The 57671-nt window shown below is 63.5% G+C and carries 40 protein-coding genes (2 of these 40 cut by a window edge); 24 read left to right on the top strand and 16 right to left on the bottom strand.

Annotation, left to right across the window (positions count from 1 at the left end; all coding sequences use genetic code 11):
* The 8 genes from HPY64_02760 to HPY64_02725 all read left to right on the top strand — a co-directional run.
* On the top strand, nt 1-560 hold the 3' portion of the coding sequence (locus HPY64_02760) for a sugar ABC transporter permease (protein ID NPV66051.1). Its footprint begins 418 nt before the window's first position; only the last 560 of its 978 coding nucleotides appear in the window; the start codon falls outside the window, past its left edge; it ends in the stop codon at nt 558-560.
* A gap of 12 nt (nt 561-572) precedes the next feature.
* Nucleotides 573-1403 (top strand): carbohydrate ABC transporter permease, encoded by an 831-nt coding sequence (locus tag HPY64_02755; GenBank protein ID NPV66050.1) that lies wholly within the window; start codon nt 573-575, stop codon nt 1401-1403.
* A gap of 16 nt (nt 1404-1419) precedes the next feature.
* Nucleotides 1420-2607, top strand: coding sequence for a hypothetical protein (locus HPY64_02750; GenBank protein ID NPV66049.1), 1188 nt, complete (start codon nt 1420-1422; stop codon nt 2605-2607).
* A gap of 145 nt (nt 2608-2752) precedes the next feature.
* On the top strand, nt 2753-4744 hold the full coding sequence (locus HPY64_02745) for a DUF4445 domain-containing protein (protein NPV66048.1): 1992 nt from the start codon (nt 2753-2755) through the stop codon (nt 4742-4744).
* A gap of 29 nt (nt 4745-4773) precedes the next feature.
* Nucleotides 4774-5664, top strand: coding sequence for a betaine--homocysteine S-methyltransferase (gene bmt / locus HPY64_02740; GenBank protein NPV66047.1), 891 nt, complete (start codon nt 4774-4776; stop codon nt 5662-5664).
* A 38-nt stretch (nt 5665-5702) separates the two neighbouring features.
* Entirely contained in the window at nt 5703-7139 is a 1437-nt protein-coding gene (gene pyk / locus HPY64_02735; protein ID NPV66046.1) for a pyruvate kinase, read from the top strand.
* 138 nt (nt 7140-7277) lie between these two features.
* Nucleotides 7278-8564 carry an erythromycin esterase family protein gene (locus tag HPY64_02730; protein ID NPV66045.1) on the top strand — a complete coding sequence of 429 codons (1287 nt, stop codon included), beginning with the start codon at nt 7278-7280 and terminating at the stop codon, nt 8562-8564.
* An 84-nt stretch (nt 8565-8648) separates the two neighbouring features.
* Nucleotides 8649-8975, top strand: a complete 327-nt coding sequence (locus HPY64_02725) for a DUF1475 family protein (protein NPV66044.1) — start codon at nt 8649-8651, stop codon at nt 8973-8975.
* Here the strand turns inward: HPY64_02725 and dusB are convergent, their stop codons facing one another.
* Nucleotides 8976-10022, bottom strand: a complete 1047-nt coding sequence (gene dusB, locus HPY64_02720) for a tRNA dihydrouridine synthase DusB (protein ID NPV66043.1) — start codon at nt 10020-10022, stop codon at nt 8976-8978.
* Between the two features lie 317 nt (nt 10023-10339).
* Here dusB and uvrB point away from each other — a divergent pair, with 317 nt between their 5' ends.
* Nucleotides 10340-12364: an excinuclease ABC subunit UvrB gene (gene uvrB / locus HPY64_02715; GenBank protein ID NPV66042.1), complete on the top strand. Its 2025-nt coding sequence runs from the start codon at nt 10340-10342 to the stop codon at nt 12362-12364.
* A gap of 306 nt (nt 12365-12670) precedes the next feature.
* On the top strand, nt 12671-12910 hold the full coding sequence (locus HPY64_02710; protein ID NPV66041.1) for a hypothetical protein: 240 nt from the start codon (nt 12671-12673) through the stop codon (nt 12908-12910).
* A gap of 254 nt (nt 12911-13164) precedes the next feature.
* On the opposite strand, the gene HPY64_02705 is transcribed toward HPY64_02710, so the two are convergent.
* Nucleotides 13165-14895: a hypothetical protein gene (locus HPY64_02705; GenBank protein NPV66040.1), complete on the bottom strand. Its 1731-nt coding sequence runs from the start codon at nt 14893-14895 to the stop codon at nt 13165-13167.
* A gap of 131 nt (nt 14896-15026) precedes the next feature.
* Between HPY64_02705 and HPY64_02700 the strand changes: the two genes are divergently transcribed.
* Both HPY64_02700 and HPY64_02695 read left to right on the top strand, forming a co-directional pair.
* Nucleotides 15027-19823, top strand: coding sequence for a protein kinase (locus HPY64_02700; protein NPV66039.1), 4797 nt, complete (start codon nt 15027-15029; stop codon nt 19821-19823).
* Between the two features lie 1414 nt (nt 19824-21237).
* Nucleotides 21238-21978, top strand: coding sequence for a DUF1638 domain-containing protein (locus HPY64_02695; GenBank protein NPV66038.1), 741 nt, complete (start codon nt 21238-21240; stop codon nt 21976-21978).
* Nucleotides 21979-22042: 64 nt separating this feature from the next.
* On the opposite strand, the gene HPY64_02690 is transcribed toward HPY64_02695, so the two are convergent.
* A complete protein-coding gene (locus tag HPY64_02690; protein ID NPV66037.1) occupies nt 22043-24610 on the bottom strand; it encodes a hypothetical protein in 2568 nt (855 codons plus the stop codon).
* A gap of 140 nt (nt 24611-24750) precedes the next feature.
* On the bottom strand, nt 24751-25287 hold the full coding sequence (msrA, locus tag HPY64_02685) for a peptide-methionine (S)-S-oxide reductase MsrA (protein ID NPV66036.1): 537 nt from the start codon (nt 25285-25287) through the stop codon (nt 24751-24753).
* 233 nt (nt 25288-25520) lie between these two features.
* On the opposite strand from msrA, the gene HPY64_02680 reads away from it, so the two are divergent.
* The 10 genes from HPY64_02680 to HPY64_02635 all read left to right on the top strand — a co-directional run bounded on the left by HPY64_02680 (nt 25521) and on the right by HPY64_02635 (nt 35692).
* Nucleotides 25521-26543: a LacI family DNA-binding transcriptional regulator gene (locus HPY64_02680; GenBank protein NPV66035.1), complete on the top strand. Its 1023-nt coding sequence runs from the start codon at nt 25521-25523 to the stop codon at nt 26541-26543.
* Complete coding sequence (locus HPY64_02675) at nt 26540-27709, top strand: DUF1343 domain-containing protein (protein ID NPV66034.1); 1170 nt, start codon at nt 26540-26542, stop codon at nt 27707-27709. Before HPY64_02680 ends, HPY64_02675 begins: the two co-directional genes overlap by 4 nt.
* Before the next feature lie 67 nt (nt 27710-27776).
* Nucleotides 27777-29078 carry an ABC transporter substrate-binding protein gene (locus HPY64_02670; GenBank protein ID NPV66033.1) on the top strand — a complete coding sequence of 434 codons (1302 nt, stop codon included), beginning with the start codon at nt 27777-27779 and terminating at the stop codon, nt 29076-29078.
* A gap of 171 nt (nt 29079-29249) precedes the next feature.
* Entirely contained in the window at nt 29250-30125 is an 876-nt protein-coding gene (locus HPY64_02665) for a sugar ABC transporter permease (GenBank protein NPV66032.1), read from the top strand.
* 13 nt (nt 30126-30138) lie between these two features.
* The gene (locus tag HPY64_02660; GenBank protein NPV66031.1) at nt 30139-30984 is read left to right on the top strand and encodes a carbohydrate ABC transporter permease; all 846 of its coding nucleotides are present in this window, start codon (nt 30139-30141) and stop codon (nt 30982-30984) included.
* 4 nt (nt 30985-30988) lie between these two features.
* A complete protein-coding gene (locus HPY64_02655) occupies nt 30989-31930 on the top strand; it encodes a GNAT family N-acetyltransferase (protein ID NPV66030.1) in 942 nt (313 codons plus the stop codon).
* Nucleotides 31931-31955: 25 nt separating this feature from the next.
* Complete coding sequence (locus HPY64_02650) at nt 31956-32666, top strand: PIG-L family deacetylase (GenBank protein NPV66029.1); 711 nt, start codon at nt 31956-31958, stop codon at nt 32664-32666.
* Nucleotide 32667: 1 nt separating this feature from the next.
* Entirely contained in the window at nt 32668-33588 is a 921-nt protein-coding gene (locus HPY64_02645; protein ID NPV66028.1) for an ROK family protein, read from the top strand.
* Nucleotides 33589-33591: 3 nt separating this feature from the next.
* Complete coding sequence (locus HPY64_02640; GenBank protein NPV66027.1) at nt 33592-34347, top strand: sugar isomerase domain-containing protein; 756 nt, start codon at nt 33592-33594, stop codon at nt 34345-34347.
* 49 nt (nt 34348-34396) lie between these two features.
* Nucleotides 34397-35692, top strand: a complete 1296-nt coding sequence (locus HPY64_02635) for a hypothetical protein (GenBank protein NPV66026.1) — start codon at nt 34397-34399, stop codon at nt 35690-35692.
* 79 nt (nt 35693-35771) lie between these two features.
* Here the strand turns inward: HPY64_02635 and HPY64_02630 are convergent, their stop codons facing one another.
* From HPY64_02630 to HPY64_02605, 6 genes are all read right to left on the bottom strand, one after another.
* On the bottom strand, nt 35772-37673 hold the full coding sequence (locus HPY64_02630; protein ID NPV66025.1) for a glycoside hydrolase family 125 protein: 1902 nt from the start codon (nt 37671-37673) through the stop codon (nt 35772-35774).
* Nucleotides 37670-38764 carry an ABC transporter ATP-binding protein gene (locus HPY64_02625; GenBank protein ID NPV66024.1) on the bottom strand — a complete coding sequence of 365 codons (1095 nt, stop codon included), beginning with the start codon at nt 38762-38764 and terminating at the stop codon, nt 37670-37672. The genes HPY64_02630 and HPY64_02625 overlap by 4 nt, the downstream gene beginning before the upstream one ends.
* A 9-nt stretch (nt 38765-38773) precedes the next feature.
* Nucleotides 38774-39610: a carbohydrate ABC transporter permease gene (locus HPY64_02620; GenBank protein NPV66023.1), complete on the bottom strand. Its 837-nt coding sequence runs from the start codon at nt 39608-39610 to the stop codon at nt 38774-38776.
* Between the two features lie 28 nt (nt 39611-39638).
* Nucleotides 39639-41042 (bottom strand): ABC transporter permease subunit, encoded by a 1404-nt coding sequence (locus HPY64_02615; protein ID NPV66022.1) that lies wholly within the window; start codon nt 41040-41042, stop codon nt 39639-39641.
* Nucleotides 41043-41138: 96 nt separating this feature from the next.
* Entirely contained in the window at nt 41139-42422 is a 1284-nt protein-coding gene (locus tag HPY64_02610; protein ID NPV66021.1) for an extracellular solute-binding protein, read from the bottom strand.
* Between the two features lie 115 nt (nt 42423-42537).
* Nucleotides 42538-43560: a LacI family DNA-binding transcriptional regulator gene (locus tag HPY64_02605; GenBank protein ID NPV66020.1), complete on the bottom strand. Its 1023-nt coding sequence runs from the start codon at nt 43558-43560 to the stop codon at nt 42538-42540.
* Nucleotides 43561-43947: 387 nt separating this feature from the next.
* Here HPY64_02605 and HPY64_02600 point away from each other — a divergent pair, with 387 nt between their 5' ends.
* On the top strand, nt 43948-46323 hold the full coding sequence (locus HPY64_02600; protein ID NPV66019.1) for a tetratricopeptide repeat protein: 2376 nt from the start codon (nt 43948-43950) through the stop codon (nt 46321-46323).
* A gap of 30 nt (nt 46324-46353) precedes the next feature.
* Nucleotides 46354-47463: a S8 family serine peptidase gene (locus HPY64_02595; protein NPV66018.1), complete on the top strand. Its 1110-nt coding sequence runs from the start codon at nt 46354-46356 to the stop codon at nt 47461-47463.
* 73 nt (nt 47464-47536) lie between these two features.
* Here the strand turns inward: HPY64_02595 and HPY64_02590 are convergent, their stop codons facing one another.
* The 6 genes from HPY64_02590 to HPY64_02565 form a co-directional block, all read right to left on the bottom strand.
* Nucleotides 47537-48604, bottom strand: coding sequence for a DUF4432 family protein (locus tag HPY64_02590; GenBank protein ID NPV66017.1), 1068 nt, complete (start codon nt 48602-48604; stop codon nt 47537-47539).
* Nucleotides 48605-48745: 141 nt separating this feature from the next.
* The gene (locus HPY64_02585) at nt 48746-50155 is read right to left on the bottom strand and encodes a hypothetical protein (GenBank protein NPV66016.1); all 1410 of its coding nucleotides are present in this window, start codon (nt 50153-50155) and stop codon (nt 48746-48748) included.
* Entirely contained in the window at nt 50152-52335 is a 2184-nt protein-coding gene (locus HPY64_02580; GenBank protein NPV66015.1) for a protein kinase, read from the bottom strand. The genes HPY64_02585 and HPY64_02580 overlap by 4 nt, the downstream gene beginning before the upstream one ends.
* Nucleotides 52336-52418: 83 nt before the next feature.
* Nucleotides 52419-55523: an FHA domain-containing protein gene (locus HPY64_02575; protein NPV66014.1), complete on the bottom strand. Its 3105-nt coding sequence runs from the start codon at nt 55521-55523 to the stop codon at nt 52419-52421.
* A 330-nt stretch (nt 55524-55853) separates the two neighbouring features.
* A complete protein-coding gene (locus HPY64_02570) occupies nt 55854-56393 on the bottom strand; it encodes an FHA domain-containing protein (protein ID NPV66013.1) in 540 nt (179 codons plus the stop codon).
* Nucleotides 56394-56718: 325 nt separating this feature from the next.
* Nucleotides 56719-57671: the 3' portion of a molybdopterin-dependent oxidoreductase gene (locus HPY64_02565; protein NPV66012.1), read on the bottom strand. The gene runs 652 nt beyond the window's last position; only the last 953 of its 1605 coding nucleotides appear in the window; the start codon falls outside the window, past its right edge — the gene reads right to left on this strand; its stop codon occupies nt 56719-56721.

The following is a 57671-nucleotide window of genomic DNA, read 5'->3' as shown; positions in this document are numbered from 1 at the left end:
CCGGCTTCCTGTGGACGCTGATCCTCAACCCGCGCTGGGGGATGCTCAACCAGGTGCTGGAATGGGTCGGGCTGGGAGCGCTGGCCCGCCCCTGGCTGGGCGATGCTAACCTGGCTCTGCCGGTGATCTCGCTGGTCTCGTCCTGGCAGTGGGTGGGCCTGCCCACCATGATGTTCCTGGCCGGGCTGCTGACCATCTCCGACGAGCTGAGTGAGGCGGCGCGCGTCGACGGCGCGAGCGCCTGGCAGATTTTCTGGCGGATCAAGCTGCCGCTGCTCCGTCCGACCATCGGTATTGTCTCTGTGCTAACCTTCATCGGCAACTTCAATGCCTTCGACGTGATCTTCGCCATGGCCGGGGCGCGCGGCGAGCCGGCTTACGCCACCGACCTGCTGGCGACTTTCTTTTACCGCACGGCCATCGCCGGAGAACACCCGGTGGCCCAGCCGAATATGGGCCTTGGCGCGGCGGTAGCGACCTGCACCTTCCTGATCCTGCTGACCGGCGTGAGCCTGTGGTTACGCTTTGGCCGCGGCGGGGAAGAAACCCTGGCGGGCTAGGAGGTACGCACGATGACCCGACGCTTTTCCCCCGGCATGATCGTCACCCATCTGGTCCTGCTCGCCTGGTCGCTGGTCGTGCTGATCCCGGTCTGGACGATGCTGATCAACTCGATCAAGCCCAAGCGGGAGATCTTCCGCAACCCGTTTGGCCTGCCCTCAGAGATCACCCTGGACGGCTACAGCAACGCCTGGACAGCCGGACGCTTTGACCTGTACTTCCGCAACAGCATCATCGTCAGCGTGGCCTCCCTGCTGCTGATCCTGCTATTTGGCTCGCTGGCGGCGTACGCCCTGGCCAACTGGCGTTCGCGCCTGTCCAGCATCCTGTACATCTACTTCATTGCTGGCTTGATGATCCCGATCCGCCTGGGCACGATCAACCTGTTCCAGATCATCCAGAGCCTGGGGCTGACCGATAACCTGCTGGGGTTGATCCCGATTTACGTGGCGATGGGGATGCCGATCGCGACGTTTGTACTGACCAGCTTCATCCGTTCGGTGCCCGCCGAACTGAGCGACGCGGCGCGCATCGACGGAGCCAGCGAGTGGCGGGTGTATCTCTCCGTGATTCTGCCGCTGATCCGCCCGGCCCTGGCGACAGTGACCATCTTCAACCTGTTGCCGATCTGGAATGATCTGTGGTTCCCGCTGATCTTCATCCGTAATCAAGAGGCGCGGACGGTCACGCTGGGCGTGTCGCTGCTCTTTGGCCAGTACCAGACGGACTGGACACGGGCGCTGGCGGCGCTATCGATGGCCGCCGTGCCGGTGCTGGTGGCTTACCTGCTGATGTCCAGCCAGTTCATCAAAGGGCTAACGGCTGGCGCGATCAAGGGCTGATCCACAAGGAGCGAACATGAACGGCAAAGAACGCATCGCGCGGGCCATGCGCTTCCAGTTGCCGGATCGCGTCCCGGTGATGTGCCAGCTGGCGCTGGGCCACTACTTCCTCAACCTGCGCGACCGGCTCAAACCGCACGAAATCTGGTTCACCAGCGAGGGCTTTGCCGAGGCGCTGTTGACCCTGCGCGAACGCTACCGCTTCGACGGCATCCTGATCAACATCCCCGGACGTGACCCCGACTGGCGGCGCGAGGTGCGCTCCATTGAGGAGACCGAACGCGGCGAGATTGTCACCTGGAAGGACGGCCTGCGTGTCCTCTTGCCCTGGGATGATAACGCCCTGCTGGAGCCGGATGACCCGACCAAAGCGCCGTACCCGGACTTCATGACCTTCGACCCCGACCGTGACCTGGAGCGGGTTGACGATTTCCCGCGCTACACCTGGGGCGTCTACCACACCCCGCACCTGCCCGGTAAGGCGCCCGGTCTGCTCCGCCAGCCGCCGGACTACTTCAGCCGTACGATCCGGCTGGTGCGGGCGGCAGTCGGGGAGACGATCTCCATTCACGGCGAGACGTTCTCCCCCTTCACCCACCTGATGGAACTGTTCGGCTACCAGAACGCGCTGATGTTGCTGGTGATGGATGCCGGACGGGCGTCAGCCATCCTGGACCGGCTGGCGGAAGCCAGCATCGCCTGGGGGGTGGCTCAGGCCGCCGAGGGCGTGGACGCCGTGCTGATCTCGTCGGCCTTCGCTGGCGGTGGCTTTATTTCCCCGGAGATGTACCGCCAGTTCGTTGTGCCTGCTGAGCGCAAGGTGGTGGATGGCATCCATGCCAGGTATCCCGACCTGCCCGTTTATACCCACACCTGTGGCAAACTGAACGACCGCCTGGAATTGATGCTGGAGACGCATACCCAGGGCGTGGACACGCTCGATCCGCCACCACTGGGCAACACCACCCTGGCCGACGCCAAGCGGCGCATCGGTGACCGGCTCTTCATCAAGGGCAACATGAACGCCGTGGAAATCCTGACGGACGACCGGGAGCAGATGTTCCAGCGGGCGCGGGAAGCGGTGGAGATCGGCAAGCCGGGCGGCGGTTACATCCTGAGCACGGCCTGCTCGGTTGCGCCGCATGTCGAGCCCTGGAAGCTGGAAATGTTGGTTGATATCGCTGAGGAATATGGCCAGTACTGACAGAGAGCCTTTGCCCCGGATCGGCACACGTGACAACAGTCGCCCCGACCGGCGAAAGATATGCATGGCAGCGGGACGCAGGTGTGCTACGATAGGGCCTTTGGGCTTCCGGAGCCGCATGCAGACCCGGCGAGACACGTAGCGCATGACCGACAACGCATATTCCACTCCATCCGAGACTCACCGTCTGATCCTGCTACCCTCCGGGCGGCGCGGAGAGGTGCCGCATGGCACAACCGTGCTGGCGGCGGCAGCGATGCTCGGCGTCGAGATCGAATCGATCTGTGGCGGGCGGCAGACCTGCGGCAAGTGCCTGGTCGCCCTGGAGCGCGGGACCTTCCCCCGCCACGGGATCACTTCTGCCGATGAACACCTTTCCCCGCCGGATGAGGCCGAGATCGCCTACGCCCGCAAGCATGGCATCAACCTGCGCGAACGGCGTATGGCCTGTGCGGCGCGTATCCTGGGCGATGTGCTGATCACCGTCCCGGAGGAAAGCCAGGCCCGCAAGCAGGTCATCCGCAAGGCTGCCGGCAATCTGACCATCGAGGTCGCGCCTGCTGTGCGCCTGGTTTACGTGGAAGTCGAACCGGCCACGCTGGGCGGCCCGGCGGACTGGCAGCGCGTACAGATCGCCCTGGCCGACCAGTGGGGCCTGCACGATCTGACGATCGACCCGGTCATCTTGCGCCGCCTGCAGGCCGCCCTGCGCGAAGGCGACTGGAAGGCCACCCTCACCGTCTGGCAGGGGCGGGAGGTGATCCGCGTCGCCCCAGGCTACGATGAGCGGTTATACGGCCTGGCCGTCGACATCGGCACGACCACCGTCGCCGCTTACCTGTGCGATTTGCGCACAGGCGCGGTGCTGGCGACCGAGGCCATGATGAACCCGCAGGTGCGTTACGGCGAAGACCTGATGAGCCGTATCTCCTACGGCATGGCCGAGCCGGGAGGTGTGGCCCGGATGCACCGGGCGATCATCAAAGCGCTGAACGATCTGGCGGCGCAGGCCGCCACTACCGCCGGGATCACGCCTGACGCCATCACCGACGCTGTACTGGTGGGCAATACTGTGATGCATCACCTGCTGCTGGGCATCGACCCGACTTACCTGGGTGCAATGCCCTTTGCGCTGGCCACCCATGACGCGGTAGACGTCAAAGCCCGCGATCTGGGTCTGACCGCCCTGCACCCCGGCGCGATGGTGCATGTCCTGCCCTGCATTGCCGGGTACGTTGGCGCGGATAACGTCGGCGTCCTGCTGGCCGAACAGCCCACCCTGGACGATGGCATCAGCCTGATTGTGGATATCGGCACCAACGCCGAAATCCTGCTTGGCAACCGCGAGCGCCTTCTCTCCGCCTCCAGCCCGACCGGCCCTGCCTTTGAAGGCGCACACATCAAGCACGGGCAACGTGCTGCGCCGGGGGCCATCGAACGGGTGCGGATCGACCCGGCGACCGGGGCCGTGCGCTATCGCGTGATCGGCGATGAGCGCTGGAGCGATATGCTGGACGAGGGCGAATCGCTGCGTCCTACCGGCATCTGTGGCTCTGGTATCATCGAAGTTGTGGCCGAGCTTTTCCTGGCCGGGCTGATCGATCGCACCGGGCGCTTCGTCCCTGATGCACCAGCGCGTTGCCCCGCGGTGCGCTGGCAGGGCAACCTGGGCGAACTGGTGCTGGCCGGCGCGGAGGAAAGCGCCACCGGCCAGCCGATCGTCGTCACCCAGAAGGACATCCGCGCCATCCAGCTGGCCAAAGGTGCGCTCTACGCCGGGACGCGGATGCTGATGGATCGGCTGGGCGTCGACCATGTTGATCGCATCCGGCTGGCCGGGGCATTCGGCACTTACATCGATCCGTACCACGCTATGGTGATCGGGATGCTGCCTGACTGCGACCTGGAACGTGTCGTCGCGGTGGGTAATGCCGCCGGGGATGGGGCGCGGCTGGCCCTGCTCAATGTCGAGCAGCGGGCGCTGGCCCGCCGGGCTGCCCGGCAGGTCGAATATGTGGAGACGGGCGGCACACCCATCTTCCAGGAACGCTTCGTGGAGGCGATGACACTCCCCCACGCCCATGACCCGTTCCCGCGGCTGGCCGCCATCCTGCCGCCGGGCGCTGCCAATCGTTGATCAAGGATCGTCAGCACGGAGAGAACACCATGAAAACCACCCTGCAGGACCTCCTGGCCGCCGGAAAGTCCATCATCGCCGACGGCGCAATGGGGACTATGCTCTTCAGCCTGGGGCTGGAACAGGGCCGCGCCCCGGAACTGTGGAATGTCGAGCAGCCGGATAAGGTGCGCAGCGTCTACCGGGGTTATATTGAAGCCGGGGCGCAGATCATCCTGACCAACAGTTTTGGCGGTTCGCGCTTCCGGCTGGGCCTGCACGGTCTGGGCGACCGCGCCGCCGAGTTGTGCCGCGCCGCCGCTGCACTGGCCCGCCTGGAAGCCGACGCTGCCCCCCATCCGGTGGTCGTCGCCGGTTCGATCGGCCCGACCGGGCACATGCTGGAACCGTTTGGCCTGTTGAGCGTAGCCGAAGCGACCGCCGCCTTTGCGGAACAGGCCCGCGCCCTGGTGGAGGGCGGCGCGGATGTCCTGTGGATCGAGACGATGTCCGACCTTAACGAGGTGCGGGCTGCCGTGGAGGGTTGCCGACAGGCCGCGCCGGGCGTCCCCTATGTCACCACGATGACCTTTGACACCAACGGCCGCACGATGATGGGCGTCACGCCGGAACAGGCCATCGCCGAACTGGGGGCGCTGGGGCCGCTGGCGCTGGGCGGCAACTGCGGCAAAGGTCCCGATGAACTGGAGGCCGTCATCAACCGGATGCGGGCCGTGAACCCGGATGTTGTGCTGGTAGCCAAGGCTAACGCCGGTCTGCCGCGCCTGGAAGGCGGCGCGGCGGTCTACGACGCCACGCCGGAGGTGATGGCCGATTTCGCCGTCCGCCTGCAGGCCGCCGGGGCGACGATCATCGGCGCCTGCTGCGGCAGCACCCCGGCCCACATCCGCGCTATCGCCGAACGCTTGCAGATCGGTTGACCCGGCTGACTTCCAGCGAAAGCGAGGATACCCATTCGATGCGCGCCACCAAGATTGTCGCTACCCTCGGCCCGGCGGTCGATTCCTATGAGTCGATCGTCCGGCTGATCCAGGCCGGGATGAACGTCGCCCGCCTTAACTTTTCGCATGGCGATCATGCGGAACACGCCCGGCGTATTGAGCTGGTACGGCGGGCCGCCGCTGAACTGGGCCAGCCTGTCGCCATCCTGCAGGACCTGGCTGGCCCCAAGATGCGTACCGGCGAGCACCTCCACGATGAGCCGCTGGTTTTGAAGGCAGGCCAGCAATTCACCCTGACTACCGACGACGTGCTTGGTACATCCGAACGGGTCAGCACCACCTACAAAGCCCTGCCGCAGGATGTCCATCCTGCTGATCGCATCCTGCTCTCTGACGGGCGGATCGCTCTGGAAGTGCTGGAAAAAACGGCCACGGAGGTGATCTGCCGGGTCTGCAACGGCGGCGTGTTGCGCCCCAAGCAGGGCATCAACCTGCCCGGCGTCAACATCAGCGCCCCCAGCGTCACCCGCAAGGACATCGCCGATCTGGAGTTCGGCCTGGCCCATGACGTGGACTACGTGGCAATTTCGTTTGTGCGCCGCGCCGGGGACGTGGAACAGGTCAAGAAGCTGATCGCCGGGGCCGGGCGCAACGTGCCCGTCATCGCCAAGATCGAGCGACCAGAGGCGCTGGCCGTGCTCAATGACATCCTGGACGTCGCCGATGGCGTGATGGTCGCCCGCGGCGATCTGGGCGTCGAAATCCCGCTGGAGCAGGTTCCGCTGATTCAGAAGCACATCATCGCCGCCGCCAACCGCCGCGCCGTGCCGGTCATCACCGCCACCCAGATGCTCGAATCGATGATCAACGATCCTTCACCTACCCGCGCCGAGGTCAGTGATATCGCCAATGCCATCCTGGATGGCAGCGACGCCGTGATGCTCAGCGGCGAAACGTCAATCGGCCAGTATCCGGTCGAGGCCGTACAGACGATGGCCGCCATCGCCGCCGCTGTCGAAACCAGCGGTACGCTACCCCCGCATTCCCATACCGATTCTACCGACTGGGTACTGCACGAGGTGCAGACGATCCCGCAGGCCATCGGCACAGCGGTCAGCGCGATCACCAAGGCGCTGGCGGTGAACGCCATCTGGGTCTTCACCCAGTCCGGGCGGACAGCGCGGCAGGTTTCCCATTACCGGCCGGCAGTGCCGATCATTGCCCTGACGCCCTATGATCATATTTATCGCCGCCTGGCGCTGCTGTGGGGCGTGCAGCCGCTCAAATCGGACTACTACGAGGATGATCTTGAGTTCTGGCAGCAGATTATCCCGACGGTCATCCAGAGCGGGTATGCCAGACCCGGCGATACCGTAGTCATCACCGGCGGGCATCCGTTTAACCAGCACGGCCCGACCAATTTCCTCAAGATCATGCAGATCGGGCAGGAGTAGCGGCGCTGGCGGAACGGCGCAGCTCCAGAAGGCGACCAGGCGAGGGGGGCTTCCCGCGCCTGGTTTTCTTTGGGCGTTTCCCGGTGGTACGATCCGGTGCAGGTCTGAGCAGCCTCCCTGGTACAGGAGTGTTGGTCGATGAGCTATCGCACGCTCGATGACTGGATCCGGCAGGAAGCGATTCCGTTCGACCTCGATTCGCCAGCCACCCTCACCGCCGCTGTTGACGGCATCCTCACCTCCCTGGATGATTCAGTAGTCTTGCTCGGGCTTGGCGAGGCGCTCCACGGTGGCGAGGAGATTCTTGCTTTCCGCAACCGGCTCTTCCAACGGCTGGTGGTCGCCCATGGTTTCAGCGCCATTGCCATCGAGAGCAGCTTCCCCATGGGACGGATCGCCAATGACTACGTGGTCGGTCGCGGCCCGGATTCGTATGAGGCCGTGCGGGATGCCGGTATCAGCCATGGCTTCGGCCAGCTTGAAGCCAACCGCGAACTGATCGAGTGGATGCGGGCCTATAACGCCGATCCGGCCCACCGGGTCGAACTTCACTTTTACGGCTTCGATATGCCGGTTGCCACAGGCAGCATGGCCAGCCCGCGGCAGGTGCTGTACGCTGTCCTCGATTACCTGGCAGCCCTGGAGGTCGCCGGTAGCGAGGAGTACCGCCAGCGGATCGAGCCGCTGCTTGGCGCGGATTCCGACTGGGAAAATCCAGCGGCGAATATTGACCCGACTCAGGCGGTGGGACTCTCGCCCGCCGCGACCGCTCTGCGCATCACCACAGAAGACCTGCTGACCGAGTTGCGGGTGCGCTGCCCGGAACTGGTCGCCAGAGGCGGCCAGGATCGCTATCTGGAGGCCGCCCACTACGTGGCTATAGCCCGGCATCTGCTGAACTACCATGCCGCGACGGCAGCCGGTGCGGACTTTGGCTTCCGGCTTGGCATCCGCGACGCCCTGATGGCCGACAACCTGGCCTATATTGTGTGCCGCGAGGAGGGGCGGGGGCGTGTCCTGGCTTTTGCCCACACCAGCCACCTGCAGCGCGGGCAGGCCGTCTGGCCGTGGTATACCTTCTGGCCAGCGGGATCGCAACTCAATACGATGTTCGGCCCGCGTTACGCCGTCATCGGCACAGCGGTAGGAACCTCCGAAGCGAACGGCATCGGCCAGCCCGAACCCGGTTCCCTGGAGGCGCGGCTGACAGCCCTGCCGGGCACGGCGCTGGCCATCCCGACTCACCGGGGCGCCGGGCTGCCTGATGCGGAACTCGCCGCGTTGCCGACGCGCTCCGGCAGTGCCAGGAATCCAAGCTATAGCCCGTTAACCGCCCGGAGTTTCACTGACTTCGACTGGCTGGTCGTCCTGGATTCCGTCACTTACACCCGTGGCGGGCCACCGCTGGAGGGTAGCGGGGCATAGGCGGGAGGCGCGGGTGATCGGTGGCGATCGGGTGGCGATTCGCGTCGGGTGTGCGCCGTTTTTATGTTGAAGGGAGAAGCCCCTATGACCGTGGCGAAAATTTTGGCGGCTATCGGTTTTGTGATCATGGCCGTCGCCATCATCTATGGCCTGGCCAGCGCCAGCTTTGGCACAGAAGGTGCGGTGATCGTGGCCCTGACCTGGGGCCGTATCACGCTGATCGATATCTACATCAGCTTCCTGCTGATCTGGGGCTGGATGCTCTACCGCGAAGCGTCATGGCCGCGGGCGTTGATCCTGCTGGTGCTGATGATCGTGCTGGGCAGCCTGACCGCTACCGGCTACACGCTTTACGCGCTGGCGACCAGCGGCGGCGACTGGCGGCGCTTCTGGCTGGGCCGGCGGGTCTGATCAAACAGGCGCGGCGAGGGCGGGCAAAGTCGCCAGCCACGGTGACGCCGGGTCGGCTTCTGCCGCCAGGGGTAACAGCAGCGTCTCGATTCCGGCCAGCGATTCGCAGCGCAGCAGGCCGCGCCGCAGCTCGGCAGCGCCGGGTGCGTCCAGCCGGTAGCGGGAGAAGTGCTTGCGCAGTTCCAGGACGGTGACGGCCTCGCTGTGCCGGGCGAAGGCCATCGCCAGCCGGGCGTGATGCAGGGCGATGGCGGCTCGTTCCGCCGGGGTTGGCCCCGGCAGCGGTTCCCCGGTGTGTAGTTCGTGGGCGATCTGGCGGAAGATCCAGGGGTTACCCCGCGCCGCGCGCCCGATCATCACCCCGTCGCAGCCGGTGTGGGCGAACATGCGGGCTGCGTCGGCGGCACTGGCTACGTCGCCATTGCCGATCACGGGGATGCGCACAATCTCCTTAACCCGGCGGATGATGTCCCAGTCGGCCCGTCCGCTGAAGCCCTGCCGGGCATAACGGGCGTGTACAGCGATCAGCTTCGCACCGGCATCCTCGGCGGCGCGGGCAAATTCGAGCGCCGTCGGGCGCTCCTCGTCCCAGCCGCTGCGGACCTTGACCGTCACCGGCACATCCACCGCCCTGACCACTGCTTCCACCACACGGGCCGCCAGGCGCACGTCGCGCAACAGGGCTGCTCCCGCGCCCTTCTGGGCCAGTTTGGGCACCCAGCAGCCCATGTTGATGTCCACAATCTCCGCCCCACGGGCGACCACTTGTTGCGCCGCGGCGGCGATGACTGCCGGATCGCTGCCGTAGAGCTGGACGGCGATCGGACGCTCGTCCCGCTCCCAGGCAGCAATATCCAGGGTGCGGCGGTTGCGGCGGGTGATACCATCGCTGCTGATCAGTTCGGTATAGACCAGGCCACAGCCACCCAGAGCGCGGATCAGCACCCGGAAGGGATAGTCGGTGTATCCGGCCATCGGAGCCAGGATCAGCGGGGGATCGATGGTGATGCCGCCGAGCGTCAGCGGCTGGAGCGTGGATACGGTCATGGGCCTCCGGCAAGGGTACAGCAGGGCAAAACAGCGGCAAGTATAGCGTCAAAGCCGGTGTGTGAAAAAAAGAAGGGTGGGGGGGCAGAACCTGTCAGTCATGCTGGCGGCCCCCTGCTGCCGGTGGTGGATCGCCAGTTGCCTTTACCTTGGCCTCCAAAATAGCTGGCGAAGCTGGCCGCCCTGCGCTATAATGACAACTCTGGTTCGCACAATTGTTCGCTTCTGAGTTGTCCGTTCCCCGTGACCGGGCAACATCGCGTTACCCCGTTCCGGTTACCAGCCACGCTAAGATTATAGTGCTGAGGGCCTCCCCCATGCCTGACTTCCAGCTTGTCTCAGAGTTCAAGCCCACCGGTGACCAGCCCACTGCTATTGCCGGGCTGGTGGACGGCCTGCGGCGCGGCCTGAAGCATCAGACGCTGCTCGGCGCGACCGGTACCGGCAAGACCTACACCATCGCCCAGGTGGTAGAGAAGGTCAACCGTCCGACGCTGGTCATGTGCCACAACAAGACCCTGGCCGCGCAGCTTTACAGCGAGTTCAAAGAGTTTTTCCCGCACAACGCCGTCGAGTATTTCGTCAGCTACTACGATTACTACCAGCCGGAAGCTTACGTCCCGCAGAAAGACCTCTATGTCGAGAAGGAAACCGACATCAATGAGGACATCGACCGCCTGCGGCTCTCGACCACCACCTCGGTCATGAGCCGCCGCGATGTGCTGGTCGTAGCCTCCGTGTCGTGCATCTACGGACTGGGCAGCCCGGAAGCCTATGGTAAGGTGGTGCTCAATTTACGCGTCGGCCAGATGATCCGCCGCGACGTGATCCTGCGCCACCTGGTGCACATTCACTACAAACGCAATGAATTTGAGCTAAAAGGAGGGTCCTTCCGCGCCAAAGGCGATACGCTGGAGGTCATGCCGCCCTATGATGACTTCGCTTACCGGATCGCCCTGTGGGGCGACCAGGTGGAGCGGCTGCAGATCGTCAACCCGCTGACCGGCGAGATTCTGCAGGACCTCGACCAGATCGACATCTACCCCGCCAAGCACTTCATCACCGAGGAGGATAAACTCCAGGCGGCCATCCGCGACATTGAGCACGAACTGGAACAGCGCCTGGCGGAACTCACCAAGGAAAACCGTCTGCTGGAAGCCCAACGCCTGGAGCAGCGGGTGCGCTACGACCTGGAAATGCTGCGCGAGCTGGGCTATTGCTCCGGAATTGAGAACTATTCCCGCCACATGGATCAGCGCCCGCCGGGCAGCCCGCCCTGGACGCTGTTGGACTACATGCCGGCCGACTTTCTGCTGGTCATCGACGAAAGCCATATGACCATCCCCCAGATTCGCGGCATGTACGGCGGCGACCGCTCCCGCAAGCAGACACTGGTGGACTATGGCTTCCGCCTGCCCAGCGCCCTGGACAACCGCCCGCTCAACTTCGAGGAGTTCGAAGCCCGCATCAACCAGGTGATCTACACCAGCGCTACGCCCGGCCCTTATGAGGCCGAGCACAGCCAGCAGGTCGTCCAGCAGATCATCCGCCCGACCGGCATCCTTGACCCGGCAATTGAGGTCCGCCCGGTGCGCGGCCAGGTCGATGACCTGCTTGGCGAGATTCAGGCCCGCGTCAACCGCGGCCAGCGCACCCTGGTCACCACCCTGACCAAGCGCATGGCCGAAGACCTGGCTGATTACCTCAACGAGATGGGCATCAAGGTGCACTACCTGCACTCTGAGATCGAGACGCTGGAACGGGTGGACATCCTGCGTGACCTGCGTATGGGCGTCTATGATGTGGTGGTCGGGATCAACCTGCTGCGCGAGGGTCTGGACCTGCCGGAGGTCTCGCTGGTGGCCATCCTGGACGCCGACAAAGAAGGTTTCCTGCGTTCTGAATCGGCCCTGATTCAGACGATTGGCCGCGCCGCGCGCCATGTGGAAGGCCGCGTGATCATGTACGCCGATCACATGACCGAGGCCATGCGCAACGCGATCGGCGAGACCAACCGCCGCCGGGCTGTCCAGGAAGCCTACAACCGTGAACACGGCATCGTCCCGCAGCAGATCGTCAAGGAAATCCGCGACCTGACCCAGGCCGTCCGTCAGAGCGCCGCCCCGGAGAAAGCCGAGCGCCCGGTCGAATCGCTGGCCGAACTCTCCGTGCTGGAGATGGAGCGCGCGATCAAGGACCTGGAGCGCCAGATGAAGGAAGCCGCCAAGCAGCTGGAATTCGAGAAGGCGGCCATGTTGCGCGACCAGGTACTGGAACTGAAGGGCATCCTGGCCCTGCGCCGGGCGGAAGGGACGGAACTACCGCTGTTCTTCGGCGATTGAGCGAAGAAGCAGCAAGGGGGTGGGGGTTGCGGGTGCATTCCAAATTTGGGGCAGGATCAAGCCGCCACAGCCCAGAGGTCACCGAAGTCGTGGCTCAAGACTGCAGAACGCAGGACAAGCATCCGCTCAACACGGGGGGATCAGGGCATTCTCAGACCAGCCGGGCGAGTATTGTTTCCAATTACCCACCCATCCTCAGTGTTCCGCCAGCTTCTCGCTTTTTTGCCCCCAATCTGGAATGCACCCCGAATCACGGGGTGCTTGACACCCCCGCAGTCGCGTGTGCTGTGATGCGCCTGGAAGGTGATGGAGCCGCAAGAGAGCGAAAGCCTTTTCCGGTTTCTGCCCGTTGTGTGCATCACGCCCGCACACCTGAAGCACACAAATCTGACCGAAGAGGAAATCGCCCAGCTGGATGATGAGGACTTGATGTTCATCAGCCACGCGATCGTGCGCCACTACACCAACGATGTGTTCTGGGAGGAGCTGGAGTTCCTGGCTCACCTGACGCTTGACGTGAAGCGTGGGGCTTCCCTCCTGAGTTGACATGGGCGCATCAGGCGGCGGATACCGCATGCTGAAGGCTTTCATGACGCATTTTGTCACTCTGGCCACGACTGCGGAGGGAGGAAAATTGACCTCGTTCCCGTATTCCCCTATGGGGCATTGGACACAGTTTGTACTCAATCAGCAGAATAGAGCATGATACAGCGGACCCACTGGGCCCGCTGCGTTTGTCTTGCCTGTTTATCGTCGTTCAGAATAGCGTCAGATTTTCCCCAGCCTGCTGCCTCACGCGATCAGTCGACCTGGTTGAAGAGCTGCGGGCGGGGGGAAGAAGGTGCGCGCATATAGCAGGCCTCTTCGCGCACCACGAGCGCCAGTTGATCCTCACCTTCCGCCCGATAAACGGTATACACCCCCACCTCGCCAGGGCGGCAGAAGCGGGTTGTCTCCCCGCTGGTCAGCGTCAGCACGCCGTTCTGCACCTGATAGGTCCCCAGATCCTCAACGGTATCCGCGTCCAGCCCTTCGTAGGACTGGTTGGCCCGGAACGTGCCATCAGCCCTGAACTGGAAGTGGAACATGCCCAACTGCCAGCGCCAGGTCCCCAGGATTTCCTCCGCACTGAGCACCGGCGTGCCGTCCCGTGCTACGGTCGCGGCGACCGTGGTATCCAGCATGGGGAATCCCTGCGCGCTGTAGGTGATTCCAGGGAAGACCGCCGCCTCCGGCGCGAGCGCCGCGGCGGCCTCCGTGTCACCGGTCAATGTTGCCAGCAAAAATGCCGTTGCGAAATGGTTGACCAGGTCATTGGCGCGCAGTTTGTCCCAGATCGCATCGGCGCATTGGAACCCCAGGCCGATGTCCACCAGCCAGGGCGAGGACGCGCAGCTGTTGGCGACAATACCGTGCTCGGCGCCGTCGAGGAGCACCAGGGCTTTGTGGGTGCTGGAGGCGTGATCAAACGCCGGGCGAATGCCCCAGTCCACCGGGGTGCCGGTATCTGCGGAGCCGCCCAGCGCCAGCAGGGGAATACTGATCGCGGCCAGCCCGTCCGGCCCGAACAGGTAGGAGTCGCCTGCCATGGTGATGATCGCGTCCACGCGTGGGTCTCCCCAGGAAGGCCACAGGCCTTCCGGTTGCGCGTCAAGCCCGGCCAGTGCAGCCATTTCCGCCTCAAACGGCTCAAACGGATCGCACAGCCAGGCAGAGGGATCGCCTGCAGCACGGGCGGCGGCACAGCGCGCATTAAAGGCGGGCAGGTCGATGCGCGCGCCGCCGGCGGCGAGTGCCGTCTGACCGCCGCTCGAGTGACCGGCTACCGCCACGCGTTTCAGGTCCAGCAGTCCCGCGAATGTGCCACCGTCAGCCGTCAGGCTTGCGGCATAGTCAAGGACCCGGGTGATGTCCCGCGGGTTCTCGATCGCGCTGATAGGCACCTCGCTGAAGGGGTTCTCCTGCATAAAATACACATGATCCGGATGATCGGGGGCCAGCACGACAAACCCGTAGGAGGCGGTGTGTTCGAGCAGGTTGGCATACGATGCGGGATTCGTTCCCCAGCCAGGTGAGAATACCAGCAGTGGATAGGGGGCGCCGACCATGTCCGGCGCGGCATCCTGCAGGGCGTGTCCGGCGACGGTCGGGGTGAAGTCTGGCCCAGGAATCCATTTGGCCTGGTAGGTATAGGTGACGGCTTCCGCTGCGCCGTCAGGATTCAGCGCAGGGTACCAGACCGTCAGTGGAAGGGGACGCTCGGCTTCCGGCTCGATCACCAACTGGCGCGTGCCCACCCAGTACGGGCCGTGTAGCGCGTAACCTTCCGCGAAGGGGTGCAGACCGATCCGGGGCGGCTCCTCCTGAGCCACTGCTGACGGTACGGCCATCAGCATGGGCATCACCAGGCAAGCGATCAGCGTAACGACGACAACTGTTCTGGCTCGAACGGTGAACATGGTGTAACCCTCCTCAACATCCTGGCCGTGCATCTGCGTGGTGATGATGGCGGCTATGACGGCTGATTTCATCGTATGCCGACCCTTGCCTGCGCGGGAGATGGGAAAAGGTTGGGTATTCCGGTGTGAATAGGTATGGAATCGCGTCCTGTGGCCGAAATTCCCCATACAATGAAAACAGTGTAAGTAAGTGGGAGGCGGCCATGAACGACCTGACAGGCACCGTGCTCAAAGGCTACAAAGTGCAGGAGCTGATCGGAGCAGGCGGCTTTGGCGCGGTCTACCGGGCCTGCCAGGTGACGGTCGGGCGGGAAGTCGTCATCAAGGCGATCCTGCCGCAGTTGGCTAACAACCCGGAGTTCATCCGGCGTTTTGAGATCGAAGCGCAGACGATCGCGCGGCTGGAGCACATGCATATCGCGCCGCTGTACGATTATTGGCGCGACCCGGAAGGCGCTTACCTGGTCATGCGTTACTTCCGGGGCGGCAGCCTGGCGGATGCGCTGCACGATGGCCCCTATGCGCTTGCCGCCACGGCGCTGCTGCTGGACCAGGTGGCGGCGGCGCTGGCGGTAGCCCACCGCAGCGGCGTGATTCACCGCGACCTGAAGCCGGGCAACATCCTGCTGGATGAGGATGGCAACGCATACCTGGCCGATTTCGGCATTGCCAAAGATATTGAGCGCTCAGAGATGGGACTGACCAGCGCAGATGTGATCGTCGGTTCCTTGGACTATATCTCGCCTGAGCAGGCGCGCGGCGAACCAGTCACGCCACGCACGGACATTTACAGCCTGGGGGTTGTGCTCTACGAAGTCCTGGCCGGTGAGCACCCTTTCCCTGGCTTAACCTCGGTGGAGCGTCTGTACAGGCACATCAATGACCCGCTGCCAGTGATCCCCACTCTGGATGATAGCGTGCGTGACGACGTTAACGCCGTTATACAGAAGGCAACCGCCAAGGATCCGGCTCGCCGCTACGGCGATGCGCTGGGGATGGCGGCCGCGTTTCGCGAGGCAGCCCGCCTTGACCGGGTGATGGTAGGGGATGACATCGTCGAACGGCTGACACGCCGCGAGCAGGAGATCCTGCAGCGTATGATCGCCGGGGCATCGAACCGGGACATTGCGCAGGACCTCTTTGTGGAGATCACCACCGTCAAATGGTACATCAACAAGATTTTTCGCAAGCTTGGGGTACGCAGCCGGATGCAGTGCATCGTCCGGGCGCGCGAATTGCGGCTGGTCGTTGATGGTGAGAGCGACTTCGACCTGCCTGTTCTCACCGGAGAGGGAACGGCTACCAGTCTTCTGTTTCAGCCGGAGAACCCATACAAAGGGCTGCGACCCTTTCAGGTGGCGGATACACGTGATTTCTTCGGACGTGAGAAACTGACAGCCGCCCTGGTGGCGAGAATGACAGAGCATGTTGAGTTTGCACGCTTCCTTGCAGTAGTTGGGCCAAGCGGCAGTGGCAAATCCAGTGTTGTACGCGCCGGGCTGATCCCGGCCCTGTGGCGCGGCGAACTGCCAGGATCGGAGCGCTGGTTCATCGTCGATATGCTGCCCGGAGCGTACCCGCTGGACGAATTGGAGGTCGCGCTGATGCGCGTAGCGGCGGACCAGGCGCGTAACCTGCACGAGCCACTGACCCGCGATCCGCGCGGCCTGCTGCGCGCGGCGCAGTTGATCCTGCCGGATGATGACAGTGAACTCCTGGTGATTGTCGATCAGTTTGAGGAAGTCTTCACCCTGGTTGAGGATGAGGCGGCGCGTCAGCATTTCCTGGACCTGCTGTACACCGCTGTGACCGCACCCCGCAGCCGGGTACGCGTGCTGATCACCCTGCGGGCGGACTTCTATGACAAACCGCTGCACTATCCGGAATTTGGCGAGATGGTGCGAAGTCGGATGGAAACGATCCTGCCACTCTCAGCGGACGAACTCCAGCGGGCGATTGGCAAGCCCGCCCAGCAGGTGGGGGTGATGTTTGAGGAAGGGTTAATCGCGACGATTGTTTCGGAGATTCACTACCAGCCCGGCGCGCTTCCGTTGTTGCAGTATGCCCTGACTGAATTGTTTGAAAACCGCGAGCAGTGTTCTTTGACCCATCGCGCCTACGAGCAAATCGGCAGGATTACCGGCGCGCTGGCCCGCCGCGCTGACGCGCTCTATGACGAACTCGATGAAGCGGGGCGTGAGGCTGCGCGCCAGATGTTCCTGCGGCTGGTAACGCTGGGCGAAGGCGCGGAAGACACCCGCCGCCGCGCGTCGCGATCGGAGTTACTGGCAATCGCTGTCGACCCTGATCTGATGGAGTCCCTGATCGATACCTACACCGGATACCGGCTGCTGTCGCTGGATCACGATCCGGCTACGCGCACACCGGTGGTGGAAGTTGCGCACGAGGCCATCCTGCGCGAGTGGCGCCGGCTGCAGGCCTGGCTGGATGAGAGCCGCCATGATATCCGGCAGCAGCGTTGGCTTGCGACGGCCGCCGCCGACTGGTTGAGCGCCGGACGTGACCCCAGTTACCTGTTGCATGGCGCTCGCCTGGAACAGTTCAGTAGCTGGCTGGCCCAGGCTCCGCTGGCCCTGACCCCGGAAGAACGCGAGTTTCTAGAGGTCAGCGTCACGGCGCAGCACCAGCACGACGAGACCGAACGCGAGCGGCAGGCACGTGAGCTGGCGCTGGCCAGGGAGGCCGCAGAATCGGCCCGGCAGGCCGCAGCTGCCCAGCGCCGGGCAACGCACTGGCTCCGCTTCCTGGTGGCGGGCCTGGCGGGGTTCCTGGTGATTGCGCTTGTCCTCTCCGTATTTGCCTTTGCCAAGGAGCGCGAAGCTACTGACTCGCGTAAGAAGGCTGAGCGCGAGGCTACGGTCAATCACAGCCTGGTGCTGGCCGCCAATGCGCGCGAGGAATCCGAGGTGGGTAGGGGGGACCTGGCGCTGGCGTTGGCCCTGGAGGCGGCTGCCATCGACGAGCCACCGGCGGATGTGCGTAATACGCTGGCCAATGTTGCGTTTGCTCCCGGAACCCGCATGGTACTGGCCGGACATCAGGGTGAGGTCACGGCGGTGGCCTTCAGCCCTGATGGGCACACACTCCTGTCAGCGGGGTGTTCCCACAACGTTTCTGAAGGCGGTGACTGTGATCGTGGCGAACTGATCCAGTGGAATCTGGACTCCGGTGACAGGCTGAATCGTTGGGAGGGCCATACCGGTTGGATCAACGCCGTTGCTTTCGCACCCGATCAGCAAGGCGTGATCAGGGCAGTGTCCGCCTCGGCTGACGGGACGCTGAGCGTGTGGGATGTGGCGGCAGGCCGCGAACTCCGCCGCCTGGAAAGTCATTCCGGGGCGATCAACGACGTGATCTTTGTGCCCGGCGGGCAGGCCATCCTGTCTGCGTCCGAAGACGGCGCTGTGATCATGTGGGATGCAGCCAGCGGCCAAATCCTCAGCCGGTTGGAAGGCCATACGGCATGTATCAACATGGTGGCGGTCAGCCCGGATGGCATGCGCGCGGCGACCGCATCGGATGATCGGACCATTCTCATCTGGGATATTGAGCCGGCTTCCCCGCTCTTCGGTCAGGTTGTGCGGCGGTTTGAGGGGCATAGCTCGGGTGTTTTGGGCGTGGCTTTTGTGTCGGACGGTGCGGCGATTCTCTCCAACAGTTCGGACCTTTCCTTCCGCCTGTGGGATGTGCAGACCGGCGTTGAGCTCCGGCAGCGGATGATCGGCGCCTATGGTGGTGGCATCGCGGTTAGCCCGAACGGCCGCACGGTGCTGTTCCCGATTGGCACGGAGCTTTACCTGTGGGACACCGAAGTTTGGTGGCAGGATCAACTGCTGACCGGGCATACGCAGCGCATCTGGGATGTGGCATTCAGTCCGGATGGCGGGCTGGCGGCAACCGCCTCCAGCGATGGGACGGTCCGGATATGGAACATTGCTGTGCAGGAAGAAGTGCATCGCTATAGCGCAGAAGCACCGATCTTTGCACTTGAAGTCAGTCCGGATGGTAGCCGGCTGGTGGCTGGCGAAGGCACGTCCGCAGGCAATCTGTGGGTATTCGAAACATCATCTGCGGCTTTGGCTCGCCTGATTGAAGGTCAGGGGTTGACCGTTGCGCCGGGCGCCATTGCCCTTGACCCCGGTGGGCGGTATGCCCTGGTAGCAGCCCTGGAAACGGATAGCCAGGTGATGGCCTCTCGTCTCACGTTGTGGGATCTCGATTCAGGAGAAGCGAGCCAGGAAATGAACGGGCGTAAGTTTCCCTATCGAAGTACGGCTTTCAGCCCGGATGAGAGGTACGCGCTCGTTGGCACGCAGGACTTCAGCGAGGATGACCTGGGTGGTGAGCTGTTTCTCCTGGACCTGGAGACCTGGGAGATCGTCAGGCAGTTTGATACCTCGGAAGACATCACCTCGATCGCGTTTAGCAGGGATGGAACGCAGGCGATAAGCGGGTCGTGCTATTTTGAGGACGCCACACGCTGGGATATCGCCTCCGGCCAGGCAATCCGATCCTATCCGGAGCAGCCGGCGTGTGTGCTGAGTATCCTCTATGGCCCCGACGAAACCACGATCATCACCGCCAGCAATGATGGCAGCATCACGGAATGGGACAGCCAGACCGGTGAGAGGATCAGGCAGTTTGTGGGGCATGATGGGCCGGTGTGGAGCCTTGATCTCAGCGCGGATGGCCGCCTGATGGCGTCCGGATCATCGGATGGCAGCGTCATTGTGTGGGACTATGCAGGGGCCCAGGTGGTTCACCGCTACACGGGCCACATGGGCTGGATTTTCGATGTCGCATTCAGCCCGGATGCCGGGCGACTCTATTCAGCGTCTGCGGACGGTACACTGCGGGAATGGCAGGTCAGCGAGTGGTCACTCGAGGACTTACTGAGTTGGGTAAAGGCGAATCGTTACATCCGCGATTTCACCTGCGAGGAGCGCGAGCAATACCGGATAGAGCCGCTGTGTAGCTGATACGGGGTGTCGTAGCGTTCAACTGTCGCGGAAGACCTGATAGATTCGCTGTGGAGATACTCCAGAGGTAGACCAGCCGGATGCCGTTAATCCATCGCTTCACCGATGCGTGCTCCGCCGGAACGCGAAGCGCGCAATCCCCGGACGATTAGCCCCCTATGGGGCACAACCTTATACACGCTTGAGCAAGCCACGAGCCGCGTTCTGCAGCAGCTGTATCGTGGCTTTTCGCTTCCCCCGGCTCCCGTATCACCCCTCAAACGTGAACGCAATACGGCGATCCGCGCTCAGTATGCGGCGGGGATGAGCGTGCCGGACCTGGCGCGGCGGTTTGGCATCTCCGAGCAGCGGGTGCATCAGGTGCTGCGGGGGAGGAAGAAGTAGGGTGTCACCAATGTAACCACAACGAGCGGTACTGGTTCACGCTCATTAATGTCTTCTGCACCGAGAAAGTTGCCTTGCCCTACCTCTATCCAGGTGGCAAGACGAATTCGTCCCCTTTGGGATGGCTGTTCTCAGCTACTTTTGCGATTGTGCGGAATATTACTTCAAGTTCTTGAGCATACTCGTGCCAGAGTGCTTTGTCTGGAGGTGTGTCCATTATTCTTTGTCTAACATCCTCAAGTCGGCCAATAATCTCACTTGGCACTTGCGCTTGTCGCGCATGATAGATACTACGGTCCAACATGGCAATTACCTCGTTTTTCGGCCATAGAAGCTCAAGTCTAAGTTGGGTATGCTGGAGATTGTGAGCAAGCCAGAAAATGTTCCCTGGGTGATTTTTATCAAGCTGACCCTGTACCATAGGGATAGACAACAACTCGACTGTGCCTAAGGGAGTGGGAAGACTTCTTACGCGATCGATTAGCCGACTTACTGGTTCACGAAAAGACCATCCGGCAAGCACCAAAACCACCATCGGCCAGAGGTACAGTTCTCCGAGCGTTCGAATAACCTCCATTACGCGCTCGAATGGTGGCTCTTGAACTACTACGTAGGCGACCGCAAGAAGCAAAAACACATGCGAAAGACCCACTGCCTGACACGCTGCCAGTTCATAGATGTTTCTCCCTGAAATTCCTAAAGCGTGCTTGTTAAATCGTCTCTGTTTCTTGCCCTCATAAGCCTTTGGCGACGGTGATGTCAGTAAACTTCTGTAAAAAGGGGAGGCATGCGCTATCCTTTTGAAATAGCGAATTCCATTCCAAAGAAGGAAAGCTACGCGCCATGAGTCAAGTCGGAGAATAGCACCGAGCCAGCAGATCAAGCAACAGCTGAGCAACTTTTTGCAGGAGAGCCTGCCTGAAAACCGTTCGCCAAGAGGCCTAGTAGTATAGTTGAAGTACGCCCCCCGGCAGCGGTAAGATTGGCGGCAACGCCCGGTTCAAACCGCACCCAGGAGCGCCTGCCCGCTATGAGCCATTTCATCGCCCTGACCTGCGAAGCGCTGGCGCGCAGCATCTACGCCGTCGCCGCCACATCGCCGCATACCATCTCCGTGCGCCTCTTCAAGCAGGGGCTGCACAATACCCCGCGCCGTCTGCGGGCAACCCTGCAGGAGCAGATCGACGCCATCGCGCCGGGGGAATGCGACGCCATCCTGCTGGTCTATGGCCTGTGCGGCACCTCCACCGTCGGGTTGGCCGCCCGCCACACGCCGCTGGTTATCCCCCGCGCGCATGATTGCATCACCCTCTATCTTGGCTCGCGGGAACGCTACCAGGAGGAGTTCAACGCCCATCCTGGTACGTACTGGTACAGTGTCGATTACCTGGAGCGCTCCGACGGCAAAACGACGGCCCTCGGCGCAGTGGACATGACCCTCGACGAGGATCAGTACGCGGCTTATGTGGAGAAGTACGGGCAGGAGATGGCCGATATGCTGGTGGAAGAGATGCGCCGCTGGTCGCGCCATTACACCCGCGCCGTTTTCATCGATACCGGCCTGGGTGATCCGGCCCCCTACGAACAAATGGCCCGCGCCAAGGCGGAGGCCGAGGGCTGGATTTTTGAGCGCAAGGAAGGGAACCGTCGCCTGCTGGCGGCGCTGGTCAACGGCCAGTGGGACCCCGCCGATTTTCTGGTTGTGCCGCCGGGCCATGTCATCCAGCAGTCTTACACGGACGGCGTGATGGAGGCTGTGCTCGTAAGCTGAGTTGCTGCGACCGGCGTCAGCGCTGTTCCGCTTGCCGACGCCGGTCTCTCTTTCTTCGCCGAGACTACTCCCCGGTCTGCAGGCCAAAACCGCGCGGGAAGAGCGGCTCTTCCCCGGCGCTGAGCCGGCTCAGCGGCACCTGATCCATGCTGCGCGGCCAGGTGAAGGGCAATCGCCCGGTGAACGGCTGCAGGCCGAACAGCGCATCGGCCACGCCCTGGCCCTCGCTGCCGGGCAGCCAGGCCGCCACCAGTGCGTCCATATCCTCCAGTTGATCGGTGAGGATAAGTGGCCGCCCGGAGATCACGATTACGATCAGCTTCGCGCAGAGGCCGCGCATCCGCGCCAGCAGAGCAATGTCCGGCTCGGCCAGCGCCAGGTTGGCCCGGTCGCCAATGCCTTCCGCGTAGGGCTGCTCGCCTACGACGGCGATGCAGGCGTCGGGCGTCACACCGCCAGCGTTATTGAAGCGCCCGAAGCGGTCGTAGAAGACCTGCGTCGCCCCGTCAACAGCGGCCTCAATGCCCTCCAGAATGGTCGTCCCTTCGGTGATCTCGCCAACCGCGCCCTGCCACTCGATTGTCCAGCCACCGGACTGGATGCCGATGTCATCTGCTGCCTGACCGCCGACGAAGATCACCGGTGTGGCCGGGTCCAGTGGCAGGACGTTGCCCTCATTTCTGAGCAGCACCAGCGAGCGGGTCACGGCAGCGCGAGCTATGGCGCGGTGTTCCGCCGAACCAACCTGCGCCAGCAGCGCGTCATCGCCGAAGGGATGCTCGAACAGTCCCAGGGCGAACTTGACGCGCAGGATGCGCCGCACAGCGTCGTCGATCCGGGCCAGGGGTACGTCACCGTTTTCCACAGCGGCGGTCAGCGTGTCGATGAAGCGGCGGTAGTCGTAGGGCACCATGTTCATGTCGATGCCGGCGTTGATGGCTGTCACGACAGCAGCGTAGTAATCGGGCGAGATCTGGTCAATCCCACCCCAGTCGGAGACGACGAAGCCGCTGAAGCCCAGTTCGCCCTTGAGTACGTCGGTGATCAGGTAGCGCTGGGCGTGCATCTTCAGGCCGCCCCAGCTGGAGAAAGAGATCATAATGCTCTGCGCCCCGGCCTCGATGGCGGCGATGTAGGGCGGCAGATGCACGGCGCGCAGAGTCGCCTCGTCAATATCAGTCACACCCTGGTCAAGCATGTACTCGCCGGTGGTCGAGCTACCCCAGGCCGTGCCGCCATCGCCGACGTAGTGCTTGGGTGTAGCCAGCACGGTTGCCGGATCGGCCAGATCGTCCCCCTGCAGACCGCGCAGGTAGGCAACCGCCAGCCGCGTGACCAGTTCGGTGTTCTCGCTGTAGGCTTCATAGGTGCGGCCCCAGCGGATATCCTGCGGGACGGCCACCACCGGAGCGTAGTTCCAGTAGATGCCGGTCGCGATCATTTCCAGGGCGGTGACGCGCCCGATTTCCTCCATTAGAGCCGGGTCGTCCGCCGCGCCCAGACCGATGTTGTGCGGGAAGATCACCGTCCCGCGCACGTTGTTATGGCCGTGCACGGCGTCCACGCCGTAGATCAGCGGCACGCCCAGGCGCGATCGCAGCGCTTCCGCCTGGAAGCTGTTGACCATCTCGGCCCAGGCTTCTGGCGTATTGTTGAAGCGGTCGGGATAGCCGCCTCCGCCGCTGAGCAGTCCGCCGATGCCCAGTGCAGTGATATCGGCCCGGCGGATGCTGTTCTTCTCCACCAGCGTCATCTGCCCGATCTTCTCGGCCAGTGTCATCCGGGCCAGCAGGTCTTCTACCCGGTCGTCAATCGAGGCGGTGGAGTCCCGGTAGAGCGCGCCGGAGGGGAGCGGGATGGGCGTCGCCGTGGGGATCGGCGTTGGCGTGGGAGGAATAGCCGTCTGGCCGATCTCAAAGAAGATCAGCTGCCCGAAGAGCGACGGATCCAGGTAGGAGCGATCAGCAGTGTCGAAGACCGACCAGATCAGCTTGGTATCGCGGTCGGCGCGGGATGCGCCGTTGAGGTGCACCTGGAAGCCGATGACCGCCCCGTGCGCGACAGTGATGTCCCAGACGTCATTGTGTAATGGCACGGCAGCCTCAACCACGTAGCCCGTCGGCGTAGTGGCGGCGGTGGCCAGGGCATTCGCCGTCAGTCCGCGCATCCCGCCGATCACGGCCTCCTCCGGCGCACGACCAATGTTCAGGGCCGGGATGGTGATCTGGGCCACGCCATCCACATACTCGCGGAGGGTCAGGTTGCCTGTAGCATTGACATAGAACTCGACTGAGTCTTCGTTCCAGTATTCGGTGCCGTGTGCGCCGCTGATGATGTTGCTGTCGATTACATCAGCCATGAAGTAGAGGTAGGTGGCATCGGCGGCGGCGGCGAAGGTGATCGCTGGCACACCGGTGGTCAGGTCGGCGTCAGGCGGGACGGTCACGCGCGGGACGCCCGCCCAGTCGCTCAGGTTGCCGTCCAGGGTGATGGTCAACGGGAATGGCGCCAGGTAAGTCTGGCCCGGCAGGCCATCCGGGGCCAGCGGCCCCTGGGCGGCAGCGGGGATGAGCGCGGCCAGGGTCGCCGCAGCCCCCAACAACAGCACGATCAGGCGAGCAGCAGAGCGCATGGTGTTTCCCCTTTCCTGACTGGTTTGGTGTTGCAGCGGTGATACGGCGCTGCAGTGTTCACATTTCCAGTGTACACCATGCCAGGGTCGGGGTCTGCGGCAAAAACAGCCCCCGGCGGGCCGGGGGCGGGGAGCCAGCATCAGGCTTTGAGGCGATCCAGGTATTGCTTGCGGAACTTGGCGACTTTGGGCGCGATCACCACCCGGCAGTAGCCCTGCTCCGGATTGTTGCGGAAGTATTCGTGGTGGTAGTCCTCCGCCGGATAGAACGCTTCCAGCGGCACAACCTGGGTGACGATCGGCGCGGGCCACAGGCCTGCCGCGGTCACCTCTGCGATGGTCTGTTCCGCGATGCGTTTCTGCTCCGGGGAGTGGTAGAGGATGATCGAACGGTACTGCGGGCCGACATCAGCGCCCTGCCGATCGGGCGTGGTTGGATCGTGAATGGTGAAGAAGACATCCAGCAGGTCCCGGTAGGTGATGACCGCCGGGTCATAGGTGATCTGAACGACCTCAGCATGGCCGGTCAGGCCGGTGCAAACCTGGCGGTAAGTGGGGAAGGGGACATGCCCACCGGCATAGCCAGGCTCTACCTTGAGAACACCCCGCAATAGCTCATAGACCGCTTCCAGGCACCAGAAGCATCCTCCGCCCAGCGTCGCAAGTTCCGTGTTCATCCGATCAACCTTTCTCCAACCATTTTGTCTGCAAATTATACCGGATCAATCCGCTATTGGCCGGGTAGCTGGATGAGCAGTTGGTGAGACCGTGATGGGAAGTGGGTTGCAGTAACTCAGGTGACACGATGGAAGAAATCTCAATTCTTTTTTAAGGATCATTGGGCAATAAGCTGTGATAGAGTCAGGTAGAACGTTCAATTGAACGTTCACTTTCGCGGTCTGGAGGGGGCATGGCCGCCAAAACGCCTACCATGAAAGACGTGGCGCGACTCGCCGGTGTCTCCGTGCAGACAGTGTCGTGCGTGGTCAACGGGACGGGTAGCATCTCCACCCGAACCCGCCAGCGTGTGCTCCGTGCCATTGATGAACTGAACTATCGCCCCGATCCGATCGCCCGTAGTATGCGCACCCGCCAGACCCGCCTGATCGGCCTGCTGGTGTTGGACATCACCAACCCCGTTCACTCCGTGATTGCCGAGGCGGTGGAAAGCGCCGCCCACGCCAACGGCTACAAAGTCATCCTCTACAACGTCAGCAACAGCCCGGAGCGCGAGCGCGAAAGCTTGGAGGCGGTGGCTGAAGGGTTGGTTGACGGACTGGTCATCGTCAACTCGGTGGACCGCGAACGCACCCTGCGCTTTCTGGCCGAAGAAGAGATCCAGTCTGTGTTGATCGACTGCCAGTCTGATTCTGCTGTGCCGACGGTGATGGTGGATAACGTCCGGGCGGGGTATGTGGCAACCGAGCACCTGATCCGGCTAGGGCATCGGCGGATCGCTCACATTTCTGGCTCTGCGCCGATGATCATCTCTCAGCAGCGTCTGGAGGGTTACCGCCGCGCTCTGGCCGATCATGGTCTGACTTACGAGCGGGTGGTCTACCTGATGAAAGCCTCCTGGGACTGGGATTTTGCCTCTGGCTACCGGGCCATGCGCGAGCTGCTGGAAGGTGATCCGCGCCCGACAGCTGTTTTTGCTGCCAGCGATCAGATGGCCATCGGCGCGTACCGGGCCATTGTTGAGGCCGGGTTGCGCATTCCACAGGATATTTCTGTGGTGGGCTTTGATGACATCGAGGCTGCCGCTTACGCCACGCCGCCGCTGACCACCATCCGCCAGCCGTTTACAGATATGGCGGCCAGCGCGGTGACGACGCTGTTGCGGCTGATGGACGGGCAGGACGTCGAGGAGACGTTGCACATCCTGCCCTTTGAGCTGGTTGTCCGGGGTTCTACTGCGGAGGCGCCCCAATGAGGGTCATCCTGGGTCTGGAACGGTTTCTGGCTGAGCCGCCGGCAAGTGTACGGGGGCGGCGCGTCGGGCTGGTCGTCAGCGCCAGCAGCGTCGATCCCGATCTGGTCAGCACGGTGGAGCGCCTGCATGCGGCGGCCGATTTCACTCTGGCGGCCCTCTTCGGGCCGGAGCATGGCCTCCGCGGGGAAGCCCAGGCTGGTGAAAAGGTATCAACAGCGACCGATCACGTGACCGGTCTGCCGGTGTACAGCCTCTATGGAGACACCAAGAAACCCACTCCGGAGATGCTGGCCGGGCTGGACGCCCTGGTCGTGGATATGCAGGACGGCGGCGTGCGCTTTTACACGTACCTGTACACGATGGCCTATGTGATGCGGGCGGCGGCGGAAGCCGGGTTGCCGGTAATTATCCTGGATCGGCCTACGCCGCTGGGTGGCCTGAAAATCGAGGGGCCGGTGCTTGATCCGGCCTATGCCTCATTTGTCGGCCTGTACCCCATCCCCATCCGTTACGGGATGACCATCGGGGAGGCAGCCCGCCTGTTCAACGAGGCCTTCGGCATCGGCTGCGATTTGACGGTGATCCCTATGCACGGCTGGCAGCGCGCCATGTGGTACGACCAGACTGGCCTGCCGTTCATCCCGCCTTCGCCCAACCTGCCGACGCTCTCCGCGCTGACCCTGTATCCCGGCACCTGCCTGATCGAAGGCACAAATCTTTCCGAAGGACGCGGCACAACCAAACCTTTTGAGTATCTTGGCGCACCCTGGATCAGCGACCCGGAGCGCCTGGCGCGGGACCTGAACGGGTTGGGGCTGCCGGGAGTGCGCTTCCGACCGGTGTACTTTACACCGACCTTCAGCAAGCATGCCGGACAATCCTGCCGGGGGGTGCACGTTTATGTAACCGATCGGGAGATCTTCCAGCCGGTGACCATGATCCTGCACCTGATCCGGCAGGTCAGGCTGGCCTACCCCGATCATTTTAGCTGGCGGGAACCCTGGGAACCCGGGGGACATTACCCGATCGATCTTCTTGCCGGTGGCGATACGGTGCGCAGGCACCTGGACGCCAATCGCCCTATCCCGGAACTGGTCGAAAGCTGGCGGGGCGGGCAGGCGGTATTCGCCGAACAGCGGCGGGCCGCCCTGCTATACGCCGGGTGACCAGCCGGGACCATCCATCCGGTGTTGTATGACACCAGGCAATGCTATTTGTCTCAGGGAGGAAAAGATGTTGTCGAAGCGTCCTGTCGCAGTTCTTCTTATCCTGGCCGTTCTTCTGGCGGGGCTGGCCCCCGGCGTCATGGCTCAGGAGCCGATCAAGCTGACCGTGCTCACCCACTGGGGTGAGGAGCGTCTGCTTGTCGCCCAGCAGGCCATGATCGACGAGTACGTGGCGGCGCACCCCAACGTGAGCATCGAACTGCAAACTGTGCCGTTTGAGGAGCTGCTCACCCGTATTGTGACCTCCCGCACCGCTGGCACCAGCCCTGACATCTATCACATCTACAACCTGTGGCTGCCGGAGTTCACCAATGGCGGTCTGCTGGCCCCGATGCCGGAAGACCTGGCTGCCTGGGTCAGCGAGAACGCTGCCGCGACTTCTGTGGTCGGCGTGACCTACAACGACCAGCTGTGGGGCGTGCCCACGGAGGTCAACACCTACCTCTTGCTCTACAACAAGCGGCTGCTGGCCGAGGCTGGCTACAGCGAACCGCCCAAGACCTTCGAGGAACTGGTTGAGATCGCCTCAGCCATCACCAAGAAGGACGAAACCGGCGCGGTGACCCAGACCGGCTTCGCCGCGATCACCGGCTGGGACTCCGGTGTGGTGCATCCGTTCATGGCCCTGCTGTATTCCAATGGTGGCGAGTACTTCAACGAGGACTTCACCGAAGTCGCCTTTGGCAACCAGGCCGGGCTGGAAGTCTTCCAGCTCTACCAGGACCTGCTGGACAGCGGCGGGATGGACACCAGCATCTCTGGCTGGGACTTCCCCAACGGCACGGTGGGCATGATCATCATGGCCAACTGGTGGCGGGCCACCCTGCGGGCTTCCGAGAACATCGACTATGAGACCGAAGTGGGGGTCGCCCCGATCCCGGTCGGCCCCAGCGGCACCGAAAGCTCCACCCTGGCCTACAACTGGCTGTGGAGCGTTGACGCCAACTCCCCCAACCAGGAAGCAGCCTGGGACTTTGTCGAGTGGATGAACACGCCGCGTGGCGAGGGCGAGCCTTCGCCGATGGGCAACTTCCTGGTCAATGAGCTGGGCGCGATCCCCAGCCTGCTCCCCGATCAAGCCGCCTTTGCTGAGGACCTGGGCGATCACTTCCTGGCGCCGTTTGTGGCCTCTACCGCCTACGCGCGGCAGGAGCCGGTGATCGGCGGCAGCCAGGAGATCAAGAGCCTGCTCCAGGTTGAGATCGAATCGCTGTTCACGGGCATGACCGATCCGCAGTCGCTGATTGACTACGTGGTGCCGGAAGCCAACGCCATTCTGGAAGAATTCCGGGCGGGCGCGGGCGGCTAACCGCAGTACCCTTGCCGCCGGGGAGGGGCCTGCCGCCCTTCCCCGGCGGTTCCCAGCGGGTTTGACCGCCATCCCTGTTGCCAGTAAGCGAGGTATGCAATGCGCCCTCCTAATGTGTCTATCAACGGCCAGGCGCGGTGGCGTCCTGCTTCCTGGCCGAGCAGCGGCCTGATGCGCCGGCGGATGATCTGGGGGTATGTGTTCATCGCCATCCCCATTCTGTGGCTGCTGGTGTTTTCGCTGGGGCCGATTCTGTTCAGCGGGTGGGTTAGCCTGCACCGCTGGGACATGATCACGCCGGTGGCGGAGATGCCGTACACCGGGCTGGAAAACTATGATTACATCTTCACCCGGGACAATGTGTTTCCCAAGGCGCTGGGCAACACCTTTCTGTTTGCCATCGGCGGCGTGACCACGAATGTCGTCCTGGGGTTGGCTTTTGCCCTGCTGCTCAACACCAAAATCCGGGGCCGTACGCTCTGGCGGGTGCTGTACTTCCTGCCGGTGATCACGGCGCCGCTGGCGCTGGGCGTGATCTTCGCCTTCATGTTCAACCGCAATTACGGCGTGATCAATAACCTGCTGGTGGTGCTGAACCTGCCCCGGCAGGGCTTTCTGAACGATCCCAACCAGGCGATGTTCGTGCTGATCGCCATCGCCGTTTATCAGTATGTGGGCTACTACATCGTGATCTATCTGGCCGGTCTGCAGGATATCCCGCAGGATTACTACGACGCGGCGCGGGTAGACGGCGCCAGTTACTGGCAGGAACTCTGGTACATCACCCTGCCACTGCTACGGCCTGTGATGCTGTTCATCATCGTCACCAACACCATCGGGGCGTTGCAGGTCTTCGACCTGGTGTTTGCCACTACCGGCGGCGCGCCGGCCAACAGCACGATGACGGTCGTGCTGTACATGTACAATACCGCCTTCAAGTACTCCCGGATGGGCCGGGCCTCGGCGATGGCCTTCGTGCTGTTCGGGATCATCCTGCTCATCACGATCGTCCAGCTGCGGCTGTTCCGCGATCGCACTACTGCCTGAGGGGGATGCCATGATGCAAGAGCGAAATCTGCTGCTGGAACGGCTGGGGACAGCGCTCAAGTACGCCATCCTGATCATCGGCGCGATCATGATGGTCTTCCCCTTCGCCTGGATGATCGACGCCTCGCTGATGACCTCCAGCGAGATTCAGCGCCGCCCGCCGGCCCTGTACCCCGCAGAGGTCCAGTGGCAGAACTTCACCCAGTTACTGGATGTCCTGCCGTTTGGTCGGCTGTACCTCAACAGCCTGATCGTGACCATTTCCACGGTGATCGGCGTGCTATTCACCAGTTCGCTGGCGGGTTTTGCCTTCGCTAAATATCAGTTTCCGGGGCGGGAAGTGCTGTTCTACATCATCCTGGCGACGATGATGATCCCCTTCTTTGTCACCCTGATCCCGGTGTTCTACATCGTGCGCCAGCTTGGCTGGATCGACTCGTACCAGGGGCTGATCCTGCCCAGTATCACCTCTGCCTATGGCATCTTCTTGATGCGCCAGTTTATCGTCTCCATCCCCGATGAACTGATCGACGCGGCGCGCATTGACGGAGCGCCGGAGCCGATGATCTACTGGCGGATCATCATCCCGCTGACGCGCCCGGCCCTGGCCACGCTGGGGACGTTCGTCTTCATTGGCTCGTGGAACGCCTTCCTGTGGCCGCTGCTGGTGATCAACAGCCGCGATCTGTACACGGTACCGCTGGGCCTCAATACTCTGCGGACCTTCGCCGCCGAGGCGCGTAACCTCAACCTGCTGATGAGTGGCACGGTCCTGTCGGTCGTGCCGACGCTCATTCTGTTCATTTTCCTGCAGCGTTACTTCATCCAGGGCATCACGCTCACCGGTCTCAAAGGATAGAAGCATGCAGATCAGACCTTATCAGGGGACGGATGAGGCGGAAGTGCTGGACGTCTGGCACGCCGCCATGACTCATGACCGCATTTCCCCCAACATCTTCCGGACACAGGTGCTGCTTGACCCCAACTTCACGCCGGAAAACCTGCCGGTGGCGGTGGAAGACGGGCGTGTGGTGGGGTTCGTGCTGGCGCTGACCCGCCAGGTGCCGCTCTTCCTGCAGGGGCTGGAGCCGGAGAAGGCCTGGATCACGGCCTTTGGCGTCCACCCGGACTACCGGCGGCGGGGAATTGGTCGCGCGCTGTTCGAGCATGTGCTGGATTGCCTGCGGGCGGAGGGGCGCAAGACGGTGGACATCTCCCCGTATGTGCCCAACTACTTCGTGCCGGGCGTGGATGTGGCGGCTTACCCGGGGACGATCACCTTCCTGGAGCAAGCTATTGGCTTCCGCACGCTCTACCGGGCGATCAGCATGGGCGCGGATCTCTCCGGCTTTCAGATTCCGCCGGAAATCCTGGAACTGGAGCGCCGCCGGGAAGAGGAAGACGGCATCACCATCCGCCCGGTCACCGCAGCTGACCTGCCGGAACTGATGCCGTTCATCGTCAAGCATTTCGGCTGGGACTGGTACCGGCACGCCCAGGCTTACCTGCAGGAGCTTTTCGGCGGGTCACCGCATCAGATCTGTTTCCTGGTGGCGCGGGAACGCGGCAGGATTGTCGGCTATTGCCAGCAGCGCGGCGAGCGCTTTGGGCCGTTCGGCGTGGACCCGGAGTGCCGTAACAAGGGCGTTGGGCGGTTGTTGCTCTTCCGCTGCCTGGAGACGATGAGTGCCCGGAATATCTACTTCGCCTACTTCCTGTGGACGGGCGAAGACGCCGCCCGGTTGTACGCGCTGGCGGGCTTCAAGCGCCGTCGGGAATTCGCCGTGCTGCATCTGGATCTGTAAACTGCACTCTAAAGGAAGGCAACTGATGGCAAAGAATCACCTGATGGTTGTTGGCGGGCATATCTCCGACCCGGAGAACATGGCCGGGGCGCTGATGCTCAAGCACAAGCGGGCCGGCTGGGATGTGACTATCGTGGCGGCCACCGCTGGCGAGAAAGGCCACCCCACGCTGCCGCCGGAGGAATACCTCAAGATGCGGCTTGAGGACGCCAGGGCTTCTTCCGAATTCATCGGAGCGAACTTCGAGCTGCTACCTTACCGCGACGGCGAGTTGCCGGTCAACGAGGAATCCACCTGGTTGATGGCCGACCTGATTCGCAAATACAGGCCGACGGTCATCCTGACGCACTGGCATGGCAGCATGCACCAGGATCACGCCAACACCAACGAGATCGTGCGTAAAGCGCTCTTCAAAGCAGGGTTGCCGGCCTTCAGACGGGAGTATCCACCGCACTCACCGCAAGCGGTGCTCTTCCCGGAAAACTGGGAAGACATGGAAGGCTACGTGCCCGACATTTATGTCGATGTCAGCGATGTCTTTGACGACTATCTGAAGCTGCTCAAGACTCACGCCTTAATGCGGGAAAACTACGCCAGCTTCCGTTACTACAACTACTACGAGGCGTTGGGCAAAATGCGCGGCGCGCTGGCCGGCTTTGACCGGGCGGTGACGCTGATGTACTCCCACAGCATGTATCGCTTTGAGCGCCGGACGGGGCTGCTGCTGGACGAGTGATATGCGGCTGCTGGCGGTAGATGTTGGAGGCACAAAAGTCGCGGCGGCGCTGGTAACCGACCGGGGCGAGTTACTGGCCAAAGTCCAGGAGCCGACCTGCCTGGAAGGGCCAGATGCCGTGGTGGCGCAGATCGCCGCCCTGGCCCGGCAGCTTGATCCCGTTGGCGCTTCCAGCGCGGTGGGGGCGGCGGTGCCTGCCGCGCTGGCCAGCGATGGGACTGACCGCGTGCTGTGGGCGCCCAACCTGCCTGGCTGGCGCGATGTCCCGCTGCGGGAGATGTTGCAGGAGCGGCTGGGCATCCCGGCCTGCCTGGAGTTTGACGGCCATGCGGCAGCGCTCGGCGAATGGTGGGTCGGCGCGGGGCGGGGCTACCATAGCCTGGCCTCGATCATCATCGGCACCGGCATCGGGGGTGGCTTCATCGTCAACGATGCGTTGTGGCCGGGGCGGGATCGCCTGGCCGGGGCGGTGGGCTGGTTCCCGCTGGCCGGGCCAGATGGCCCCGATCACTGGGAGAATCTGGCTGCCGGGCCGGCCATCGCCCGCCGGGCGGCAGCATTACTGGCAGAGGGCGAGCCGTCAACCCTGGAGCCAGAGGCGCTCACGGCACGGGAGATCTTTGAGGCGGCGCGGGGCGGTGACCCGCTGGCATTGCAGGTCGTCCGCGAGGCCGCCGTCGTGATCGGGCAGGGTGTGGCCAGCGTGATCAGCCTGGTCAACCCGGAAATCGTGGTACTGGGGGGGAGCGTTGGGCAGCAGGGCGACCTGCTGTTACCGACGGTGCAGGAAACGGTGAACCGCTGGGCCCAGCCGATTTCGGCCAGCGGCGTGCCGATCGTCAGTTCGGCGCTGGGGGAGGAAGCCAGCCTGCTGGGGGCAGCGTATTCCGCCTTTCGTCGTCTTGATCTGTCAGGAGCATAATGCATGTCTGCTGAGACCTATTTTCAGAAGGCTGCCAGTTTGCTGGAAACCATTCACCGGACGCAGCTTGGCGCTATTCAGAAGGCGGCCAAAGCCTGCGCCGCTTCCATCGCCGCCGGGCGGGCCGTGCACTTCTTTGGTTCCGGCCATTCTGTTCTGCCGGTGATGGATATGTTCCCGCGTTACGGGTCGTATGTCGGCTTGCACCCGATCATGGATCCACGCCTGATGTGGTTCAGCGTCACCGGGCCGGGCGGCGCACGCGAACTGCTGTGGCTGGAGCGCACGGAGGGCTATGTCGCCCAGGTGTTGCTCTCGCACAACCTTGATCCCCGCGACTCGCTGGTGGTGTACTCGCATGGCGGCCTTAACGCTGCGCCGGTGGAAATGGCCCTGGCCGGCAAGGAAAAGGGCCTGACCGTCATCGGCGTCACGTCGGTCGCCAACCATCAGATCAACAAGCCGACCCATTCTAGCGGCCATTCGCTCTATACGGCAGCGGATATCGTGATCGATAACTGCTGCCCACCGGAAGATGCGCTGGTGCCGGTGGAAGGCCGCCCGGAGAAGGTCGGGGCCAGTTCCACGCTGGCGGCGGTGGCCATCACCATGGCCCTGCTCTCCGAGATTACGGCGGAGTTGGTGCGCCTGGGGCATGCTCCGGAGCGCATCTTTGTTTCGCCCAACGTCAAGGAAGTCAACCCGGAAAACAACCAGCAGGTCTTCCGCGACTATATGGCCTTTGAAAAGCGGCTGTAAGCGGGGGGCGCAGGCCCGCCCCGGTGCAGCGCCGGGAGGAGGGAGGATCATGACGGCTCAACGCATGGCGATGATCGCGCTGGTTGCCGGTCTGTTGATGGCTGCGGTGGGCGTTACTGCTCAGGGCGGGCCAGCCTGGGCGGTAGCGGAGGCCGCTCCGCTGGCGCTGCCCAGCAGCGTCGGGCTGCGCACTTTCCCCGCGCCGGATGGGCGGCACTACGCCTACGAGAGCGCCGTCCGCCTGAACGGCCACATCGACCGTTTCCTGTGCGCGGCGGATAGCCTGTCGGCCACTGAGGCGCTGTGCCTGGTCCCGCTGGAGAATGTGGAGCGCGGCCTGGACGTGGAAGCGCGGACAGCCTTCATGCCGGTGGGCTGGGCGGCAGATGGATCGCGCCTGGCTTTTGTGGGTCAGCCGTTGTTGACCGGGGACGATGTTGACCTGTGGATCATGGACGTAGCTGCCGGGACGTGGACTAACCTGGCCGATGACGGTTACGACGGTCTGCTGACCGCCGCTGAAGTCCCACCCGGCGTGACGCTGGAACTCCAACCCGCCTGGTCGCCCGATGGGGCGTTCATCGCTGTGGAGCGCACCGTAACCGGTACAGATGGCGCTTTGCAGCCGTCCACGATCAGCCTGGTTGAGGCGGCGACGGGCGCGGTCACCGACCTGACCACGCTGCCCGGCAGCAGCCAGTACCCTTTTGACGCCGGGGCGACCGCCGGGCTGACCTGGTCGCCGGATGGGGCGCAGCTGGCGCTTAGCCTGGCCCATAGCTCGCTGGATGCTGCGGTTGATGGCGTGTGGCTGGTGGACCTGGAAAGCGGCGCGCTGACTCAGGTCGCGGCGCTGGCGGATATTCAGGCCAGCCTGAGCGCGGTCTACCCGGAGGTGACGCTGGCCAGCCTGGGGCCGCTGAGCTGGTCGCCGGATGGGGCGCGGCTGCTCTTCTGGGCGGGCAATATCAATGCCAATCCGGTAGCCATCTGGGCCTTCTGGATCACGCTGGCCGACGGTTCAATCACGCCGCTGCCGCTGCCGGCTCATCCTAACGACAGCGGCACCCGGCGCGGAATCTGGCCGCTGCAAGCGGCCTGGTCGCCGGACGGCGGGTCGCTGCTGATCGCCGCCAGCGGCAAGCTACCGGACGAGACGCTGGAATCGCTCGATCCGGCGGCGCGGGCGCGGATGAGCGTGCGCCTGGTCGATGTGGCCAGTGGCGAGAGTTATTTGTTGGGTGGCTTGCCCGCCGGGGCAGCGGCCCCATTTTACCTGGCAACCTGGGGGCCGGGTGGCGATGCCCTGCTCAACGGCTACCATCTGCGGATGGTGCAGCCATAAAGCGAAGTGTAGCGCCATTGCGCTGCTCATTCGGGAAGGAGACGGCCGGCCCTGTATTTGACCGGCCGTCTGGCATTTGTTATGTTGATGGGGCGGCGTCCAGCAGGGCGGCCAGGGCTGCTCCCGGCCAGGCGAACCAGTGTCGGGAAACAACCGCGCCGCTGAGTGCATCGCAAGCTTCGGACAGCGCGCCATCCCACTGGGCCATCTGCGTCAGGCGGGCGATAACGTGTGTGGCCCGGTTGTTGTCGCCGATCAGGCGGGCGTAGAGCAACTCCTGGACCAAACCCAGCGGCCACGGCGCAGGCGTATGGATGGACCCCAATCCGCCCAGCGGGCCGGTGTAGTACCCCCCGGTATTGGCCTCCGAAAAAGCGAATTCCAGGGTCGCTCTCCAGAGCGGATCATCTGCTTCACAGAAGCCCCAGATCGGCGCCAGAACCAGCGGCAGGTCGTTGGCGTCGTGGTAGAGGTGGTGGTGACCATGACCATCGGTCAGGTAGGCGAGGAGGGCGCGCCCCCCGTAATCGGCGGTGAAATGCTGGCGCGTAGCCGCCCGGAGTTGTTCTGCCCAGGCAAAAAGCCCGGCATCAGCCAGCAAACGCCCGATCCGGCGCAAGGTATACCATAGCAGAATATGGCTGGAGAGGTGGTAAGGCATGGCAACCGGATCGTCGGCGGGCGTCTCAGCGGTGGGTAACAGTCCGCTGGCGCTGTCCTGGCGGGCGCGTAGCATGGCCAGGATCAGGTCGGCATGTCCCCCCAGACGGGCCAGCATGGCATGATCGCCGGTAGCATCTACATAATCGGCCAGTTCCAGTAGCGGAAAGATCTGCTGATCCAGCTGGAAGATTGGGTCTTTCAGTTGCCCGTTGGCCAGGTAAGAGCGCCCCCAGGCCCCGCCGGGGCGTTCCGCGACCTCAAACAACCACAGCAAGTGACGGCGGACCACTTCGGCCATCTCCCGCCGCCAGCGCAGCAGGGCCAGCGCCGCATAGTACGAGTCGCGGTTCCAGGAAAGCGGCAGGAGTTGGTGATCGGTCAGCAGGCAGAGGGCGTCGCCAGCAGCCTTGCCGGGGACGGGGACGGCACAGGCCAGGGCGTAAACCAACGCCCGGCGCAAAACAGCATCCAGCGGATGGGCGGCATGCGGCCAGTCAATCCAGCGGGCCTGCCACATGTCAAGGGTGCGGCGCAGCAACTCAGCTGGCGGTGAGGAGTCTTCGGCCAGCCTTCTCCAGGTATCCCAGGCCTCGTCCGGATTGCTGCCTGGGGCGATGAAGAGGGCGATCTCCGGCATAGCAGGATCACAGCCAGGCGCAGTGAGAGGCGCGCCACCGAGCATGAGTGTACCGTCAGGGTTCGGGTTGGCTTCGGTGGCGGAAAGCACAACTGCCCAGCCCAGCGCCGGGTTTACCAGGCCTACTGGGCCACCTGAGCGGGGGTAGAAGGGCCGTGTTTCGTGGGAGGGCATGGGCAGCGGCCCGCCCTCGGTGAGCTGGGTGTAGGCACAGCGCTGGAGCGAGACTCGCCCACTCAGACGGACAGGCATACCGGCCCGCGAGAAGCGCCAGATCTGAATCAATCCCACGGGCGTATCAACAGGGATGAAGGTGGTGCATTCGGCGGTTGACCCGTCGGCCAGGGTCAGGCGCAGGTGAGGCACAGCGTCTTCGACCAGCCAGGCTTCGCGCCCGACGATCGGCGTAGCGAACGACAGACCGAAGCCTTCCAGGGTAGCCAACCCGGCGCGGTAGGCCCGCACTGCTGCCGGGTTGTAGCGTCCCCCCTCCGGGAAGGGCAGGGCGGTGGTGAGCGTAACGTAGCCGTGCGCCGGGTGGTAGCCGTTGAGGGCAGTCAGGCGCCCGTCGTGGTTGACACTGCCGGTGAGACCACCGCCAGCAAAATCCAGAGGTTTGCCGCCTGCTGACTGGATCAACCGGCGGCGGTGGTACGTCGTTAGAAGTTCGCTTGTGTTCACGCCGGCAGGATTGTCCTTCCGGTCTCGCGGTCGATCCAGCGGATTTTCTCCACCGGGAAGCGCACCCAGATATCGCTGTCTGGGAGGGCGGGGAAGTCCGGGTGGGTAGAGAGCTTGATGATGTCGTCGTGCACCTTGATGGTCAGCAGATTCTGCGATCCCAGCGGTTCAACGACCAGCACCCGCACCTTGAGTGCGTCCTCAGCGGGGTTGCGCAATGCCTCCATGTTTTCTGCCCGGATGCCGATCACGATCGGCCGCCCATCATAGCTTTTGAGTAGCTCGGTGTAGACAGGGGTCGGGGTGAGGGTGAAGTCACCAATGCGCACCTTCACCGCGCCGTTTTCCTGCTGAACCTGGCCCACCAGGAAGTTCATCGGCGGGTTGCCGATGAAGCCACCAATGAAACGGTCGGCAGGCATGTCGTAAACGCGGGTGGGCGTGTCGCACTGCAGGATACGGCCGTTGCGCATGACGGCGATGCGGTCGCCCATGCTCAGGGCTTCGATCTGGTCATGGGTGACGTAGATTGTGGTGACCTTAAGGTCGGCCAGCAGACGCTTGAGTTCGGCGCGCATCTCCAGCCGCAGCAGGGCGTCCAGGTTGCTGAGCGGCTCATCCATTAGCAGGACTTCCGCCTGGACAGCCAGGGCGCGGGCGACCGCCACACGTTGGCGCTGGCCACCGCTCATCTGGCTGGGGTAACGCTGCAACATGTCATCGATGTGTAGCATCTCGGCAGCCTGGCGCACCTGGCGGTCGATTACCGCGCGGTCGGCCTTGCGCATGGTCAGGCCAAAGGCAATATTGTCGTAGACCGTCATATGCGGGAAGATGGCGTAGCTCTGAAAGACCATGGAAATGCCGCGCTCGCGTGGAGGCAGGTAGGTGATCTCCCGACCGCCAATGCTGATCCGGCCAGAGTCAGGCAGGCCCAGCCCCGCCACGGCGCGGAGCAGCGTCGTCTTGCCGCAGCCGCTGGGGCCAAGGAGCACCACAAATTCCTGATCTTCAATAGTTAGACTGACGTCATCAACGGCGGTCACCTTGCCGAAGGTTTTGGTGACATGCTCGATCTTGATCTCGGCCATAGCCTTGCCTCACTTGGTGATCTGCCCCCACATATTGAACAGATAGCGGCGGATGAAGAAGATGAAGATCAGCGATGGAATCAGCATGAAAAACCCGCCGGCGAACTTGTACTCCAGGGGGGACGTGCCCAGCACTGTGAGCACCTGGGCCGGCAACGTGCGGTTACGCACCGTCAGGACAACCGCTGCAAAAACCTCGTTCCAGGACATCACGAAGGTGAAAATCGCTGACGCAGCGATGCCCGGCGCGGCCAGCGGCAAGACAACGCGCACAAACGCCCGTAGGGGCGAACTGCCGAAAACCTGCGCCGCCTCTTCCAGCTCGCGCGGGACGCTGGCGAACACGCTGGACATCACCAGAACGGTGGTGGGCAGGGTCAGCGCTGTGTGCATCAGGGCCAGGCTGATCAGCGAGTCGCGCATCCGCAACTGGATGAAGATCACTGCCAGGGGGATGGCCAGCACCACAATCGGAAAGGCACGCACCGCCAGGATCGCCAGCCGGAAGGCAGTGCGCCCGCGGAACAGGTAGCGCGAGATGGCGTATCCTGCCGGGATGGCCACCAGGCTGGAGATAGCAACTGTTAAGAGCGCGACCACGATACTGCGGCCGGTTGCATCCAACACGCCCTGCGAGTTCAGGAAAAAGTTCATTGTCTCAAAGGAGACTGGATTGGGTAGCAGGCTCTTGGGGAAGCCACGCACGGCCTCAACCGTACTGAAGGCCATATTAGCGATCAGCAGAATCGGCAACAGAATCCAGGTGGAAAGGATGATCGCCAGGGTGTAGACCAACGCCCGGTTGAAACGACGGCGGCGGATGGCCCGGCGCTGGATGGCTGCCATTTCTGCGGACAGCGGGGGGAGGGCTTGACTATTCACCGAGGGCCTCCTCTTGGGTCCGGACCGAACGCAGGTAGAAGATGGCCGTCACCATCGAGATCAGCAGGATCAGGCCGGCGTAGGCAGCGGCGATATTGGGGTTGCGGAACTCAATGTACCAGCGGTAGGTCTCGTTGGCCAACACGGTCAGGCCACGGCCCGCGATGGCGATCACCACACCGAAGACCTGGAAGGCCAGGATTGTGCGCAGGATGAGGGCGACCTGTAGACTGGGTTTAAGCAGCGGCAGGATGACATAACGAATACGTTGCCACAACCCCGCGCCGAACAACTCTGCCGCCTCCAGGTAGGATTCCGGGACGGCCTGCAGCCCGGAGACAATAATAACCATCACGATTGATGTGGCCCGCCAGACTTCGGCCAGCACAACTGCCAGAATCATGTAATAGGTTGTATTGGGGCTGAGAAAAATGATCGGGCTGTCGATGATCCCCAGGCCGACAAGCAGGCTGTTGAGGAAGCCCGCCTGGGTGAAGATCGAGAACCACACAATGCCGACTGCCAGATCGGAAGTCGCCAGGGGGATCGAGAAGATATACAGGAACAGGCTGTTACCGCGCAGCCGCTGCTGGAGCACCATAGCCATGGTAAAGGCCAGCAAAAACTGAATGGGCAGGATGAGCGCGATCAGCAGCAGGGTAGTGGTCAGGGCGGGCATGAAGTCGCGGTCGTTGACCATGCGCTCGATGTAGCGCAGCGTCCACTCGCCACTATCGCCGGTCTCAACCAGACCGTTGATCGTCCCCCCGCTTTCCGAAAGAACCTGCAGGTAGCGACCAGGCGCCCAGCCGGTGATCGGGCTGCCGTCAACTGCCGGGCCGCTGACCTCATACCAGATTTCGAATGTTGCCCGTTCAAGAATGGTGACTTCGGTATCCTGTAGTACGCGGGCGGTGACAGGGCTGATTGGCCCCGGCTCGCTGCGCACATCACGGTCGCGTCGCCTGATGATTCCGCTGGTGGCGGGGGCGCCTTCGCTCTCCGGCTCGTTTTCCCGCACGTAGCTTTCTGGGACCCAGCCGCTAAAAGGTGCTCCTTCGGCGTCCAGGCCCTCGATGTGGTACCAGATTTCAATGCTGACCGCCTGCGTTCCCCCTTCAGTGGCTTCTTCAGGCGTTTCAACTGCGGTGGATGGGCCGGCGGCGATGCCCCGGTTGCCCAGCAGGATTACCTGTGTGCTCTGCTGCATCCTGCCCACGATAGCGCTGGCAGTGGTTGGCTCAGCGTACAGGGTGAGGATGGACTCCTCCGCCCGGAAGGCGAGAGTCAACGATCGTACCATTGGCCAGGCGAAGAACAGGATCAGGAAGATTGTTGATGGCAGGAGCAGCAGGTAAGGCGTCCAGTTGATCTTTGTTCGTCGTTGCAGGTTCACAGGCGTCCTCCCTGCCAGAAGTAAGAGGGGAGCCGGACAGGGTTGCCCGGCTTCCCCTGGTGCGTTGAGATGCTGTCCCGGATGACCGGGGGCAGCCTATTCGACCTGGCAGATGCCTTCGCTGACCGGGTCGGGCGGCCAGCAGGCGGCGCCGGTATCGTTCAACAGGGCCTGCAGATTGGCGGCCTCTTCGTTCAGGACGGTGACAATGTCCTCACCATCCAGCACAATGCGGGTGAAGACGGCGCGGTAGATGCCATTGATCTCACCGCCGCGCTCGCCAAGACCAACCGGCAGCAGGGCCGGCAGGGCGTCAGGCGCGGTGGCCTGGGCGTTGACCGCAGCCGCTTCGATAGCTACTTCCACCGGCAGGGCTTCCACATCCACACCAGCAACAACCGGGAAGAAGGCCAGATCGCGCAGCACCTGCGCCTGCACCTCGGGGGTGGTCAGGTAGTCGATCAGGGCCATTGCGCCTTCGGGATTGGGGGCGCTCTTGGGGATGCCCAGGCCAACCACGACCGGCATGAAACCACGCCCGGCAGGACCGGCGGGCGCCGGGAAGGCGATGAAGTTGTCGGGCTGCTCGCGGAAAGCGTTGATCAGGCGGGCGGTGTGGTCAAAGGCGACCCAGACCTCACCGGCCAGCAGCGGCTCCTGCATCTGGGAGTAGGTGATCGACTGCTCATGGACGTAGGGCCACAGGTCCTTGAGGAACTGGAACATCTCAACAGCGGCTTCGCTCTTGAACCCCGTGACCATGCCGCCAGTGTAGGAGGGGTAGATGTAGCCCTCCATGAAGCGATGCCACAGGCCGCCTTCGCCCAGCGGGAAGCCCAGGCGGGCCTGGCCGGTTTCGTCTTTGATGGCCTTGGCCCACTCAGCCAGTTGATCCCAGGTCAAGGCATTCAGGTCGGCGCCTTCCGGCAGGTATTCCAGGGCATCTTTGTGTGCGGCCATGACATAGGTGGCCTGCATCCAGGGGATGTAATACTGGTAGTCTTCGCTCCCCATCAGGCCTAGCTCCACAAAGGCGTCGGCCAGGTCGCGGTCAGCTTCCAGATCTTCCAGCAGGTCGGTCAGGTCCATGAGGACGTCGGCCTTGACCAGGCTGGGGAAGCCACCATGCAGGATGCCCACCAGGTCAACAGTGCCCTGCCCGGCTTCCGCTTCGGCGATCACCAGGTCCAGCAATTCGCCTTCCTGGAGCTGGTTGAAGTAGTCCACCTCACCGAATTCACTCAGGATGGCGCGGAACTTCTCACCTTCTTCGACCGGCGAGAACTGTGTGCCGAAGAAGCTAACCGGCCCCTGAGCGACCACGATCGACACAGAAACCAGGACGATGACCAGCGCAAACAACACTGTACGGGTTTTCATGTTTCTCCTCCAGGCGTTAAATCAGGCAGAATGGGCGGGTAGTTTACCCGGTTACGGATTGTGTTCGATATCCACCTCCCTTGTGTGATGTGACGCAGACACAGCCACAGCAAGTTCAACTGACGCGGCTAGGTCCGCTGGACGCACGGACAATCAGCTTTGGTTCCAGGATGCGCTGGGTGATGGTTGGCTCTTCGGCGCGGATCTGCTCGATCAGCAGCAGGCAAATCTGCTGTCCGACTTCAAAGCTGGGCTGGCTGACGCTGGTCAGCGGCGGATCGGTATGGCGGGCCAGCTGAGTGTCGTCGTAGCCGCCCACGGCCAGCTCTGGCCCCACGCGCAACCCGCGCTGCCGGGCAGCCATCATGACGCCCAGGGCCATCATGTCGTTGGCGGCGATGATCGCAGTGGGACGCGGCGTATGTTCCAGCAGGCGCAGGCCGCATTCCAGACCGCTTTCCTCGGTCAGGTTGCCGATCTCGACCAGCGTGGGGTCAAACGGGATTCCGTTGGCTTCCAGCGTGCGACGGTAACCGAGCAAACGATGCTCGGTGAACATCAGGTCAGGGGAGGTGGAGATGTAGGCGATGCAGCGATGCCCCAGATCGATGAAGTGCTGGGTGAGCAAACGCAACCCGATCTCGCCATCTACATCGACGTAACTGAAGGGGAAGTCGGTTTCGCTGCGCCCAAAGGCGACAACAGGCATCCCGATCTCGTGCAGATACTGGATGCGCGGATCGCGCCGCCGTGTGCGCAGGACGATCATGCCATCGACGCGGCTACCGCCGACCATCCGTTTATAGGCGGCCAGTTCATCGGCAGCGGTTGCATGGGTGCCCAGTAGAAGATCGTAAGAGAGGTTACCGGCTTCGCTGCCGACGCCGGCCAGAAATTCGTAAAAGAAGGGGTCAGTCAGGTAGGGGCCGTAGGAGGGCAGGATGATGCCCAGCGTTTCGGTGCGGCGACTCTTGAGCTGGCGGGCCAGCAGGTTGGGCTGGTAACCCAGTTGCTGGGCCGTCTCCATGATGAGTTGGCGCGTTTTTTCGGAAACGTCGTTGTAGCCCGCCAGCGCCCGTGAAACCGTGGTGATCGAAAAGCCGGTTTCTTCCGCCAGATCCTTGAGCGTGACCCGCACCAAAGACTCCTGTTCCTGAACAGAGGGGAGCGCCTCAAACACGCGCAGGGAATAAAGGTGCAGCGACAGATCGGATGATCCAAAACCTTTTGGATTAATTTCAGTATAGTCCAAAAGGTTTTGGACTGTCAACAAGCCCAGATGACTCTGAGCAAAGTGCCCGAACCTGGCGGGGTGGTGGTGGCCGGGCGCCGGGTGGGCAGCGAGCGCAATGTGGAACGGCAACCCCAGGGTCAGCGCAGCTAGAACAGGGGAAAATGGTCGGGGTTTGGGATCTGGTTGTGCTCACGCCTGGCTGATTAGAGTCTCTCTGCTAGCTTTGGATATAATGGCAGATGTAAGCGTCTGATAAATGCCTCCCGCAACAGGCCCGGCCAGGTTCAGCCTATGGTGACCGAACTACACATCTTCATCAGCTCAAAGATGCAGGAGCTGGCGGCGGAGCGCCAGGTATTGCGCGCCCTGCTGCCGACGCTGGGCAATGAGCTGGTCAAACTCAGCGCCTGGGCCTTTGAGGAGGATGCTCCGGCCTCGCAACGCTCGATCCGGGAGGTGTACCTGAGCGCGCTCAAGCAGTCCGCACTGTACATCGGCCTGTTCTGGAAGGAATACGGCGAGTGGACGATTGACGAGTTCCAGCGGGCGACGGCGTGGGGCATCGACCGCCACATCTATGTGAAATCGGTTGACACCGCCGGGCGTGACCCGCGCCTGCAGGCCTTTCTGGATGAGCAGAGCAATGTCATTGCCGGGATCACCCCCCGCTGGTTCACCGACCTGGACGACCTGCGGCGGCAGGTCAGCCGCTCGATCGCCGTCTGGCTGCGCGACCGGTTATTGCGTCACCTGGGCGACAGCAGCGCAACCCTGGCCGAATCGCCCGATGACGTTCCCGATCTGCCACCCCGCCTGATCGGTCGCCAGGCGCTGCTGGCCCGTGTGCGCGAACTGCTGGAGGAAGGGACCAACGTCCTGCTGCAGGGCTTTGGAGGCATGGGCAAGTCGGCTCTGGCAGCCAGCGTCGCCGCCGACTGGCTGGAGACTCATGAAGGGGCTGTGCTGTGGCTCAACGCGGGCAGCGAGGAGGCCGACGCCCTGCTGGAGGCTCTGGCCCGGCCTTTTGGCGCCCACCAGGAGATCGCCAGCGCCACCGGCAGCGCCCGGATCAAGGTTATGCGTCGCCTGCTGGCTGAAAATGCTGTGTCGCTGCTGGTGCTGGATGACGTATGGAACGGCGCGGCGCTGAGCCAGGTGCTCAAGGCCGTGCCGCGCCAGTTGCCCGTGCTGGTGACCGCCCGCCACCGCTACGCCCTGGACGCCATCGTGGAGGTAGGGCGGCTGGAGCCGGACGAAGCGTTGCGCCTGCTGAGCCACCATGCCGGGGCCAGCTACAAAGATGATCCGACGGCCCGTGAGTTGTGCCACCAGCTCGGCTACCATGCCTTCGCCCTGGAGGTCGCGGGTAAGACGCTCAAGGTCGACCAGATCGGACCGGGCGAACTGATGCGCCGCCTGGCTGATGCGCCCCATAGCCTGGTCATGCCGGAGGATTTCGCTGAAGAAGGGCGAACCAGCATCAACGAACTGATGACCGCCAGTCTGCTGGCGCTGGAAGAGGACGTGCGGCAGGTCTTCCTGGCCTTCGGCGCGCTGTTCACGCCCAGCGCCACCCCCGATCTGCTGGCCCGCTGTATGGGCCGCCCGGCTGATGAGGTCGAAACCGCCCTGGTGACTCTGCAACGGCGCGGCCTGGCGGATCGCCTGCGCCGCGCTGAGGATCAGCCTGTCTACTACCGGATCCACGATCTGGCTCACAGCTATGCGCGGGCGGCGGCGGCCACGCCGGAGCGCCGCCGGGCGGCGCTGGAAGCCTGCCGGGCGTACGCCGCCGATCATCGTGCTGATCTGGACGCGCTGGATGTGGAGATCGGCAACCTGCTCGGCGCGGCAGAGGCGGCGCTCAGCAGCAGTGATGACGCGACGCTGGTGGCGATCATGCAGACCCTGGCCGGGCCATATCTTTCCGCGCGGGGGCATACGCTGCCTTTCCTGCGTCTGCTGGAAGCCGCTCAGGAAGCCGCCGGACGGATGGAACCGCCCCGCGCCGAGGTCCGGCAGTTCCTGCTGGGCAAGTGCGGCAACGCTGCCTATGACCGCGGCGACCTGCCGGGGGCGCTCCGCCAGTACAGCGCCGCGCTGGAGATTGCCCGCGAACTGGGCCTGCGCGATCGGGAGACGGTGCTGCTCTGCGCGGCAGGCAAGGTGCTGGCCGAACAGGGTGATCACACCGCTGCTGCGGCCCATTTTGAGCAGGCGGCCAGTATCGCCGCCGCGCTGGATGACGGCTTCCTGAGGGCTTTTGTGCTGGAGCACCAGGGTTACCTGGCCCAGTTGCGGCGCGACTACCCGGCGGCCCGGCGCTGCTTTGCCGAGGAGGCGGCGCTGGCGGAGGCGATCAACGACCCGGAAACGCAGCTGGTGGCCGTGTTCAACCTCGGCTCCGCCGAACATGAACTGGGCGAATATGCGCTGGCCCTGGCCAACCATGAGCAGGCGCTGGCGCTGGCCCGCCGGCTGGATAACCGCGTCTGGACGGCCCACGCTCTGCAGTCTCTGGGGGAAGATCATCATCGTCTGGGTGACCGGGGCAAAGCCCGGCAGTGTTTTGAGGAGGCGCTGGCCCTGTTCCGTGAGTGCGGCCTCAAGAGCAAAATGGCTGAGGTTGAGGCATACATGAGGCAGGCTGATTATCCGATCGCGTGAAGTCTAGAGAATATCCCGGGAGGGGAAACCATGGGTATGTTACGTAAAGGCGTATGGGTGGGCCGCCTGGCGCTGGTCGTGGCGCTCAGCCTGGGGGCGCTGGGTGGGTTGACGCCTGCCGCCGCCCAGGAACCGCATGCGGTGGCTATTCTGGTGGTAGACGACTTTGGCCTTACTGACCTAGCTGCGGTTGATTTCGGCGCCTTTGAGGCGGGGGAGAGCTGTGCGATCAGCCTGGAAGGGCAGGCGTTTGCCGTGCGTGGGGCCACCGCCGATCCGCTGACCGAACAGTCGCATGGCGACGTGGTGCTCGGCCAGCTTGAGGAGATGATCGCCGAGGCCGGGGCTGAAGAGATCATCACGCTGATCCCGGTTGACGTGCATGGGGTGTCAACGGAGGTGGCGGCGGAGCGCATCGAGGCTGCGCTGGCCGAGGTCGAGGCCGATGTAGTCCTGCTCAATATGAGTTTCGCCGTGATCCCGTGCGAGTACCTGCAGGCGATGGTCGACTTCGGCGGGCAGTTGCTGGCCGCACGGGACGCTGGCAATCTAAACCGCTATCGGAGCCTGTTCCAGCGGGCCGTTTTGTTCTACAACGACACAGTATTTCCGGCGATGTCCCGCCGATCGCAACAGGCTCAGCCTAACCAGCCGCTTGATCCGCTACAGGCGTATCTGGCGGAGGCGGGGGTTGTGGCGGTGGCTTCCGCGGGCAACTTCGGGCTGAACTTCCCGTTCTGGCCGGGAGCCTGGCCGGGGGTGGTCAGTGTCAGCGCCAGCCAGGGGCAGGGCTTCTACCCGGCCCAGTCGTGGGACAGCAAGACCGATGTGCCGCTGTTGACAATTCCCGGCGACCGACCGAACCAGCGCCTGCGGATTTCCAACTACGGTGAGGTGATGATGCCGGGCGAATATGCCAGCGCGGTTGCCGGCGCCACAAGCCAGGCCGTGATCGCCGGGACGTCTTTTGCCGCGCCGCGCCTGAGTATGGCCGTAGCCCTTTACCTGGCCGAGGTGGGTGGTGACTATTGCCGGGATGAGGAGGGCTTCTTTGCGCTGGCTTCCGGCGAGTGGAAGAACCTGACCCTGCCGCAAGCGGCGGAGGCTTACTGCCCCGATATGCTGGCGTACCTGCCTTAGGGGTTGAAGAATAACCAGAACATGGCCGCCCGCGCAGCGCCGGAAAGAGGATGCGCGGGCGGCCTGCTGATCATCAGTGCTCGATGGTACCGTCGGGTGCGATGCGCGTCACGCCTTCGCCTTCGTAGGCGACGGCCACCAGATCGGTCTCCCGCACTTCTTTCGGTCCCAGGATTACGGCAGTGCCGTCCTCAACGGCTCGCTTGACGCCCAGACCGGGATGGCTTGTGAACGGCTCCAGCGCGCAGGTGTAGGCTCGCCCAAACCAGGGGTAATCGTCGTGGCCGCCGTAGAGCTGCCACATCCATACGGAGCGAAACAGGCTGGCGTCCCAGGCCATCCCGAAGCCCACGCCCTGCCGCCGGTTGGTCAGGCCATACCAGCCTTCGGCCAGCCCCTTGAAGTAAATCAGATCGACCGAATGGTTGGCGCGGGGCAATACCCGTGTGACATCTTCCAGCGCTCCGTTACGGCGGTTCCTGACCAGCGGAAAGGTGTAGTCCTGGCCAGGCTGCCACTGGCCGTTGGGGTGAAAGTCCAGCACGTCCACCTGCGAGGCCGGGATGTGAGCGACGCAGCTCTCATCCAGGAATGGCTCGCCAAAAGCGGGGTGGTGGCCCCACATGATGGCAAATGGGCCGGGCGATTCATTCTCCAGCCGTTCGTGGATGAACAGGGCGGCGGTATCCCGGCGGAGGGTCATGGTGCGCTCCAGGGCCAGCGGCGTGCGGTACAGCCGGACGCGCGCCCGCAGGCTGACGCAATCGGGCGTATCCTCAGCGATCTGGGCCTCAAAGGGCAGCAGGGAGACTTCCCCGTGCAGGCCCTGGTAGACATCCCGGTATGGCTCCGGTGAAAAACCCGCCGAGGGCAATACCTCCTGCCAACCGCCATAGTAATAATCATGGAAGGCGCCGCTGGGCAGGGCGCTGGTGGCGATGAAGGGCTTTTGCATGGGCGTGGGGGATTGCCACATAAAATCCAGATCGCGGGGTTTGTAGGTGAACTCGAAGATATCGGCGCCTTTGTCCAGCAGGACGCCCACGCGGAGCAGGGCGTTTTCCAGGTAGGCGATACGCATGTCCTTGTAGGTATAGTCCAGGCTGATCCGGCAGCCGGTCTTGCGCCCGTAGGTATACATTGTGGCTTTGCTCTCCTCCTGTTTCCGTTCACATGCACTCATGGTTGTTCCAACGCGGCGGCCTCCGCCAGCGGGGGGCCTGCCTGGCGCTGATCTCGGGAAGGTCTGGTTGGGGGCGCTGCTACCGCCGGAACCGTCTGCCTAGCGCCAGAGCCATGGCGGCCACAGCCGTGGCCGGAGGCGTACCCTGCCGGGGTAATCCAGTGGGGCGCGATGGCTGTGGGTCACAGTCAGGCTGTAGTCGCAAGTCACTGACCGCAGCCACGGCCGGCGTAGCACCTGGAAGGTCACCCCCACCTGAACGCTGCCGCCCGGTGGCAGGCGCAGTTGTGCCTGTTGCGGCGTCACCAGCAGATGCTCCCGGTCGGTCGCGCGGGCGGTGATGAAAATCTCGGTTGCGGCCTGGGTGTGATTCTGCAGCAACAGATGCACGGGGCGCGTCTCTACCGCTTCAACCGGCTCCAGCCGCCCTACCAGATTCGGCTCGTCCTTGAAGCTGAGGGTCAGCGTTGCCGCGGCCATCACCTGCGGCGTGCTCCGATCTACGAAGCGGATGTGCAGTTCGCGCACCTGTTCCAGGGCGGGGGAAGGCTGCGTTTGCAGCACCAGATCGATAGTCTGAATCTCACCTGCCGCCAGCGTCACCAGCGATTGCGGCCCCAGGACCCATTCCGGTGGAACGCCCTCAACAGCAACATGCAGGCGCAGTTCCTCCGCGTAGCCATTGCGCAGCGAAATAGGGACGCGCACCCGTTCACCCGCTACCAGGCTGACCACCGGCACCGGAAGCTGAACGCCAAACAGGCCGGTGTACTGCCAGTCTTTGGGGAGGGTGGAAAACAGGGCCGCTCCTGCTCCCGGCGCTGCTGCTGGTAGCGGATGAGCCGGGAGGTATGTGGAACCATCCTCATATACTGCCAGGGCGTCAGGCGGTCGGGCGACCGGAGTCGCTGGGGCAACTGCTTCGACGGGCGCCGCCGGTGCTTGATCCTCGCCTGCCGCACTATCGCCAGCGTCCGCCGCCTGGCGCTCCGCCGGTTTGTCCGGCTCCGGCGCGGCGTGCCCAAAGGCCGACACAAATGCTTCTCGTGGCGGTGGGGAAACCACTTTTGCCGGGCTGGCCGCCGCTTCTTCCGGCAGGGCCGCTTCGTCCTCAACGGCCCGATTCTCCTGCGTGATCACCGGGAAGTCGATGATCTCCAGATCGCCGTCTTCGCCTTCAGCACGGAGCGTTCCCAGGCGCAGGTCATACGCCCCGATCGCCAGCACTGCGCCCGGCTTCCAGGGGATGCAGGCAAAGCTGGGCAGCGCGACGCCATCCAGCGTGATGGCGCCAGCTTCCCCCAGGTTGGTCAGCATGACCTGGCCGGTCGTGGTCAGGAATAGACGGGCCTGCACCGCCCGGATCGGCTCGCCTTCCAGGCACAGGTCGGCAGCGGCGCCGCTGCCGATCAAGAACGGGCGATGTCCCAGCCGGGCGCGCCGTTCCAGGCCATCCTGCCCGCGCCGCAGGGCCACGATCTGGTAGACAAAGCCTTGATGCTGGCTCATGGCCCTGGTCCTCGCAGCACCAGCCCGGCAAGCTGTTCGATCAGCTGGCGCAGCTGGTCGAGTTGATCGGCCAGGGGGACGCCAAGGACGAACTGGCGCGTTGCCGCGGCAACGATCAGCACCCACAGCGCGATCAATCCCAGCGGCTGGCGGCGCTGGCGGCGCTGAAACACATAGCTGCCGTGCGCCCGTTCCACCACACCGGATGAAGCGCGCACCAGCGCGGAAAAGATCAGGCGGCTGCGCTCCTGTACGGCGCTGCGGGCCGGCCTGAAACGCAGCGTCACCGTCCCCACCTGGGCCGGTTCAACGGTCAGTTCCCGCGCCGCCGGCAGGATAGCCAGCGTATCGGGCGCTTCGAACTCAATGGCGAAGCTCTCGGTAGCGTTGCCGCTGTTCATGATCACCAGATCCGCGCGGGCGCGGCGGCCATGGGTGACCTGGTTGGGCTGCAGGGCTACGGTAAAGCGCGTTACCGGCATCACCCTTACTTTAAGCACCTGCACCACACTGCGGATGCCTGGCTGGTTGGAGACGACCTCCAGAGCGATTTCGTGGGTTTTGCCGCCTACTGTGCCGGTCAGCGGTGCGCTGATCACCAGGTCGAAGGTGTAGGTTTCGCCCGCCTCGATCACATGCCCGGCGGGCAGGACATACCAGCGGTCGTCAATCTCCGGGCCGGGCCGCGCCCGCAGCTCGTAGCGGGCGGGCGGGGCGTTCTCCGGCCTGACCTGCACCTGGACATACTGGCGCTTGCCCGGCTCCAGGTAGACGATATCCGGCGACAGGCTGACGCGCACGCCGGGCCGGTTCTGCTGACGATCCAGTTCGTCCAGCAGAACCTTGACCTGTTCAGTGGTGAAGATGAAGGGTTCGACCGCCGGCATTTCTCCGGCGGGCAGCTCCGCTACCTGGAACAGGTAACCCTGCACCTGCAGGAACTGGGTGTTCTTCCAGTAAGTGCGCTCCTGCGGCGGCAGGCGCAGGCCGTCCAGGTAAGTGCCGTTCATGCTGTTCAGATCGGTGACGAACAGATTGCCGTTGCTGTCGCAATCGATCCGGGCATGTTGCCGGGAGACCGACGGGTGATCCAGCCGCAGGCCCGCCGATTCGTGACGGCCAATGATGACCGATCGCTCGTGAAAGCTGACCGTCTGCTGCTCGCCATCCGGCCCCATCATCACCAGGCTAAAGGCCGGCGCTCTGGCGCGGGCGTAGGCAGCGTCGACCCCGGCCATCGCCTCGGCATGCTTGCTGGCGATCGCCCCCAGCGCCTCGCCCGAAACGCGCCCCGGCAGCGGCTTGAGCGTCGTCAGCGGCCCCTGGCGTAATTCGCGCAGGAGGCTACCCATCTCGTTGGCCGACTGAAAGCGATCCTCTGGCAGCTTGGCCAGGGCACGCAGGATCACATAGTCCAGCTCCGGCGGCAGGCTGGGGATTTTGGCCGAGGGTACCGGAATCGGGCTGTAGGCGTGCATGTTGAGCACTTCCAGCAGTTCCGGCGCGCGGTACGGTACCTCCCCCACGATCAGTTCGTAGAGGATGATGCCCAGCGAATAGATGTCGGAGCGATGATCGGGCTTGTTGTCGCCAAATCCAAAGTGCTCCGGCGACATATACATCGGCGTGCCGATGATGTTGGTGGAAATTGCCCCGCCGGGGTTGACAATTTTGGCGATGCCGAAGTCGGTCAGCAGGGGACGGGCTTCCCGTCCATCGGCAACCGGATCGAGCAGGATGTTGGCCGGCTTGAGGTCCAGGTGCAGGATGTTTTGGGCGTGCACATAGCCCAGGGCGAAGGCGAGTTGCTCCACCATCGCCACGCTGGTCTGCACATCCAGCGGGCGCGGCAGGCGCTGCAGGGCATGCAGCAGTGTCCCACCCCGCACCAGTTCCATCACGATGAGCTGGTAACGGTCAAAGCGATAGGTGTCGTAAATGTCAACGATATTAGGGTGCTGCAGGCGGGCCAGGACTTCAACCTCGCGCTCAACATCGCGGATCTGGTCCGGGTTTTCCAGCTTGATGTACTTGACCGCTACCAGCCGGTTGGTGATCCGCGGGTGTCGGGCAAGGTAAACCAGCCCGTAAGAGCCTTCCCCCAGTCGCTTGATGAACTGGTAGCCCTCAATGACACGGTTGATCAGCGGATCGCTGCTGGTTAATTCGCCTACGGTCACGCCGTGTCACTCCTCACCCACCTTTTCACTCCCTGAGCTTACAGCAGGCGAGCTGTCCGCGCCAGCGAGCGCGCCGGCGTAGGTTAGTTGCCGCCCGGCCCGGAGGGTGTTTCTGTCAGCGTCGGCTGTGGCGTCAACGCCAGCGTTAGCAGGGCGTCGGCATCCCCGTTGCTGGCCGGGGCCAGCGCATCCGGATTGTCGTCATCGTCGCAGGGCAGGATGCGGGTGATGATCGCCGGCGTCTGCTTGTGATCGGGGGCGAAGGCGCGCACGACGAAGCTGGTCCCCGGCGGGGCCTGGTTAACGGTGAAGGTGTACACGCCAGGTGCAGGCGAGGTGATCGGCCCGTAGACCACGCGCCCCTGTTCGTTGATCCCATCCGCGGTCACCGCTTGCAGGGCCACCAGATCCGGGATTTCTGCCTGGAAGCTTACATCAAAGGGCAGCGATGGCAGCCCACCGCACGGCGTGAGATTGATATTTGCGGGTGGTGGTACAACCCAGGTCAGCGTCCCGCGGCAGTCCCGCAGCTGTAGAGGGGCGGTCACCTCATATGTCCCGCCGGCGATATCGATCAGGGTGACACGCACCGTAGCAGAAGCAGTCACAGCTGGCAATTCGTCGCCTTCGATGTCCACCCGGTACACACCGTCGTCCTGATCCAGCACATCCAGCCGGAATGGCGTAACGTAGCCGGTAATTGAGATCACCGCGGCCACATTGTCCACGGCGTCTGGCAGCGACGCGCCCACAAAGCCGCTGGTGCGCAGCGGCACTTCCGGGCAGGTGGCGTTGCTGCCGGCGACCACGCTGTCCGGCAGGGTGATCCAGGTGAAGACCATCGTGCAGTCGGCCAGGGTCACAGCGGCGGAGAGCGTGTGCGTCGCGCCGCGCCGGTCAACCACGCGGACGGTGATCGTCGCCGGGCCGGTGTAAGTTACCCCCAGCGCACCTGGGTCAAAGTCCAGGGCATAAGCGCCCGCGCCAAGCGGAGTCACCGCCAGCGCTTCCGCCAGGCCGGAACCCGCCGGGCCGCTGACGGAAGCCGTCACGCCACTGTCTTCCACCACTTCCGGCACCGAGACCACCGCGACGCCATAGGCGTTTTCCGGGATGGCCGGGCACAGGGCATTGCTGGCGGTCAGCGTCCCGGTCGGATCGGTCTGCCAGGTCAGTGTCAGGCGGCAGGCGGTCAGCGCCACTGTGGCTGTCAACTCGCGCAGGTTGCCTTCTGTGTCGGTGGCGGAGACTTTCAACAGGCCTGTGGCTTCCCCGGCGCCGGTGAACGTCGCCGCGTCCAGATCGATGCTGTACTGGCGGGTGGCCGGGTCTTCGGTTACCGGCAGGGCGAAGTTCAGGGGGGAGGGGCCACCTGTATCAAAAGCGATGGCCGCGGTCAGGCTGGCGACGGCCAGATCGCCTGTTGCCTGGACGATCGCTGTGGCTTGCTGCGGCGTTGCGGCGCAGTAGAAGTTGTCGGCGGTCATGGCAGGCGGCGGCGCAACCGCCCAGCTCAGGGCCAGACCACGCGGCGTGGGCGAGGGCGTGGGCGTAAACGTCGGCGTTGGTGTTGGCGACAGCGTCGGTGTCGGTGAGAGCGACGGAGTCGGCGTCACCGGCGGGATGCAGCGGGTGATGGTGAAGGTCGTGCTGATCTCGGCGGTGCGCCCCCGGCCATCGCGGGAGGTCACGCGCACCCGCGCGCCGACATCCCCGCCGCCAGCCACATCGCCCGGAATGGCGATGTCAAAGACAAAATTGGCGCTGCCCGGCGTCTCCGGCACAATGGTCAGGCGCTGGGGCTGCCGGCCATCGATGATCAGTTCGGCGGCCATCTCCGCGATCCCGTAGCTGCTGGCAGCGCTGACGACGACACGGGCGCCTGTCGGCGTCTGCGGGCAACTCCGGTTATCGGCGGCCATCAGGCCGGGCGGCAAGGTGATCCAGGTCAGGGTGAAAGGCGGCGTGCAGGCATCACCGATCCCGTCGCCGTCTGTGTCGGCCTGATCGGGGTTGTAGACCGCCGGGCAGTTATCCAGCGCATCGCACAACCCATCCCGATCGGTATCCGCGCAGGGCAGGCAGATGCTCTGCCCGGCGAAGATCAGCCCCGGGTCCGGGATGCAGTTGACCTGCGCCGCCAGAGCCACGCTGATATTGGCCGCCTGCGCCAGGTTGAACAGCGTGTCGCCGCGCTGGATGGTGATGCGCGGCCAGCCCAGCTGGGCGCACTGGTTGGTACACACATAGACCGTTGCGCTGGGAGTCGGCGTGGGCAGGATGCCCAGTTGGACGGTGGTCGGTGTTGGCTCCAGTGTATTCGTAGGCGTCGCTGTGGGCGTTTCTGTCGCGGTGGGGAGGGCGGTTTCAGTCGCCGTGGTTGTGGCCGGGGGCGGCGTAGCGGTAGTTACCAGCGCCAGGATGGTGGGGGTCGCGGTGGGCAATTGATACGGGAGAGAGAGGATTACCCCGCCAACAACACCCAGGAACAGGAGCAGCAACAGGCCCGCCAGCGCCCACTTGCGCAGCGGTGGACGGACGACGATCAACGCCCGTGCGCTGGCCGCCAGACCATCTGTGGTGAAGGCCGTGAAGGTTGCCTGCACCCGGCCACCGAACGGGAACGGTCCGACCGGGTAGGCCCGCACCTGTACGCTGGCATCCGCGCCGGGGGCGACAAACGCCTGTGCTGGCTCCAGGTCGATCGCCAGGTTCGGAGAATCGGCGACTGCCTCAAAGAAGACCTGGCGGGTTTCTGCACCGGCGTGATGCAGTTGCAGCGCTGCCGGAAGGGGAACATGAATGACCGGCGGTTCCACCGTCAGGCGCAAATCGCCCGCTTGCTCTTCCGTGCCTTCCATCGCTGCCCCGGCCACTTCCGGGATCAGGCTCAGCCGGTAATGGCCGATGCTCAGCGTGTCGCCGGGCGCCCAACGGATCTTCTGGTTAGGCGGGATGCGCCGCCCATTGAGCAACACACCCGACGGGCTGCCTGGATCGACGACCAGAATCTCGCCACCAGAGCGCAGGATCAGCAGCTGCTGCCCGGCGATGTTCTGGCCGGTCAGCTGAATATGGGCATTGGCAGCCGAGCCAATCACAACCGGTCGCTTGCCCAGCTCGTAAGACAGCAGATCGCCCCGCTCATTGACCAACCGGACGACCAGCCGCGTGTGTTCTGTGGTCATAATTTCGCCATGTAAACAGGTGGCGGTATCTATACTCGCCGGAACCTGGCTGTGCGCGCCCGGAGCGCGATCAGGGAACCATCCCGCGCTGCTACACCCCGGTATTATACGTCAGGGCACTGGCAGGACAACCGGGGACATTTGCTGCGGGCCGGTGCAGGCGAAAATTCAACAGAGGTCTTGGTGCTAAATGGCAGGGAAGAAAACAAGGGGCCAGGGCGGCAGGTGATCAGCGAAGGGACAAACCAGACTAGGGCATAGCATCATGACAGGCAGCACAGCCTGGGCGGTGACTGAATTTCTTTCCCGATGGGTTGCGTGAATGACAGCCTAGCGGCGGGCTTCCTGAGCGTGATCGAAGGGGTCGGTGACTTCCACGAACATCGCCAGCATACGCAGATCGCCTAGGCGGATCTCGTCACCGTCGCGCAGGATGTTGGGGCGGTAGGGAATCAGGCGTTTGCCGTTGAGGTAGGTGCCGTTAGTGCTGTCCAGGTCAGTGATCTGCAGGGTGTTATCCTGCATGACCAGTGAGGCATGGCGGCGCGAGACGCCCATCGCCAGACCGTTGTAGCGGCTCAGGTCGAAATCAGGTGTAATGTCCGCCAGCGGGTCAGCCCGCCCGAGCGTTACTGGCTGATTTTCCACCAGATCGATCCGGATCTGTTTGAGGGAGTTCACCAGGCGCAATACCAGGCGATGGCGGCTGGAGATGCGAGCATTACCCCACTGGGGATGGTTGACGCGCAGGTTGCCGACATCGATCTTGGGCGTTTTCTGAAAGCGATCAAGCATCTCGCCACAGTGGGAGCAGAACAGGTTGGTGTCCGGGTTAACCTGGCTGCAGCTTGGACAGGTAATGGTGCTCACTGGCTGTCTCCTGCACAAAAGCGCAGTCCTGCACAGGTTACGAAGTGGGGGTATGATGCCGGGCCGGGCGATGAAGCGGGTGATGTCTGGCGGCGGCCCTGGCCCTGTCAGGCCAGCGTGAATGTCGGCTGATGATCCTGTTGTACAAAGCACCTGACCCCAATGTTACCTCTTTTCAGGTAGATGCAAAACGTGAAACCTGTGTTGGATTAACGCACCGGTCTATTTTTTACGAATTTTTTAGATTGCGCTCTGAGTGTCCTGGCCTGTCATGGCTTCCGCTGACGCCGTTTCTGTCAGCGAGCACACCCCGCTGGTGACAGCTTCAGAGGCCGGTGGGTGGCGCAACTTTTTCCACCTTCACCGCACAGACCTTATATTCCGGAATTTTGGCGATCGGGTCGAGAGCCTTATTGGTCAGGATATTCCCCAGCGCCTCGGCATAATGGAAGGTCATGAAGACCAGCCCTGGCCGGGGACGGCGCATTACGCCGGCACGGGCGGTCACTGTCCCGCGCCGCGACGAGACGCGGATCCAGTCGCCATCGGCGATGCCCAGGGCGGCGGCGTCAGCCGGGTGAATCTCCACGCGTTCTTCCGGAGCCAGCAGGTCAAGGCCGGTGACGCGGCGGGTCATCGTCCCGGTGTGCCAGTGCTCCAGGATACGCCCGGTGGTCAGCATGAAGGGGTAGTCGTCGTCGGGCAATTCAGCGGCGGGCTGGTGATGCACCGGGCTGAAGCGGCCCAGACCGCGTGTGAAGCGTGTCGTGTGCAGGATCGGCGTGCCGGGGTGATCGGGAGCCGGGCAGGGCCACTGCAGACCGCCGTCTTCTAGCCGCTCGTAGCGTATACCACGGTAGATCGGCGTAACCTCTGCGATCTCGGCCATGATCGCCGCCGGGTCGGCGTAATCCCAGCCAGTCGCTCCCAGCCGCCGGGCAACTTCCGCCACGATCTGCCAGTCCGGGCGGGCCTGGCCGGGGGGATCACAGGCCCGGCGCACGCGCTGGATACGGCGCTCGGTGTTGGTGAACGTGCCGTCTTTCTCCGCGAAGCTAGCCGCTGGCAGGACGACATCGGCAAACTCGGTCGTTTCATGGAGGAAGATGTCCTGCACGACCAGAAATTCGGTTCTGGCCAGGCATTCGCGAACATGATTGGAATCCGGGTCGCTCATGGCAGGGTTTTCCCCCATGAAGTAAAGGGCTTTGACGTGACCATCCCCCGCGGCGTCGATCATCTCGGTCAGGGTCAGGCCGGGGACGGCTGGAGGCTGAG

It is taken from the genome of Anaerolineae bacterium (assembly GCA_013178165.1).
Taxonomy (GTDB): Bacteria; Chloroflexota; Anaerolineae; order Aggregatilineales; family Ch27; genus Ch27.
This window is presented reverse-complemented; position numbering and strand designations above follow the sequence as displayed.

Excerpts from the sequence above, each read along its gene's own strand:
- HPY64_02755 (NPV66050.1), top strand. The coding sequence starts at position 573 with ATGACCCGACGCTTTTCCCCCGGCATGATCGTCACCCATCTGGTCCTG.
- HPY64_02750 (NPV66049.1), top strand. The coding sequence starts at position 1,420 with ATGAACGGCAAAGAACGCATCGCGCGGGCCATGCGCTTCCAGTTGCCG.
- HPY64_02745 (NPV66048.1), top strand. The coding sequence starts at position 2,753 with ATGACCGACAACGCATATTCCACTCCATCCGAGACTCACCGTCTGATC.
- bmt (NPV66047.1), top strand. The coding sequence starts at position 4,774 with ATGAAAACCACCCTGCAGGACCTCCTGGCCGCCGGAAAGTCCATCATC.
- pyk (NPV66046.1), top strand. The coding sequence starts at position 5,703 with ATGCGCGCCACCAAGATTGTCGCTACCCTCGGCCCGGCGGTCGATTCC.
- HPY64_02730 (NPV66045.1), top strand. The coding sequence starts at position 7,278 with ATGAGCTATCGCACGCTCGATGACTGGATCCGGCAGGAAGCGATTCCG.
- HPY64_02725 (NPV66044.1), top strand. The coding sequence starts at position 8,649 with ATGACCGTGGCGAAAATTTTGGCGGCTATCGGTTTTGTGATCATGGCC.
- dusB (NPV66043.1), bottom strand. The coding sequence starts at position 10,022 with ATGACCGTATCCACGCTCCAGCCGCTGACGCTCGGCGGCATCACCATC.
- uvrB (NPV66042.1), top strand. The coding sequence starts at position 10,340 with ATGCCTGACTTCCAGCTTGTCTCAGAGTTCAAGCCCACCGGTGACCAG.
- HPY64_02710 (NPV66041.1), top strand. The coding sequence starts at position 12,671 with ATGGAGCCGCAAGAGAGCGAAAGCCTTTTCCGGTTTCTGCCCGTTGTG.
- HPY64_02705 (NPV66040.1), bottom strand. The coding sequence starts at position 14,895 with ATGAAATCAGCCGTCATAGCCGCCATCATCACCACGCAGATGCACGGC.
- HPY64_02700 (NPV66039.1), top strand. The coding sequence starts at position 15,027 with ATGAACGACCTGACAGGCACCGTGCTCAAAGGCTACAAAGTGCAGGAG.
- HPY64_02695 (NPV66038.1), top strand. The coding sequence starts at position 21,238 with ATGAGCCATTTCATCGCCCTGACCTGCGAAGCGCTGGCGCGCAGCATC.
- HPY64_02690 (NPV66037.1), bottom strand. The coding sequence starts at position 24,610 with ATGCGCTCTGCTGCTCGCCTGATCGTGCTGTTGTTGGGGGCTGCGGCG.
- msrA (NPV66036.1), bottom strand. The coding sequence starts at position 25,287 with ATGAACACGGAACTTGCGACGCTGGGCGGAGGATGCTTCTGGTGCCTG.
- HPY64_02680 (NPV66035.1), top strand. The coding sequence starts at position 25,521 with ATGGCCGCCAAAACGCCTACCATGAAAGACGTGGCGCGACTCGCCGGT.
- HPY64_02675 (NPV66034.1), top strand. The coding sequence starts at position 26,540 with ATGAGGGTCATCCTGGGTCTGGAACGGTTTCTGGCTGAGCCGCCGGCA.
- HPY64_02670 (NPV66033.1), top strand. The coding sequence starts at position 27,777 with ATGTTGTCGAAGCGTCCTGTCGCAGTTCTTCTTATCCTGGCCGTTCTT.
- HPY64_02665 (NPV66032.1), top strand. The coding sequence starts at position 29,250 with ATGCGCCGGCGGATGATCTGGGGGTATGTGTTCATCGCCATCCCCATT.
- HPY64_02660 (NPV66031.1), top strand. The coding sequence starts at position 30,139 with ATGCAAGAGCGAAATCTGCTGCTGGAACGGCTGGGGACAGCGCTCAAG.
- HPY64_02655 (NPV66030.1), top strand. The coding sequence starts at position 30,989 with ATGCAGATCAGACCTTATCAGGGGACGGATGAGGCGGAAGTGCTGGAC.
- HPY64_02650 (NPV66029.1), top strand. The coding sequence starts at position 31,956 with ATGGCAAAGAATCACCTGATGGTTGTTGGCGGGCATATCTCCGACCCG.
- HPY64_02645 (NPV66028.1), top strand. The coding sequence starts at position 32,668 with ATGCGGCTGCTGGCGGTAGATGTTGGAGGCACAAAAGTCGCGGCGGCG.
- HPY64_02640 (NPV66027.1), top strand. The coding sequence starts at position 33,592 with ATGTCTGCTGAGACCTATTTTCAGAAGGCTGCCAGTTTGCTGGAAACC.
- HPY64_02635 (NPV66026.1), top strand. The coding sequence starts at position 34,397 with ATGACGGCTCAACGCATGGCGATGATCGCGCTGGTTGCCGGTCTGTTG.
- HPY64_02625 (NPV66024.1), bottom strand. The coding sequence starts at position 38,764 with ATGGCCGAGATCAAGATCGAGCATGTCACCAAAACCTTCGGCAAGGTG.
- HPY64_02620 (NPV66023.1), bottom strand. The coding sequence starts at position 39,610 with ATGGCAGCCATCCAGCGCCGGGCCATCCGCCGCCGTCGTTTCAACCGG.
- HPY64_02610 (NPV66021.1), bottom strand. The coding sequence starts at position 42,422 with ATGAAAACCCGTACAGTGTTGTTTGCGCTGGTCATCGTCCTGGTTTCT.
- HPY64_02600 (NPV66019.1), top strand. The coding sequence starts at position 43,948 with ATGGTGACCGAACTACACATCTTCATCAGCTCAAAGATGCAGGAGCTG.
- HPY64_02595 (NPV66018.1), top strand. The coding sequence starts at position 46,354 with ATGGGTATGTTACGTAAAGGCGTATGGGTGGGCCGCCTGGCGCTGGTC.
- HPY64_02590 (NPV66017.1), bottom strand. The coding sequence starts at position 48,604 with ATGTATACCTACGGGCGCAAGACCGGCTGCCGGATCAGCCTGGACTAT.
- HPY64_02585 (NPV66016.1), bottom strand. The coding sequence starts at position 50,155 with ATGAGCCAGCATCAAGGCTTTGTCTACCAGATCGTGGCCCTGCGGCGC.
- HPY64_02575 (NPV66014.1), bottom strand. The coding sequence starts at position 55,523 with ATGACCACAGAACACACGCGGCTGGTCGTCCGGTTGGTCAATGAGCGG.